The 57,671-nt window shown below is 63.0% G+C and carries 51 protein-coding genes (1 of these 51 running past the window's edge); 22 read left to right on the plus strand and 29 right to left on the minus strand.

Translation table 11 applies throughout. The features are described from left to right. Positions 1 to 93: 93 nt before the first annotated feature. The 6 genes from ACN2XU_RS04810 to ACN2XU_RS04835 all read left to right on the plus strand — a co-directional run bounded on the left by ACN2XU_RS04810 (position 94) and on the right by ACN2XU_RS04835 (position 6,768). Positions 94 to 780 (plus strand): adenylate kinase, encoded by a 687-nt coding sequence (locus tag ACN2XU_RS04810; RefSeq protein WP_419409274.1) that lies wholly within the window; start codon positions 94 to 96, stop codon positions 778 to 780. 66 nt (positions 781 to 846) lie between these two features. Beyond that, positions 847 to 1,134, plus strand: coding sequence for a DUF4212 domain-containing protein (locus ACN2XU_RS04815; protein ID WP_419409275.1), 288 nt, complete (start codon positions 847 to 849; stop codon positions 1,132 to 1,134). Between the two features lie 5 nt (positions 1,135 to 1,139). Continuing rightward, complete coding sequence (locus ACN2XU_RS04820; RefSeq protein ID WP_419409276.1) at positions 1,140 to 2,927, plus strand: sodium:solute symporter family protein; 1,788 nt, start codon at positions 1,140 to 1,142, stop codon at positions 2,925 to 2,927. 96 nt (positions 2,928 to 3,023) lie between these two features. Further along, the gene (locus ACN2XU_RS04825) at positions 3,024 to 4,847 is read left to right on the plus strand and encodes a DUF294 nucleotidyltransferase-like domain-containing protein (RefSeq protein WP_419409277.1); all 1,824 of its coding nucleotides are present in this window, start codon (positions 3,024 to 3,026) and stop codon (positions 4,845 to 4,847) included. A 28-nt stretch (positions 4,848 to 4,875) separates the two neighbouring features. Further along, positions 4,876 to 5,367 (plus strand): hypothetical protein, encoded by a 492-nt coding sequence (locus ACN2XU_RS04830; RefSeq protein ID WP_419409278.1) that lies wholly within the window; start codon positions 4,876 to 4,878, stop codon positions 5,365 to 5,367. Positions 5,368 to 5,370: 3 nt separating this feature from the next. Continuing rightward, complete coding sequence (locus ACN2XU_RS04835) at positions 5,371 to 6,768, plus strand: 3'-5' exonuclease (RefSeq protein ID WP_419409279.1); 1,398 nt, start codon at positions 5,371 to 5,373, stop codon at positions 6,766 to 6,768. Between the two features lie 123 nt (positions 6,769 to 6,891). Here the strand turns inward: ACN2XU_RS04835 and ACN2XU_RS04840 are convergent, their stop codons facing one another. From ACN2XU_RS04840 to bcoG, 17 genes are all read right to left on the minus strand, one after another. Then, a complete protein-coding gene (locus tag ACN2XU_RS04840) occupies positions 6,892 to 8,967 on the minus strand; it encodes an FAD-dependent oxidoreductase (RefSeq protein WP_419409280.1) in 2,076 nt (691 codons plus the stop codon). A gap of 18 nt (positions 8,968 to 8,985) precedes the next feature. Continuing rightward, positions 8,986 to 9,903: a helix-turn-helix transcriptional regulator gene (locus tag ACN2XU_RS04845; RefSeq protein ID WP_419409281.1), complete on the minus strand. Its 918-nt coding sequence runs from the start codon at positions 9,901 to 9,903 to the stop codon at positions 8,986 to 8,988. Between the two features lie 86 nt (positions 9,904 to 9,989). After that, positions 9,990 to 10,547: an acyl-CoA thioesterase gene (locus tag ACN2XU_RS04850; protein ID WP_419409282.1), complete on the minus strand. Its 558-nt coding sequence runs from the start codon at positions 10,545 to 10,547 to the stop codon at positions 9,990 to 9,992. A gap of 20 nt (positions 10,548 to 10,567) precedes the next feature. Beyond that, on the minus strand, positions 10,568 to 11,752 hold the full coding sequence (gene boxA, locus ACN2XU_RS04855) for a benzoyl-CoA 2,3-epoxidase subunit BoxA (protein WP_419409283.1): 1,185 nt from the start codon (positions 11,750 to 11,752) through the stop codon (positions 10,568 to 10,570). A gap of 92 nt (positions 11,753 to 11,844) precedes the next feature. Then, the gene (locus tag ACN2XU_RS04860) at positions 11,845 to 12,012 is read right to left on the minus strand and encodes a hypothetical protein (protein WP_419409284.1); all 168 of its coding nucleotides are present in this window, start codon (positions 12,010 to 12,012) and stop codon (positions 11,845 to 11,847) included. Positions 12,013 to 12,152: 140 nt separating this feature from the next. Next, positions 12,153 to 13,604, minus strand: a complete 1,452-nt coding sequence (boxB, locus tag ACN2XU_RS04865; RefSeq protein ID WP_419409285.1) for a benzoyl-CoA 2,3-epoxidase subunit BoxB — start codon at positions 13,602 to 13,604, stop codon at positions 12,153 to 12,155. A 126-nt stretch (positions 13,605 to 13,730) separates the two neighbouring features. Beyond that, complete coding sequence (boxC, locus tag ACN2XU_RS04870) at positions 13,731 to 15,392, minus strand: 2,3-epoxybenzoyl-CoA dihydrolase (RefSeq protein WP_419409286.1); 1,662 nt, start codon at positions 15,390 to 15,392, stop codon at positions 13,731 to 13,733. Positions 15,393 to 15,534: 142 nt separating this feature from the next. Then, positions 15,535 to 15,972: a DUF309 domain-containing protein gene (locus ACN2XU_RS04875; protein WP_419409287.1), complete on the minus strand. Its 438-nt coding sequence runs from the start codon at positions 15,970 to 15,972 to the stop codon at positions 15,535 to 15,537. Positions 15,973 to 15,975: 3 nt separating this feature from the next. After that, the gene (locus ACN2XU_RS04880; RefSeq protein ID WP_419409288.1) at positions 15,976 to 16,800 is read right to left on the minus strand and encodes an alpha/beta fold hydrolase; all 825 of its coding nucleotides are present in this window, start codon (positions 16,798 to 16,800) and stop codon (positions 15,976 to 15,978) included. After that, entirely contained in the window at positions 16,797 to 18,344 is a 1,548-nt protein-coding gene (locus tag ACN2XU_RS04885) for a benzoate-CoA ligase family protein (protein ID WP_419409289.1), read from the minus strand. Before ACN2XU_RS04885 ends, ACN2XU_RS04880 begins: the two co-directional genes overlap by 4 nt. A 329-nt stretch (positions 18,345 to 18,673) precedes the next feature. After that, on the minus strand, positions 18,674 to 20,479 hold the full coding sequence (locus ACN2XU_RS04890; RefSeq protein ID WP_419409290.1) for a feruloyl-CoA synthase: 1,806 nt from the start codon (positions 20,477 to 20,479) through the stop codon (positions 18,674 to 18,676). A gap of 23 nt (positions 20,480 to 20,502) precedes the next feature. Beyond that, a complete protein-coding gene (locus ACN2XU_RS04895) occupies positions 20,503 to 21,264 on the minus strand; it encodes an SDR family NAD(P)-dependent oxidoreductase (protein WP_419409291.1) in 762 nt (253 codons plus the stop codon). Between the two features lie 138 nt (positions 21,265 to 21,402). Then, positions 21,403 to 22,716 carry a TRAP transporter large permease gene (locus tag ACN2XU_RS04900; protein WP_419409292.1) on the minus strand — a complete coding sequence of 438 codons (1,314 nt, stop codon included), beginning with the start codon at positions 22,714 to 22,716 and terminating at the stop codon, positions 21,403 to 21,405. Then, entirely contained in the window at positions 22,713 to 23,306 is a 594-nt protein-coding gene (locus tag ACN2XU_RS04905; RefSeq protein WP_419409293.1) for a TRAP transporter small permease, read from the minus strand. Before ACN2XU_RS04905 ends, ACN2XU_RS04900 begins: the two co-directional genes overlap by 4 nt. A gap of 68 nt (positions 23,307 to 23,374) precedes the next feature. Next, on the minus strand, positions 23,375 to 24,433 hold the full coding sequence (locus ACN2XU_RS04910) for a TRAP transporter substrate-binding protein (protein ID WP_419409294.1): 1,059 nt from the start codon (positions 24,431 to 24,433) through the stop codon (positions 23,375 to 23,377). 427 nt (positions 24,434 to 24,860) lie between these two features. Continuing rightward, positions 24,861 to 26,027: an amidohydrolase gene (locus ACN2XU_RS04915; RefSeq protein WP_419409295.1), complete on the minus strand. Its 1,167-nt coding sequence runs from the start codon at positions 26,025 to 26,027 to the stop codon at positions 24,861 to 24,863. Positions 26,028 to 26,073: 46 nt separating this feature from the next. Beyond that, on the minus strand, positions 26,074 to 26,991 hold the full coding sequence (gene bcoG, locus ACN2XU_RS04920; RefSeq protein WP_419409296.1) for a 3-dehydrocarnitine:acetyl-CoA trimethylamine transferase BcoG: 918 nt from the start codon (positions 26,989 to 26,991) through the stop codon (positions 26,074 to 26,076). A gap of 233 nt (positions 26,992 to 27,224) precedes the next feature. On the opposite strand from bcoG, the gene ACN2XU_RS04925 reads away from it, so the two are divergent. The 5 genes from ACN2XU_RS04925 (at position 27,225) to ACN2XU_RS04945 (ending at position 32,266) form a co-directional block, all read left to right on the plus strand. Then, positions 27,225 to 28,130: an HAD-IIA family hydrolase gene (locus ACN2XU_RS04925; RefSeq protein WP_419409297.1), complete on the plus strand. Its 906-nt coding sequence runs from the start codon at positions 27,225 to 27,227 to the stop codon at positions 28,128 to 28,130. 196 nt (positions 28,131 to 28,326) lie between these two features. Next, positions 28,327 to 29,751 carry a circularly permuted type 2 ATP-grasp protein gene (locus tag ACN2XU_RS04930; RefSeq protein WP_419409298.1) on the plus strand — a complete coding sequence of 475 codons (1,425 nt, stop codon included), beginning with the start codon at positions 28,327 to 28,329 and terminating at the stop codon, positions 29,749 to 29,751. A 6-nt stretch (positions 29,752 to 29,757) separates the two neighbouring features. Next, on the plus strand, positions 29,758 to 30,699 hold the full coding sequence (locus tag ACN2XU_RS04935) for an alpha-E domain-containing protein (RefSeq protein WP_419409299.1): 942 nt from the start codon (positions 29,758 to 29,760) through the stop codon (positions 30,697 to 30,699). 10 nt (positions 30,700 to 30,709) lie between these two features. Beyond that, a complete protein-coding gene (locus tag ACN2XU_RS04940; protein ID WP_419409300.1) occupies positions 30,710 to 31,507 on the plus strand; it encodes a transglutaminase family protein in 798 nt (265 codons plus the stop codon). A gap of 18 nt (positions 31,508 to 31,525) precedes the next feature. After that, complete coding sequence (locus tag ACN2XU_RS04945; RefSeq protein WP_419409301.1) at positions 31,526 to 32,266, plus strand: proteasome-type protease; 741 nt, start codon at positions 31,526 to 31,528, stop codon at positions 32,264 to 32,266. A 408-nt stretch (positions 32,267 to 32,674) separates the two neighbouring features. On the opposite strand, the gene ACN2XU_RS04950 is transcribed toward ACN2XU_RS04945, so the two are convergent. From ACN2XU_RS04950 to ACN2XU_RS04985, 8 genes are all read right to left on the minus strand, one after another. Then, positions 32,675 to 33,664: an ABC transporter substrate-binding protein gene (locus ACN2XU_RS04950; RefSeq protein ID WP_419409302.1), complete on the minus strand. Its 990-nt coding sequence runs from the start codon at positions 33,662 to 33,664 to the stop codon at positions 32,675 to 32,677. Between the two features lie 33 nt (positions 33,665 to 33,697). Then, positions 33,698 to 34,537: an ABC transporter permease gene (locus ACN2XU_RS04955; RefSeq protein ID WP_419409303.1), complete on the minus strand. Its 840-nt coding sequence runs from the start codon at positions 34,535 to 34,537 to the stop codon at positions 33,698 to 33,700. Continuing rightward, a complete protein-coding gene (locus ACN2XU_RS04960) occupies positions 34,534 to 35,397 on the minus strand; it encodes an ABC transporter permease (RefSeq protein WP_419409304.1) in 864 nt (287 codons plus the stop codon). The genes ACN2XU_RS04955 and ACN2XU_RS04960 overlap by 4 nt, the downstream gene beginning before the upstream one ends. A gap of 75 nt (positions 35,398 to 35,472) precedes the next feature. After that, positions 35,473 to 36,285 (minus strand): ABC transporter ATP-binding protein, encoded by an 813-nt coding sequence (locus ACN2XU_RS04965; protein ID WP_419409305.1) that lies wholly within the window; start codon positions 36,283 to 36,285, stop codon positions 35,473 to 35,475. A 51-nt stretch (positions 36,286 to 36,336) separates the two neighbouring features. Beyond that, positions 36,337 to 36,693 (minus strand): hypothetical protein, encoded by a 357-nt coding sequence (locus ACN2XU_RS04970; protein ID WP_419409306.1) that lies wholly within the window; start codon positions 36,691 to 36,693, stop codon positions 36,337 to 36,339. A gap of 54 nt (positions 36,694 to 36,747) precedes the next feature. After that, the gene (gene hydA, locus ACN2XU_RS04975) at positions 36,748 to 38,202 is read right to left on the minus strand and encodes a dihydropyrimidinase (protein ID WP_419409307.1); all 1,455 of its coding nucleotides are present in this window, start codon (positions 38,200 to 38,202) and stop codon (positions 36,748 to 36,750) included. 35 nt (positions 38,203 to 38,237) lie between these two features. Further along, positions 38,238 to 38,591, minus strand: coding sequence for a hypothetical protein (locus tag ACN2XU_RS04980; protein WP_419409308.1), 354 nt, complete (start codon positions 38,589 to 38,591; stop codon positions 38,238 to 38,240). Positions 38,592 to 38,594: 3 nt separating this feature from the next. Beyond that, complete coding sequence (locus ACN2XU_RS04985) at positions 38,595 to 39,842, minus strand: Zn-dependent hydrolase (RefSeq protein ID WP_419409309.1); 1,248 nt, start codon at positions 39,840 to 39,842, stop codon at positions 38,595 to 38,597. Between the two features lie 202 nt (positions 39,843 to 40,044). Between ACN2XU_RS04985 and ACN2XU_RS04990 the strand changes: the two genes are divergently transcribed. After that, entirely contained in the window at positions 40,045 to 40,683 is a 639-nt protein-coding gene (locus ACN2XU_RS04990) for a TetR family transcriptional regulator C-terminal domain-containing protein (protein WP_419409310.1), read from the plus strand. Between the two features lie 64 nt (positions 40,684 to 40,747). Further along, positions 40,748 to 42,649 (plus strand): tetratricopeptide repeat protein, encoded by a 1,902-nt coding sequence (locus ACN2XU_RS04995; protein ID WP_419409311.1) that lies wholly within the window; start codon positions 40,748 to 40,750, stop codon positions 42,647 to 42,649. A 50-nt stretch (positions 42,650 to 42,699) separates the two neighbouring features. On the opposite strand, the gene preA is transcribed toward ACN2XU_RS04995, so the two are convergent. From preA to ACN2XU_RS05010, 3 genes are all read right to left on the minus strand, one after another. After that, complete coding sequence (preA, locus tag ACN2XU_RS05000) at positions 42,700 to 44,004, minus strand: NAD-dependent dihydropyrimidine dehydrogenase subunit PreA (protein WP_419409312.1); 1,305 nt, start codon at positions 44,002 to 44,004, stop codon at positions 42,700 to 42,702. Positions 44,005 to 44,032: 28 nt separating this feature from the next. Next, entirely contained in the window at positions 44,033 to 45,373 is a 1,341-nt protein-coding gene (locus ACN2XU_RS05005; protein WP_419409313.1) for an NAD(P)-dependent oxidoreductase, read from the minus strand. Positions 45,374 to 45,516: 143 nt separating this feature from the next. Beyond that, the gene (locus ACN2XU_RS05010) at positions 45,517 to 46,281 is read right to left on the minus strand and encodes a DeoR/GlpR family DNA-binding transcription regulator (RefSeq protein ID WP_419409314.1); all 765 of its coding nucleotides are present in this window, start codon (positions 46,279 to 46,281) and stop codon (positions 45,517 to 45,519) included. A 269-nt stretch (positions 46,282 to 46,550) separates the two neighbouring features. On the opposite strand from ACN2XU_RS05010, the gene glpD reads away from it, so the two are divergent. The 9 genes from glpD (at position 46,551) to radC (ending at position 56,915) form a co-directional block, all read left to right on the plus strand. Further along, positions 46,551 to 48,149: a glycerol-3-phosphate dehydrogenase gene (gene glpD / locus ACN2XU_RS05015; protein WP_419409315.1), complete on the plus strand. Its 1,599-nt coding sequence runs from the start codon at positions 46,551 to 46,553 to the stop codon at positions 48,147 to 48,149. Between the two features lie 13 nt (positions 48,150 to 48,162). Then, positions 48,163 to 49,251 (plus strand): ABC transporter ATP-binding protein, encoded by a 1,089-nt coding sequence (locus ACN2XU_RS05020; protein WP_419409316.1) that lies wholly within the window; start codon positions 48,163 to 48,165, stop codon positions 49,249 to 49,251. An 11-nt stretch (positions 49,252 to 49,262) separates the two neighbouring features. Next, entirely contained in the window at positions 49,263 to 50,360 is a 1,098-nt protein-coding gene (locus ACN2XU_RS05025; RefSeq protein WP_419409317.1) for an ABC transporter ATP-binding protein, read from the plus strand. Then, complete coding sequence (locus ACN2XU_RS05030) at positions 50,360 to 51,229, plus strand: carbohydrate ABC transporter permease (protein ID WP_419409318.1); 870 nt, start codon at positions 50,360 to 50,362, stop codon at positions 51,227 to 51,229. Before ACN2XU_RS05025 ends, ACN2XU_RS05030 begins: the two co-directional genes overlap by 1 nt. A 1-nt stretch (position 51,230) precedes the next feature. Then, the gene (locus ACN2XU_RS05035) at positions 51,231 to 52,097 is read left to right on the plus strand and encodes a carbohydrate ABC transporter permease (protein WP_419409319.1); all 867 of its coding nucleotides are present in this window, start codon (positions 51,231 to 51,233) and stop codon (positions 52,095 to 52,097) included. A gap of 11 nt (positions 52,098 to 52,108) precedes the next feature. Then, positions 52,109 to 52,384 carry a DUF2160 domain-containing protein gene (locus ACN2XU_RS05040; RefSeq protein WP_419409320.1) on the plus strand — a complete coding sequence of 92 codons (276 nt, stop codon included), beginning with the start codon at positions 52,109 to 52,111 and terminating at the stop codon, positions 52,382 to 52,384. A 74-nt stretch (positions 52,385 to 52,458) separates the two neighbouring features. Next, positions 52,459 to 54,180, plus strand: a complete 1,722-nt coding sequence (locus ACN2XU_RS05045; protein WP_419409321.1) for an ABC transporter substrate-binding protein — start codon at positions 52,459 to 52,461, stop codon at positions 54,178 to 54,180. Positions 54,181 to 54,303: 123 nt separating this feature from the next. After that, positions 54,304 to 55,794, plus strand: coding sequence for a glycerol kinase GlpK (gene glpK, locus ACN2XU_RS05050; RefSeq protein ID WP_419409322.1), 1,491 nt, complete (start codon positions 54,304 to 54,306; stop codon positions 55,792 to 55,794). Between the two features lie 167 nt (positions 55,795 to 55,961). Then, positions 55,962 to 56,915, plus strand: coding sequence for a RadC family protein (gene radC, locus ACN2XU_RS05055; protein ID WP_419409323.1), 954 nt, complete (start codon positions 55,962 to 55,964; stop codon positions 56,913 to 56,915). An 81-nt stretch (positions 56,916 to 56,996) separates the two neighbouring features. On the opposite strand, the gene nqrF is transcribed toward radC, so the two are convergent. Then, positions 56,997 to 57,671, minus strand: the 3' portion of a protein-coding gene (gene nqrF / locus ACN2XU_RS05060; protein WP_419409324.1) for an NADH:ubiquinone reductase (Na(+)-transporting) subunit F. Its footprint extends 549 nt past the window's final position; the window shows 675 of its 1,224 coding nt (coding positions 550–1,224); its start codon lies off the right edge, out of view — the gene reads right to left on this strand; the stop codon is at positions 56,997 to 56,999.

The raw sequence follows: 57,671 nt of genomic DNA on the forward strand, positions 1-57,671 counted from the left end.
GACTACGGCGCATTGGGCGACACATCAACACTCGCCGACCCATCCGTCGTCGATGACCTCATCGATAACAGAATGCATCGGGGGGCATGAGCGATGGATGGAAGCAACACACCCACCACCGCGCCGGTTCTGATCCTTCTCGGCCCTCCGGGCGCCGGGAAGGGCACGCAGGCCCGCATGCTCGAAGACAAATTCGGACTGGTTCAACTCAGCACCGGGGATCTGCTGCGCGCAGCGGTGGCCGAAGGCACTGACGCTGGCAAGCAGGCCAAGGCGGCGATGGACGCGGGCGGCCTTGTCAGCGACGAGATCGTCATCGCCATCCTGCGTGACCGTCTTGCCGCGCCCGATTGCGCCAGCGGCGTGATCCTCGACGGATTTCCCCGGACAACCGTTCAGGCGCAGGCGCTCGATACGCTGCTGGCCGAAAGCGGCGGGCGCATCAACGCCGCGATCAGTCTCGACGTCGAAGACGCTGCCATGGTGACCCGTATCGCAGGCCGCTACACCTGCGCCGAATGCGGTGAAGGCTGGCACGACAGCTTCAAACAGCCAAAGATTTCAGGCACCTGTGACACCTGCGGCGGCACCGATTTCAAGCGCCGGGCCGACGACAAGGCCGAAACCGTGGCCAGCCGCCTGTCGGTCTACCATGCCGAAACCGCCCCCTTGATCGACTATTACGCCAGGCAGAACGCGCTGAGCCGTGTCGATGCAATGGGCGCAATCGAGACAATTGCCGAGGACCTCTCGGCGATCGTGAAAACGGCCACCGCGTAGACGCGCGGTGGCTTCGCGCCTTCCGTCACCGGGGGGCATTCGGAGGAAAAAAGGAGGACCCGCACCATGACGGATCACACATCTCAAAGCGCCGCTGCGCAGGCCGAAGCCGACAAGGGCTATTGGTCTGCCAATGTGCGCATCATCATAATCAGCCTCATCATCTGGGCGCTGGTATCGTTCGGTTTCGGCATTCTGCTGCGCCCTGCCCTCGCAGGGATCAGCGTCGGCGGCACCGACATTGGCTTCTGGTTCGCCCAGCAAGGCTCGATCATCGTCTTTCTGGCGCTGATCTTCTTCTACGCCTGGCGGATGAACAAGCTCGATAAAGAATACGGCGTGGAGGAGGAATAACGGACATGGATCAGTTTACAATCAACCTGCTGTTCGTAGGCGCATCCTTTGCGCTCTACATCGGCATCGCGATCTGGGCCCGTGCGGGCTCTACATCGGAATTCTATGCAGCCGGCCGCGGTGTTCACCCGGTCACCAACGGCATGGCGACGGCGGCGGACTGGATGTCGGCGGCCTCGTTCATCTCCATGGCCGGTCTCATCGCCTTTGTCGGTTATGACAACTCCACCTACCTGATGGGCTGGACCGGTGGCTACGTGCTGCTGGCGCTGCTGCTCGCGCCCTACCTGCGCAAGTTCGGCAAGTTCACCGTCTCCGAGTTCATCGGCGACCGGTTCTACAGCCCGACCGCGCGCCTCGTGGCCGTGATCTGCCTGATCATCGCATCGACCACCTATGTGATCGGCCAGATGACCGGTGTGGGCGTGGCCTTTGGCCGCTTCCTCGAAGTCAGCAACACCACCGGCCTGTTGATCGGTGCCGTGGTTGTTTTCGCCTACGCCGTGTTCGGCGGCATGAAGGGCGTGACCTACACGCAGGTGGCGCAGTACTGTGTGCTGATCCTCGCCTATACCATCCCGGCGATCTTCATCTCTCTGCAGTTGACCGGCAATCCGATCCCGGCGCTTGGCCTGTTTGGCGATCATGCCGCCTCCGGCGAGCCGCTGCTGATGAAGCTCGACCAGATCGTTCGCGAGCTGGGCTTTGGTGAGTACACCGCGCACAATGGCGATACCTTCAACATGGTACTCTTCACCCTGTCGCTGATGATCGGCACCGCCGGTCTGCCGCACGTGATCATGCGCTTCTTCACCGTTCCCAAGGTGTCCGACGCCCGTTGGTCCGCCGGTTGGGCACTGGTGTTCATTGCACTGCTCTACCTGACGGCCCCGGCCGTGGGCGCCATGGCCCGCCTGAACATCACCGAACAGTTCTGGCCGAACGGAGCATCGGGCGAGCCGGTGTCCGTCGAGACGATCGACTCCGATCCGGCCTATGCCTGGATGGAAACCTGGCAGAAGACCTCGATGCTGGGCTGGGAAGACAAGAACGGCGACGGGCGCATTGCCTACTTCAACGACGGCAACGCAGAAACCGTTGCGGCGATGGAAGCGGCTGGCTGGGGCTCGGAAAACGAGCTGACCAACTTCAACCGTGACATCCTCGTTCTGGCCAACCCCGAGATCGCCAACCTGCCGTCCTGGGTGATCGGCCTCGTGGCCGCCGGTGGTCTTGCCGCCGCGCTCTCCACCGCCGCGGGCCTGCTGCTCGCCATCTCCTCCGCCGTCTCTCACGACCTGCTCAAGGGTCAGTTGACCCCGGACATGTCGGAGAAGAACGAGCTGATGTCAGCGCGGATCGCCATGGCCGTGGCCATTGCCGTTGCCACCTATCTCGGCCTCAACCCTCCGGGTTTCGCAGCGCAAACCGTGGCTCTGGCCTTCGGCCTTGCCGCTGCGTCGATCTTCCCGGTGCTGATGATGGGCATCTTTACCAAGGTGAACAGCAAAGGCGCCGTGGCTGGCATGGTCACCGGTCTGGTTGTCACGCTGGTCTACATCTTCCTGCACAAAGGCTGGCTGTTCATTCCGGACACCAATTCGTTCACGGATGCGGACCCGCTGCTGGGCACCATCAAGTCGACCTCCTTCGGCGCCGTGGGTGCGGCGATCAACTTCGCGGTGGCATTCACCGTATCGAAGTTGACCGCGCCGATCCCGCGCGAAATCGAAGAGCTCGTCGAAAGCGTCCGCATCCCGCGTGGTGCCGGTGCTGCCGTGGACGGCCACTGAATGCGCTGCAGGGCTGGACATGCGTCGGCCCTGCCCCTGTGCTTTTCTCCCGTCCCGGTGTATCCGGGGCGGGATTTTCTATGAATGCGAGTGAACATGGCCCTCGATACCGCCGCCCTGCGCCGATTCCTGTCCAGCGTGCATCCCTACGATGCGCTGCCCGAAGAGGCGCTCAGCGGCCTTTTGCCCGCCTTTCGGGTACAGAACATGGCCGCCGGAGAGGACATCTACCGGCTCGGCGATCCGCTTGAGGGGCTTTATCTGATCCATTCCGGCTCTGTTGCCGTGCGCGACCAGAACGCCGTGCAGATCTCCCAGCTCGGACCACGCAATTCCTTTGGCGAGCGCGGATTGGGCCGCGACGGCATCGCTGCCACCTCCGCCCGGACGCTTGAAGACACCGTCCTGCTCGTTCTGCCGAAATCTGATTTTCTGCGGTTGGTCGAAACCCAGCCCGAGGCCGCGAAGTTCTTTGACCGCTCGCGCTCCCCACGCCCCAAACGCCCGGACCTCGCCACCAGCCCGGTTGAAACGCTGATGGCTCGCGATCCGCTGACCTGCGGGCCCTCCGCGACGGTCCGCGACGCCGCCAAAGCCATGGCAGAGCGCCACGTTTCGTCGATCTGCATCACCGACGGCGGCGTGCTCAGGGGCATCGCCACGATCCGCGATCTGTCGGGCAAGGTGGTGGCGGGCGCCCTGCCCTATGACACGCCCATTGCGCAGGTCATGACGCCGGATCCGCTGTCGCTGCCGCCGTCGGCCATCGGCTCTGACGTCCTGCACATTATGATGGAGCGGCGCATCGGCCACGTGCCTGTCTGTACCGGACAGACCCTCGTCGGCATCGTCACCCAGACGGACCTCACCCGATTTCAGGCCACCAGCTCTGCCGAGTTGGTCTCCGAGATCGCCCATGCGAGCGATGCTCAGGAAATGGCCCGCGTCACCGCCCGCATTCCGCAGCTTCTGGTGCAACTCGTCGGCACAGGCAACCGGCACGAGGTTGTCACCCGCCTGATCACCGACATCGCGGATACGGCTACGCGGCGTTTGCTGGCCCTGGCGGAAAAACGGCTTGGCCCGCCGCCCGTGCCTTACCTTTGGCTCGCTTGCGGATCGCAGGGACGGCAAGAGCAGACCGGCGTTTCCGATCAGGACAACTGCCTGATGCTGGATGATCGCTATAGCGAAGAAGACGCCCCGTATTTCAAAGCCTTGGCACAGTTCGTCTGTGACGGGCTGAACACTTGCGGGTACGTTTATTGTCCCGGCGACATGATGGCGACAAGCCCGCGCTGGCGGCAGCCGGTCAGCATCTGGAAGACCTATTTCAAAGGCTGGATATCCAAACCCTCACCCGAGGCGCAGATGCTGGCCAGCGTGATGTTCGACCTGCGCCCCATCGGCGGCACGGCTTCTCTATTTGAAAACCTTCAGGACCAAACCCTTGCTCTTGCGGCGAAAAACTCGATCTTCGTGGCGCATATGCTGTCCAATTCGCTGAAACATACGCCGCCCTTGGGCCTGCTGCGCGGCTTTGCCACGATCCGCAACGGCGAGCATAAGAACACATTGGATCTCAAACACAACGGCGTGGTGCCGGTGGTGGATCTGGGCCGCATCTATGCGCTCCAGGCACAACTGAACGCCGTTAACACCCGCGCCCGGCTTGAGGCCGCACAGGCGGCGGGCGTGCTCAGCGCCTCGGGCGGGCGCGATCTGCTGGATGCCTATGATCTCATTGCCGAAACCCGGCTTGAACACCAGGCGGCACAGATCCGCGCCGGAGAGGCTCCGAACAATTACCTTGCGCCGTCCAGCCTGTCGGACTTTGAGCGAAGTCATTTGCGCGATGCCTTCGTCGTGGTGAAATCGCTGCAAGCTGCGGCCGGACATGGCAAGGCTATGCTATCTTAGAGCGCCTTTCGGGCGTCAGGGGGGAGACATGTTTCTTGAATTGATCACGGTGTTCATCGCCGGGTTCGCCGGTGCGGGCGTGGTTTTGGCGCTGACAAAAATCAGTGGCGGCCGTTTGCCGAAATGGCTGGTGCCCGTCGGCGCCGGGGCCGCAATGCTTCTGGCGACGGTCTCTTTGGAATATTCGTGGTCTGAACGCACCCGTGCGGGCCTGCCCGACGGCACGATCATCCTGAGCGAAGAGGCAGGCGGCGCGCCATGGCGGCCCTGGTCCTACGTCATTCCGTTGACGGATCGCTTCTGGTCTGTCGATACCACGGCCCTGCTCACGAACAGTGAGAACCCGGACCGCCGGATCGCCAAGATTGTCCGCCATGGCCGCTGGGCCAGGCCGCAGGCCCGGGTCGTCGCCATCGATTGCGCCCAAGGGGTCTGGGCCGAAGGCGAGGGCGACGCGCCAGTCTGGCAAAAGGACAGCCCGTCCCTCCCCATCGTGGCCCGTCTGTGCACCGGAGGTTGACCCATGGAACGCCTGAGCCTGCGCCTGCGGATCTTCCTGTTCTTTTGCCTGCAGGGCATCGGCGGCACCGCGTTGGTCTTGCTCGCCCTGTTTCTTGGGGCGGCGCGCATCGAAGCGGCCGGACCGACCGGAGCCTTTGTTTTCGCAGGGGTCCTCGCCACATTCTTCATGATCGCGCTGAGTGCGGGCATCTGGCTGCTGTTCGATGAGAACGTCGCCAAGCCGATCGAAAAGCTAGCCGCCGCGCTGCGCGCAAAGGCCCATGCCGGTGTCTCTGTGGAACTCGACGCGCCATACCTTGGCGATCTCGGCCCCGCCGCCAGCGCCATGAGCGCGGCCTTGTCCGAAAGCACCCTGAGCACCGCCGAGCGCATCGCGGCACAAACCGAGCGGTTGACCGCGGACAAGGCGCAGCTGACCGCGCTTCTCACGGAAATTCCGGTGGCCACGATCCTGGTGAACGCCGTCGGGCAGATCGTGCTCTATGATGGGCAGGCCGCCGAAGTTCTGAGCCAGATCCACACGCCGCGTCTGAATGCGCAACTCTCTGAATATTTTGACCAATCCGCACTCACCGCTGCGGTCCGAAAGATGCACAAGACCGGTCGCGACGTCACCGCCACCCTGCACGGCACAGACAAGGCGCAGTCCTATGAAGCCCGCATGAAGCCGATGGAGGGCGGCGGCTATCTGATGATCATCGACGCCGCGCAGGTCGAGATATCGCCGGATGCCGCGCGACCGATCGTATACGACTTTGACCTGCTGAACACGGACACGGACGCTGCATTCGATCACAAGCCCCTGTCAAAACTGACCTTCACTGTCTTCGACACCGAGACCACGGGCCTGCTGCCGCATAAGGACGAGATCGTTCAAATCGGCGCTGTGCGGGTCGTCAACGGGCGCATCACCCCCGGTGAGACCATCAACCAACTGGTCGACCCCGGTCGCCCGATCCCGTCCGCCTCGACCCGCGTGCACCATGTGACCGATAGCATGGTCGCCGGGAAACCCGACATTGCAGAGGCCGGACGGCAGTTGCACCGCTTCGCCGGGGGAAGCGTCATCGTGGCCCACAATGCGCCGTTTGATATGGCGTTTCTGCATCGTCACAAGGCGCGCATCGGCGTCGAATGGGACCACCCCATACTTGATACCGTCCTGCTGTCGGCGGTGATTTGGGGCACGACGGAACAGCATACGCTGGACGCGCTCTGCGCGCGGCTCGACGTGACGATCCCCGAAGCGCTGCGCCACACGGCGCTTGGCGATGCGCAGGCCACCGCAGAAGTGCTGGTCAAGATGCTGCCCATGCTGGAAGCCAGGGGCCTCAAGACATTTGGGGATGTGGTTGCGGAAACACGCCGCCACGGCCGCCTTCTGGAAGACCTGAACTGAGGCTGAGGCGCGCGCAGCAAAGCTGTCGCGCCAAGACCGAGGCAGGATGCGCCGATCCCGGCCTCGTTCCGATGCAAAACACTCCGGGGGGCAAGATCGCCGAGCCGAAGGGCAAGCGCCCGCTTACCCGTCCGCCGCAGGCGTCGCCTGAGCCAGAGGTTTGCCCCGCTCAAGACAGTCCAGCAACAAGGCGGACGGTGCCCAGACCAGCGCATCTTCCGCTTCCAGTGCCCGAAGACGCGCCACGATCCATGCCACGCCCAGCGTATCGGCATAATGCATCAGCCCGCCACGCCAGCGCGGGAACCCGTAGCCAAACACCGTGACAAGGTCGATGTCCCGGGCGGAGGCAGCAATGCCCTCGTGCAGGATGTCACACGCTTCGTTGATCATCGCCAGCAACAGCCGCTCGCGGATCTCCTCTGCGGCGTAGTCGGTCCGTGACCGCCCGGCAAAATGCGCCTCCTCCAACGCAAGATCGGCGACGATGGGATCTTCGACCTTGCCATTACCGCCGGGATAGCGATACCAGCCCGCCCCGGTCTTGCGTCCCAGCTTGCCCAACTCCACCATCCGGTCCGCAATGGGAATGTAGCGCCGATCGGGATCGCGCGTGGCGTCCTGTCTGCGGCGGTTGGCAAAGGCGATATCGAGCCCCGACAGGTCCTGCGCCTCGTAGGGGCCCATGGCATAGCCGAACTCGACCATCGCCTCGTCCACCTCCCAAGGCGTCGATCCGTCCATGAACACCGTATCCGCCGCCTCGCGATACCGCGCAAGGATACGGTTGCCGATGAACCCGTCACACACGCCGGCCAGCACCGGGATCTTTCGCAGCGCCTTGCCAAGCGCAAAACCCGTGGCCAGCGCACGCTCGGACGTCGCCTTGCCACGCACGATTTCAAGCAGCTTCATGATGTGCGCGGGAGCAAAGAAATGCAGGCCAACAACGCGGGACGGGTCGGATACGGTGTCCGCGATGGCATCAAGATCCAGATAAGACGTGTTCGAGGCAAGGATTGCATCCCTCGGCAATGCGGTCTCCAGCTCTGCAAAGACCGCGCGTTTGACCTCCATACTCTCGAAAGCCGCTTCGATGGCCAGCGCGCAATCGTGCGCATCGTCATAATCATCTGTCGCGGCAAACCCTGCGCGGCGGGCCTCGGCGCCCGCGTCAGTGATCAGGCCGCGTTCGAGCGATTGACCGATGATTGTCTCAATGGCGTTCCGCGCACGGGCGACGCCCTCGGCGTCCCGTTCAATCAGCGTGACCGAAAGCCCCGCATTGAGCAGCGCATAGGCGATCCCCGCCCCCATGGTTCCGCCACCCACCACCGCCACGCGCTCAAGAGGCACTGGCGCGGCGCTGATCCACTTCGGAGCCTTTGCCGCGCGTTCGGCAAAGAAAACATGGCGCAGCGCACGGGCCTGATCGCCGCTGCGCAGGGTCAAAAAGGTCTCCCGCTCGTCCCGCAGCCCGTCGGGAAAGGGGCGCTCTGCGGTCTGCGCAACCAGGTCGATGGCCCGCTGCGGCGCGATCTGCTGCGGCTGTTTCCTGTCGGCCAAGGCGCGCGCGGCAGCAATGGCCTTCGGCGCGGCGGCGGGGCGCGGCAGATCTCGCACCGGAATGGCGAGATCCAGCGCGCCTTGCTCAAGGTCCAATGCTGCCTGCAGCGGATCGTCGGCGATGGCGTCGATCAGGCCCATCCGCTCGGCCGCCTCCGCGCCGATCGTCTTGGCCGTCGGGATCAGCTCAAGCGCCGCCCTCATGCCGATCAGGCGCGGCAGGCGTTGCGTGCCGCCGGACCCCGGCACAATGCCAAGGCTGACTTCCGGCAGTCCGATCTGCACGGCAGGCGCGGCGATGCGATACCGGCAAGCCAAAGCCAGCTCACACCCACCGCCAAGCGCCAACCCGTTCAGCGCGGCAACCCACGGCACCTCGCAGGCTTCGATCTGGTTCACGATATCATTGAGGTGCGGCGCCACGGCGGGCGCATCGAATTCGCGCGCATCGCCGCCTGCAGCAAAAGCCCGGCCCTTGCCAGTCAGGATCACCCGGCTCAGCCCCTCTTCGCTGGCAACCCGCAAAAGCGCCGCCTGAAGCCCCTCGCGCAGCGCGAGGCCGATGGCGTTGACCGGCGGATTGTCAAGTTCGACGATGGCAGCCGCGCCCTGACGGCGGAAGGTCACGCGCATGAAAATGTCCTTATTAAATCAGTCGAGAAAGCCGCGGTCGCGGATCAGCGATTGTAGCCGCGCGAGGGTGTCCTCGACGCTCGCCCCGGAGGTGTCGAGCTGGGCATGCGCCCGCTCATACAGCGTCTCGCGGCTGTGCAGGATCGCCCGCAGCTGGGCCATCGCCTCGGGGTTGCCCTGCATCGGGCGGGTGTCGCCCTGCGCACGCACCCGGTCCATATGCTCGGCCGGGGTGGCCTTTAGCCAGATGGTATGAAACCGGGTCAACAGGCCGTTGTAGGTGGCCGGCTCCGCCACGATGCCGCCCGCCACGGCGAGGATCAGCCGGTCATGGGTGGCCACGATCCGGTCCAGCGCATCAGCCTCTAGCTTGCGATAGCCCTCCTGCCCATAGAGCGCCATGATCTCCTCAACCGGCATGCCGCCCGCCAGTTCGATCTCGCGATTGAGTTCGACAAAGGGCAGATCCAACACCTCCCCAGCCATGCGGCCAAGGGTGGATTTCCCCGCACCGCGCAGGCCGACAAGACAGATGCGTCCAGCGCGCTGACATTGCTCCGGCTCCGCGCTCAAGGCCTTGAGCACCGCCTGCTGCGCCGCGCGGTCCGCTTTGCGGAAACGCTCGGTCACCTGCATGACCTCGGAGGTAAAGGGATCGTCCTGCCCGACCAGCCATTCGATGCGATAATCGAGCGCCACGGCAACCCGCTTCAAAAGACCGATGGAGATATTGCCCTCACCGCTTTCGAGCTGCGCAAGGTAGCGCGGCGAGACTCCGGACATCTCCGAGAGCACCCGGCGCGGAATACCCTTCTGCTCGCGCGCGCGCCGCACACGCTCCCCGACGCGGGCCATCAGTTCAGCCACGGCAATATCAATCAGGCTCTGCCCGTCAACCGCGGTTGCCTTGCCGCTGAAAGATGTGATTTCTGCCATAGCCTGCATCATTTATGTACTATAGTGCATAGTTAACCCCGGTTGGCGGCGGGTGCAATCATCGAGTGACGCGGATGCGCCACGATTTACACGCGCTGTGGCAAATGCGGTGTAACGATGTCGCGGATGTCCTTCGGCGGCGGCGTTTTTCGAAAGCTGTCAGCTTTGGTAAAGACACAGACAAACCGCCCTTCGAAACAAAGGGCCCCGTCCTGCGTGCCCTCGACCCGAAAGCAAATCGACGTCTCGCCAAGCGATTCAGGCCAAGTGTGACAGATCAGGCGATGGCGCGGTGTGATCGGCTTGCGAAAATCGAAGCTCATGTGCACGAAGGGCGTGCCCATGTTGCGGTCGATCTCGAACTGATACCAGCCCTCGCCCACGTGCTCTTCCCACCAGGCGTTTATGGCATCGAGCGAGAACCAGGGAATGCGCCCTGTATAGACGATCTTTGCCGGATCGCAGTCGCCCCATGTGACCCGGATCTCATGGGCGAAACAACCAGCGGGGCGATCACCCATCGCGCCGCGCGCCCCGCACCACCGGTCCAAAAATATTCCGGGGAGGCGCAGCTCTGCTACGGCGGGGCAGCGCCCCGAACTCACCGTCGCCAAAGCGAGCCGTTTGCCATCCAGAAGCGCCATCCCGCACCATCCCGCCCGGATCAGTAGGTTTCCACATGATACCGCCCTTCGTTCCGCAGGGTGTCGCGCAGCGCGGTCCATTGCAGGCCGATGCTCTCGGCGATGTTGGTCAGGGCCTTCTCCACCCCCTCTTCCATCCCGCGCAGCCCGCAAATGTAGATATGCGTCCGGGGATCGGCGATCAATTCGGCCACCTTGTCCTCTTCCGCGCGCATTCGGTCCTGCACGTATTCCTTCCCGCCCTCGCCGCGCGAATAGACCAGATGCTTGTCGAGCAACGCCTGCGGCACTTTCCCGAGCGGGCCGAAGTAGGGCAGCGACTCCTGGGTGCGGGCGCCGAAGAACATAGTCATGCCACCGTTCTTCGTGCCCACCGTCCGTTGGCGACGCATGGTGAAGGCGCGCATCGGCGCAGAGCCGGTGCCGGTGCAGATCATCAGCAGCCGCGCCTCGGGATCGTCGGGCAGCAGGAAGGTCGCGCCGAAGGGGCCGGTGATCTGCACCTCCGCGCCCTGCTCCAGATCGCAGACGTAATTCGAGCACAGGCCGTTCGCCTCGCGCTTTACCGTCAGCGAGACGTTGTTGTAGCCCGGCCGCTCGCCATCGCGCGGGCTGGAGACGGAATACAGCCGTGGCAAATGCGGCTTGCCTTCGGCATCCGTGCCCGGCGGAATGACCCCGATGGACTGGCCTTCGAGCACCGGCATCGGGTGGCCGCCGAAGTCGAGGATGATGTGTCGCACATCGTGCTCCGGGTCCTTGGTCAGGCGATAGTTGCCCTGCACCCTGGCGGTCACCGGCTTGCCGAGATTGTAGAGGTTGACGGAAGGCTTGGCCGCAGAGGCCGGAGCTTTCGACTTGCCGCCCGCGCCCGAATGCGCCTCGGCCAGAAGCGCGGCCATGGCCTCGTCCAGCGCTTCGATATTGCCGCCATCGCCGCTTTCCGGCAGGTCTTCCTGCTCTGGCAATTCCTCGAATTCGTACTGTTGTTCAAGGCTGTATGGCTCGGTCACCACGCGCCATTCGTCAATGCTGCCGGTCGGGCACACCGGAATGCAGTCCATGCAGAAATTGCAGATTTCGGGATCAACGACGACGTTGTTGTCGTCATGGGTGATCGCCCCGATCGGGCAGGTCATCTCGCAGGTATAGCAGCGGATGCAGATTTCCGGGTCGATCAGGTGCTGTTTCAGCGGCTTGTTCATCGGGCAGCCTTTCGGGCAAGTCGCGGGTGCGGCGCGGCGTCCCGGTGTCCGGGGTGCGCAGCGGTCAGTCTGTCAAGGGGCGTTGGAGGCAGTCAGCCGTCGCGGTTGAGAATGACATCCGGCACCGAGAGCGCCTCGATCAACGCCTCGCACAGGCCCTGACAGCCCTTGCAGCCAATACAGGGGCCCTGCATCGCGATGATTTGTTGGCCGATGGCGGTGGTGCGCGGCGCGTGGCCGATCTTGCGTTCGCTGTGCATTGCGCGTCTCCTCTACGCTCCGAAGCCCGGCTCCGGCGGTCTGTTCGCGGAAGGAAGTATAAAAGGCCTGCCCTGCCGCGTCTTTGAGGCGGATCAAGGACGCGCGGTCTGTTGCCAAACGCGCGCCCTCGCCCTGTGGGTCAGGCCATATGCAGCTTGACGTACTCGAAATCGCCCGGCTTGTTGTCGATTCCGACCTTGGGCGGCGCGATCCAGCTGGCGTATTTGCCCGGCTCATAGACCGGCTTCATCAGCGAGGCGATGAAATCGCCATCGCCCTTCGTCGGCAGCCAGTCGTTGACCTTGGCGTCATACGCCTCGCCGGAGATCATGGTGCCCTCCGGGTCGAAGGTCTTGCCGGAGAAGACGCCGATCTGGCGGTGGAAGGCTTCGTGCGGCAGCGCCAGCTTGAAGTCGATCCCGGCCTTTTCGATGACCTTGTTCCAGCGCCCGATGCCGCCGGCCGCGTCGCGGGTGTAATCATCGCGCAGGCGCATGTTGATCGCCGTAAGCGCCGGAACCTCTTTCTGAACCGCCTTGCCATCCTCGAAATCCCACACGGTGTAGGTGTCGGACTTGAGCTGATGGTCATCGTCGATCCGGCTCTCCATATAGCGGCCCTTGATGCCCGAGTTGAAGGCATTGGCCGCGTTGGTCGAAACCTCCTGACCGAACAGGTCAAGCGACAGCGTGTAGTGCAGGTTGAGCTTTTTCTGGATCGTCGGCAGGTCGATGACGCCGAGATCGCGGATTTTCCCAATATCGTAGGGATCGGAGATGCCCGCCTTCTTCATCGCCTCACAGGTCGCCTGAATGGTCCGCGACACGCCGGTCTCGCCCACGAACATGTGGTGCGCTTCCTCGGTGAGCATGAAGCGGCAGGTGCGCGACAGCGGATCGAAACCGGACTGCGCAAGGCTTTCAAGCTGCATCTTGCCGTCGCGATCGGTGAAGTAGGTGAACATGAAGAACGACAGCCAGTCCGGCGTCTCTTCGTTGAAGGCGCCGAGCATACGCGGGGCCTCTTCGCTGCCGGACGAGCGGATCAGCAGCTCATCGGCCTCTTCCCGGCCATCCTTGCCGAAATATTTCTGCAGCAGGTAGACCATGGCCCAGAGGTGGCGACCCTCTTCGACGTTGACCTGGAACAGGTTGCGCATGTCATAAAGCGACGGCGCGGTCAGGCCGAGGAAGCGCTGCTGCTCCACCGAACCCGGCTCCGTGTCGCCCTGAATGACAATCAGACGCTTGAGCATGTTTCGGTACTCGCCCGGCACTTCCTGCCAGGCCAGCTCGCCCTTGTGCTCGCCCATCGGGATGCGGCGGTCCTCCACCTGCGGCGCAAGCAGCACGCCCCACCGGTATTCCGGCATCTTGACGTAGTCGAACTTGGCCCAGCCCTTGGGGTCGACGCTGACGGCGGTGCGCAGGTAGACCATGCTCTCCTGGAAGTTCTGCGGGATCAGCTTGTTCCACCAGTTGATATAGCCGGGGTGCCACTTCTCCAGGGCTTTCAGAACCTTGCGGTCATTGGACAGCCCCACGTTATTGGGAATCTGCGTATCATAGCTGACATTGATCAGGTCGAGCATTTGGGTTTCCTCCTCAAGGGGTGCGGGGCATAGCCCCGCCCTACGCCATCATGTCACGGGACCGACCGTCTGACCTGCAGAGACCGGGGCCCGTAGGGCGGGGCTGTGCCCCGCCGTGCCAGCGGGTCAGACCCGCTCCATATTGTAATCGCCGCGCACTCCGGTGCCGTATCGTTGCAGCGCGCCATCGGCACCAACCGCGTTGGGGCGGTTGAAGATCCAGTTCTGCCATGCCGTCAGACGGCCAAAGATCCGGGTTTCCATCGTCTCCGGCCCGGCAAACCGCAGGTTGGCTTCCATGCCGGTCATGGCGTCCGGGCTGAAAGAGGCACGCTCTTCCATGAAGATGCGGATCTCGTCCTCCCAGTCGATGTCATCGAGGATCATCGTCACCAGACCAAGCGCCTCCGCCTCTTCGGCTTCGAGCGCCTCGCCTTTGCTGTCTTTCGCCTTGTCCACAGCCTCGGGCGTGCCGAGGAAGCGGGTTTCGAGCCGCGTGAGATCGTTGCCCATGGGCATCGGGCCAAAGTTGGCATCCGTCAGCGTGATGGCGGCGACGGGTCGGTTGTCACCCTCGAACTCGTCCTCCATCATGTAAGAGCGATCCACCGCAAAGAGCAGTTCGGCCAGGATACCCGTGTAGCACGAGCCGTGCTCGACAAGCGCCACAAGGCTGCGCGAGGTCACATCCACGCGCTTGAGCACACGCTTCCAGTATTTCAGCACCTCATTGGCCAGCCAATGGTCGGCATTTTCCAGGAGCAGCGCCTCATGGGCGGCAAAGCGTTCCGGATCGCCCTGTGTCTGGAATGCCCAAAGGCCAAGCTCCATTTCATTGAGGCGCAGGTGCAGGATGGCGTCATCCAGCTCCCGGGCGAGGCGCAGCATATAGGCCTGATCGCCCTGCGCGGTGAAGGCGTCCATATCCGCCGGGACGTCCTCGTCCGGTCCGTGAATGGTGATCGTCGCCTTGCGCGCGGCGCGGTCCACGGCGACCTCGACGCAAGAGTAGGTGACGCTGCCATCCTCGGAAAAGCTGCGGCTGATCGGGGTCAGTTTGATGCCCTGCGCCACGTCCGCCTTTGTCGAGTTCGCCGCCATTTCGGCCACGCGCTCTGCGACGACCTCGTCGAATTTCGCGTTGGAGATCACCTCATCGACCAGGTTCCACTCCTGTGCCCGCTTGCCCCGCACGCCCTCTTCAGTCGAACAGAAGATATCGGCGCGGTCGCGGCGCACCTTGCGTTTGTCCGTCACGCGGGTCAGCCCGCCGGTGCCGGGCAGCACGGCCAAGAGCGGCACTTCGGGCAGCGAGACGGCGGAGGTGCTGTCGTCGGTCAGGAAGATGTGGTTGCACGCCAACGCCAGCTCATAGCCGCCCCCGGCGCAGGCGCCCTTCACAGCCGCCACATATTTCTGGCCGCTGTCTTCTTCGGCAGCCTCGAAGGTGTTGCGCGTCTCGTTGGTGAACTTGCAGAAGTTCACCTTGTGCGAATGCGCCGCGCCGCCCAGCATGCGGATGTTGGCCCCGGCGCAAAAGATGCGATCCTTGGCCGATTTCATCACCACGACCTTCACTTCGGGATGCTCGAAGCGCATGCGCTGGACCACGTCGGCCAACTCGATATCGACGCCCAGATCGTAGGAGTTCATCTTGAGCTGGTAGCCGTCAAACAGGCCGCCGTTCTCGTCCACATCCATGACAAGCTCCGCAACCGGGCCGTCATAGCGCACCTTCCAGTGCTTGTAGGCGGTCGGGTCCACCTGAAAATCGATGCGTTTGGTCATGTGCGGTCTCCTTGTGTTCGCGGCAAGCACTATATTACACATCGGCCACCCTCAATGACCAGATTAGCACTATAATTCCTGCAATCAAGCCCTCTCAGGAAGGCATTTCGCATTCTGTTTCAATATCTTGCCAAACTATGCATTATTTTGCATAATTCGCAGTCGATTCTTGCAGCATCTGCGCTGTATCTTTTTCCGTCAGCCCCAGCACCGGCGCGCCGGCGCGGGCGAAGGCCTCGGACATCAAGCGGCGCGCCTCGGCGCGCAGCCGCGCTTCGGCATTACTCTTGCCCATCACGGCCTTGAGCCGGGCGTTCGCCAATTGGATCACGCCCTGCACCATCAGCTTCTCGCCGGAGTTCGCCGGCGCCGCCATCCAGACCGGCTCAAGGCACTCATGCGCTTCCCAGAAATACCCCTCACGCAGCATCCGCAGACCGTGCACAAAGGCCGGGCTGCGCTCCAGCGGCTGCGCGATCTGCTTGAGCGGATCGAACAGATCCTCTGGGTGGCGCCGCGTTTGCCCCGGCACATAGGCATGCGGCGGACGCCAGTGCGCCGTGACGTGCCCGCCGCTCATGGCTCAGGCCACCTCGACCTGCGCCGCTTCGATCCGGCCGAGGCGCAGGGCGAAGTCGACTACAGCATCAAGCACGGCCTGCGGCTGATCGAACTGCGGCGCGTGACGGCATTCGTCGATCACCACCACATCCACCGGCGCATAAGAGCGGGTCTCGATTTCCTCGACCTGAGCCAGCGTGCCGTATTGGTCCTCCCGGCCCTGGATCACCAGCGCCGGAATGCGCAGGTAGTCGATGGCGTCAGAAGTCAGCGCGGCGTTGAAGTCCGGATGCAGCCAGCTGTCGTTCCAGCCGCGAAAGGCGCTGTCGACGTGAGCATGGTATTTCGCCAACCGCGCCCGCAGATCGCCGGTATCATAGGCCTCTTTCGCCTTGGCGATCTCGGCCAGGCCCATCGCTTCGGTGAAGAAATGCGGCGCCATGAGGATCAGCCCCCGCACGCGGAAATCCTCGACCCCGCCCGCGTATTCCGTGGCAATGGTCGCGCCATCCGAATGCCCCATCAGCACACCATTCTCGAAGCCGATGGCATCGAGCAGCGCCGGGAGCACCACCTGGGCCTCGCGTTTCATGTAGTCGAGCGGGCGCGGCAGGGGCGCGGCCTCCGACTGGCCATAGCCCTGCCGCGAATAGGCAAAGACACCCCAGCCCGTCGCCTCGGCCAGCGCCTGCGGAAAATCCCGCCAGAGCGCGGTACAGCCCAGCCCCTCGTGCAGCAAGACGATGGTCGGCGCCTGCCCCGGCGCGGGACCAAATGTGGCATTTTCCAGCGCCTGCCCGGCGGCCAGCACCTGACCGCTGCGGTTGCTCCAGTCAAAAGCCATCATGCGTCCTCCGTCTGGCGCAGCTTGAAGCGCTGGATCTTGCCCGTCGCGGTCTTGGGCAGGTCCTCCACCACCTCGACCCATCGCGGGTATTTCCATTTGCCGACCTTGTCCTTCACAAAGTCCTTGAGCTCGCGGAGCACTGCGTCGCGGTCCGCGCCTTCCTTCAGCACCACAAAGGCCTTGGGTTTCTCCAGATCGTCCTTGTCGCGCTGCGGCACCACCGCCGCCTCCAGAACGCCGGGATGTTCGATCAGCGCCTGCTCGACTTCAAAGGGTGAGAGCCAGATGCCGGAGACCTTGAACATGTCATCCGTGCGCCCGCAGTAGATAAACCGCCCGTCCGTCGTGATCTCGTACTTGTCGCCGGTTCGGGTCCACTCGCCCTCGAAGGTGGCGCGGGACTTGTTGCGTTTGTTCCAATACCCCTCGGCGGCAGACGCCCCCCGGACTAGCAATTCACCCACACCGCCCGGCTTGATTTCATGGCCGTCCTCATCGACACAGCGCAGCTCATAGCCCGGCACCGGAAGGCCGGAGGTGCCATAGACCACATCGCCCGGTGCATTGCTGAGGAAGATGTGCAGCATCTCCGTGCTGCCGACCCCGTCGAGGATGTCGACACCCCATAGTTTTTGCCACTTGTTGCCAATCTCGGTCGGCAGTGCCTCCCCGGCGCTGATGCACAGGCGCATGGCCGCAGGCGGCGTGCCATGCTTTTCAAGATAGGCCACGGTGGCCGCATAGAGCGTCGGCACGCCGCAGAATATCGTCGGCTTTTCGCGCGCGATGATGTCGACGGCAACATCCGGTGTCGGACGTCCGTTGAACAGCACAGTGGTTGCCCCCACCGACAGCGGGAAGGTCATGGCATTGCCCAGACCATAGGCAAAGAAGATCTTGGCCACGGAGAAAACCGTATCCTCCTCGCGGATGCCAAGCACCTGCGCGCCATAGGTGTCGGAGGTCGCCTTGAGCGCCGCATGCACGTGACGCACCCCCTTGGGCTGACCGGTGGAGCCGGAGGAATAAAGCCAAAAGGCGCACTCATCCTCCGAGACATGGGCGGCGGGACGCGGCTCGGCCCCTTGCATGAAATCATCGTAGGACTGGGTGCCCTCCGGCGCCTCCCCACCGATCACCACGATCTTGCGCAGATGCGGCGCTTGCTGCGCAGCGGGCATCACGACGTCCAGCAATTCATGGCTGACAATCAGGCAGGCGGCGCGGCTGTCCTTGAGAATGAAGTCATAAACCGGCGCCGCGAGCAGCGTGTTGAGCGCGATCGGCACCACATGCGCCTTCAGCGCGCCCCAGAAGATCTCCGGGTATTCGATCTGGTCGAGCACGATGCAGGCGACACGCTCTTCGGGGCGGATTTCTGCCCGGGCAAACGCACCGGCGACGCGGGCGCTGCGCTCGGCGAGCTCGGCGTAGGTGATCGCGCGCTTGTGTCCGGCGGCCTCCCGGAACGCAATCTTGTCGCCGCGCCCCTCACTGGTGTGACGGTCGACGAAATAGAGCGCCGCGTTCATGTTGTCGGTCATGCTGTCCTCCCTTGAACCGGACAAGGCCGGATCGTGTTCGCGTCAGCCCCGGATTTGCCCGCCGCCCTCCTCCAAGAGACGCCGGGCCGGGGCCGGATTCGACCCTGTGGGGTTGAGTCGAATTATGCTTTATAATGCACCAAAGCCAGCGGACAGCAAGAATTTAAACCGCGGATTTTTGCATTTTCTTGCATAAATCAGGATCTGATAACCGCACACAGGAACAGGCCTCCGAGGCCGGACAGACTCTGCCCGGCGCGGCGCGTGGCTCCCGTCCATCTCTGCCGGGGACGCGTCGATTTTGTGCTGTGGCCCTGTAGGGCGGGGTTTTACCCCGCCTCCCCGCGGATCACCGCCGGATCGTTATCGTCGAACAACCGCTCATAGAGCGCGGCGCGCCGCGACAGGATTTTACGGAAGTTCAGGTTGCCCTTGGCTGTCGCTTCACCATCGCCGATCGAGGGCGGCTCGGCGAGGACAATCGCCCGCGCAATGCGCGAGGCAGAACCATGATCGTGCCGGTGCGCCAGGGCCGCGTGCACCGCGCCCGACAGCGCCTCACTGACCAGCGCGCCATCCTGCGCCGCGCCTTCCCCCGCCAGTGCCTGCGCCTGCCGGCCGGGAAAGATCATCAAACCGATCTCGGCCTTGTCCGCGCCGCAGATCACCACATCCTGGGCCAAGTCGCCAAGCTCCGCCAGAAGTTCCAGCCGCAGGGTCGCCGCCCGCACCCATGTCCCGGAAAGAAGTTTGAAATCCTCCGAGATCCGCCCGTCGAATTTCAGCCCTTTGGTCATATCGTCGGGATCGACGAATTTCATCGCGTCGCCAGTGATGAAGAAGCCCTCGTCGTCGAAGGCCTCCGCCGTCTTCTCCGGAGCGTTCAGGTAGCCCGGCATGATGTTCGGCCCGCGCACCCGAACTTCGCAGCGCATGTCCGCATCGGGGATCAGCTTGATCTCCACACCGGTCAGCGGCACGCCGACGATCCCTGAGCGGTCCGTCGGCTCGTGTTGCATCAGGCAGGCGGGCGCAGTCTCGGTCAGACCCCAGCTGGAGTTCATCAGCGGCACGTCCCCGCGCACGTCGCGCGCCATCTCCTCCAGATCGCGCCAGACATCCTGCGGCAGCGAGGCGCCCGCATAGAACAGCATGTCGAGGTCCCTGAAGTAGCTCTGGCGCAGCGCCTTGTCCTCCTTCATGGCATCGCGCAACTGCGCAAAGCCGACCGGAACGTTGAAGGCGATCGTGCCGCTCTTCATGCGGTTGTTCTCGAAGGTCTTGCCGATCAGCGCCGGGGTCGGCTTGCCGGTGTCGATGTACAGCGTGCCGCCGTTCGAAAGGGCGATGTTGAAGTTGTGCGAGCCGCCGAAGACGTGGTTCCACGGCAGCCAGTCCACGATGCGCGGGGGGTATTCCCGCAGGAAGGGCAGCGCATCGGCGATCTGTGTCTGGTTGGCGCACATCATGCGCTGCGTCGTGACCACCGCCTTGGGGCTGGAGGTGGAGCCGCTGGTCATCAGGTATTTCGCCACCGTGTCGGGACCGACCGTCGCGGAGGTCGCGTCGACGGCGGCGTCATCGGCGCCTTCGGTCAGGGAGGCAAAACCGGTCAGCCCGTCACCATCGCCTCGGCTGACCACCTTTTCCATTCCGTCAAAACAGTCGAGCGCCAGCGCCGCGCCATAGCGCTCCGCATCATCGGCAAAGACCATCACGGGCTTTACCACGCTGGCACAGTGGCGCAACTGACCATTGGCGGCGGGGATCAGCGCGTATTGCTCGGCCAGCGGCACGGTCGGAACGCCAATGTATTGCGCCGCAAGCGTCAACAGCCCGTGATCGACGCCGTTGCCGGAGATCACCAGGATTGGCGTATCCTGCCCCATGCCGCGCTTCAGCAGGCTGGCCGCGATGGCGCGCACGAGACGCCGCGCCTCGGCATAGCGGACCTCGCGCCAGCCCGCCGCCTCTCGTTCGGCGAGGAAGACCGCATCCGGCGTCCGCGCCGCCCAATCGTCAAGCCAGTCGCTGCTCCTGGCCGCGACCGGTCCCATCTCATACCCCGAGCGCAACAGGATCGTGCCATCCACCCGATCCTCGCGCACCACCCGGTGCTCGGCATATTTGCTCATTCCCGTGCCTCCCCGAGGTCAGATCAGCGTTGCGGCAGGCGCACGGCGGCATCGAGCCGGATCGTGGTGCCGTTCAGGTAGGGATTGGCCACGATCTGGCTGACCATCTGGCCATATTCTGCCGGCTCGCCAAGACGGTTCGGAAAAGGAATGTTCGCCACGATGCCCTGTGTCGTCTCTTCCGGCAGGCCCTCCATCATCGGTGTGTTGAACAGGCCTGGCGCGATGGCCATGACCCGCACGCCCATTTTCGCCATCTCGCGGGCGACCGGCAGCGACATGGCGGCAATCGCCCCCTTGGAGGCAGAATAGGCTGCCTGCCCGATCTGCCCGTCCTGCCACGCCACGGAGGCGGTGTTGATCACCACGCCGCGCTCGCCGCCCGTCAGCGGATCCAGCGCCATCATCTCACGCGCGGCATGGGACATCACGTAATAGGTCCCCATCAGGTTCACCCGAATGGTCTTTTCAAACAGATCCGTCGACAGCTTGCCTTCACGCCCGACAACCCGCGCCGCAAGGCCGATCCCGGCGCAGGACACCGCAACGCGCGGCGCGCCGAGCCAGTCCTTGATCTCGGCGATCGCCGCCGCAACGCTGGCCTCGTCGCCCACATCTGTCTTCACCGCGTGACCGCCAATCTCCGCCGCCACGGCCGCGCCGCGCGCCGCGTCGAAATCGAGAATGCCAACCTTGGCGCCATCGGAGGCAAGCCGCCGCGCTGTCGCCGCACCCAGACCACTCGCCCCGCCGGTGACGATCGCCACCTGTCCAGAAATATCCATTCCATCCTCCTCAGACCCCCTCGGGCCTTCATTGGTCCCAAAATATCCCGAGGGAGTCGCAGCCTCGCTGCGGCGGGGGCAGCGCCCCCTCCCCCAGTCGTCTCTGCGCGTCTCCGATCCGGCGGCGCACCCCTTGTCCTACGGCAACAGGAACAGCGTGATCGCCGGGAACGCGACAAGGATCGCCACGCGGACGAGGTCCGAAATCACGTAGTAGATCACCGCCTTGTAGGTCTCGACCATCGGTGTCTCCGGATCCATCGCGTTGATGACGAAGAGGTTCATACCCACCGGAGGCGTGATCAGCCCGACCTCCACCACGATCAGAACAAGGATGCCGAACCAGATCGCCACATGCTCCTGGCTCATGCCGAAATCCAGCGCCGAGATCACCGGGAAGAAGATCGGAATGGTCAGCAGGATCATCGACAGGCTGTCCATGAAACAACCGAACACCAGATAGAGCGCCAGGACCGCAATCAGCACCAGCATCGGCGAGAGCCCGGCCTCCACCACCATCCGGCTGAGTTCCTGCGGCACCTGCGTCAGAGCGAGAAAACCATTGTAGAAGGCCGCGCCCAGCACGATGAAAAAGATCATCGCGGTGGAACGCGCGGTGTCGGTAAAGCTGGCGATCAGCGTCCTGCCTGTCAGCCCGCCATTGAAAAGCGCGATGATCCCTGTGCCCAGCGCGCCGACGGCGGCGCCTTCGGTCGGCGTGAAGATCCCGCCATAGATGCCGCCAACCACGGCGACAAAAACCAGCAGCACGGGCCAGACGTCGATCAAGGCGCGGATCCGACCTGCCATAGGAACCGCCGCACGGACCCCGGCGGAGCCCGGGTTCACCCGCACATAGATCGACACCGCGATCATGTAGCCGATGGCGGCGAGAATGCCGGGAATGAACGCCGCGAGGAAAAGCTTGGCAATGTTCTGTTCGGTCAGGATGGCATAGATCACCAACACTACGGAGGGCGGGATCAGGATGCCGAGCGTGCCGCCCGCCGCCAGGGTCGCGGTGGAAAAGCCGCCCTTGTAGCCATAGGATTTCAGCTCGGGCAGTGCCACACGGCTCATGGTCGCGGCGGTCGCCAGCGACGATCCACAGATCGCACCAAAGCCCGCACAAGCGCCGATGGCGGCCATGGCAACACCGCCCTTGCGGTGGCCAAGGAAGCTCTCGGCGGCCTTGAACAGCGCCTGGCTCATGCCGCCCAGCGTGGCGAAGTAGCCCATCAGCAGGAACATCGGTACGATCGACAGCGAGTAGCTGGAGAAGGTCGTGTAAGCCTCGGACTTGAGGCGCGCCAGGGCCATGATGGCATTGCCGTTGACCATCCACAGCCCGGCAAAACCGGTGGTGAACATGGCCAGCCCGATGGGCACACGCAGGAAGATCAGAACCAGCAGCGCCGGAAAGGAAAGGATGCCGATTTCAAGGTTGCTCAATGGTCCGCTCCCACGGCATTCGCCACGATCACGCGGCCGGTCACGAGTTCAATGCCCCGGACGAGCGCCATGTAGACGCCCCCGGCAGCCGCGGCCACCGCCCCGACGAGGCTGGCGGAGTAGGACCACCAGACCGGGAACTGCAGCAGCAGCGTGGTTTCCCCGGAGCGCATCTTGCGTGCCAGGCCCGCTTCGAGCTGAACCGCGATCACCACCAGCGCGATGGCAAACAGCGCCTCCGCGAGGAAGATCAGCAGCCGGTTCGCCGGTCGTGGCAGAAAATTGGTAAAGATATCGACCGAGGCATGTCCGCTGGTCACCTGGCAAAACGGCAGGAAGGCAAAGATGCAGAAGGCCATACCCGCCTCGACCAGTTCGAAATCCCCCCGGATCGCGCCGACGCCGAAGTCGAGCAGCCCCTGCGCAAGGCCCGGTGCCAGCCCCATGACAAGATCCGAATGCAGAAGGGAGTTGGCTGTCCGGCCGACGATCGAAATGCAGATGATCAGGATCAGCACGGTCAGAACCGTACCACCCAGCACAGCCATGAGCTTGGCCAATGCCAGCACCGTGCGATGAACGCGTTGCATGGGGGAGTGTCCTCTTTGTTTGGACACGGGGCCACGGCCTTGCGCCGCAGCCCCGCGCCATCAACGCCTTATTTGACGGTATAGGTGTCCATGTCGGACGTGTACTCTGACATCAGCGCCCGGGCCTCGTCGATCAGCGCCTGACCGTCCTTGCCGCGCCCGTTCATGTCCTCGATCCAGGTCTGATAGATCGGGTTCACCAGAACATCCCACTCTTTGGCCTGCTCTTCGCTCACCGTGATGATGTTGTTGTCCATATCCACCGCGATCTTGCGCGCCGGGCCATCGGCGTCGGCCTGGGTGCCACCGGCGAAGATCGAGAAAGCAAGACCGGAGCTGGCATCGATCACGCTTTTCAGATCATCCGGCAGCGACTCGTAACGGTCGAGGTTCATGGCCAGAACGAAGGTCAGGTTATAAAGCGCCGGGCCATCAAATTCGGTGTGGTTGTGCACCAGTTCCGGCACCTTCAGCGCGCTCGTCACTTCCCACGGGATGGTCGTGCCGTCGATCACGCCCTTGGACAGGGCTTCGGACACGGCCGGAACCGGCATACCGATCGGCTCGGCACCGACGCGGGTCAGAAGATCGTTCACCAGGCGCGAGCCGCCACGTATCTTCATGCCTTCGAGATCACCGGGAACGGCAACGGGCTTGTTGGTGTGGAACATGCCGGGGCCATGCACCCAGGTGCCGAGGATATGGACGTCGGCGAATTCGCTGTCCTTCATGTGCTCTTCGAACATCTTCCAATAGGCGTAGGATGCCGCGCGGGCGTCAGACACCATGAACGGCAGTTCGAACACCTCGGTGGTGGGGAAGCGACCCGGCGTATAGCCGACCACGGTCCAGACCACATCCGCGATGCCGTCCATCGCCTGATCCATCAACTCCGGCGGCACACCGCCAAGCTGCATGGAGGGGTAGCGGTCGACCTTGATGCGGCCGCCGCTGTCCTTTTCGACATTGTCCGCCCAGACGTCGAGCACCTGCCTGGGCACGTTTGCCTGCGCCGGCAGGAACTGGTGCAGCTTGAGCGTCACCTCCTGTGCGTAGGCTGCCGTGGAAAGCAGCGATGCGGTGAGCGCCGCGCCCGCGAGTCCAAGAATGTTTCTGCGAGTGGTCATGAATATCCTCCCTGATGACCTTTGCCCCGATGCCGGAGCGTTTGTTATGCCGTTTAGTATCCAGACAAGAGCCGCAGGCCCGGTCGACCGGCCGCGCAAGGCGCGTGCCACACCCCGCCGCCAGAGCGGGCCCGCCGAATCGCATGAGTGGTCGCTTGGTCGTAGCAAGGCTGAACAGCGCCGCGCGCAGCAGGGTTCTTCACCGTGCCGCATGGCTTGCAGGCTGTCTGTGATGCCGATCTTGCCATCATTCCCTCCCCTGACGGCCCCCGCGCCTCCCCGCGCGGCCTCGTTATGCAGGATCATGCAGACTTCGCATTATAATGCAAACTCTTTTAACCGACCCCTCGGTCACTTTTTCACAGGGTCAGAGCAATCACTGCTCTGCCAGCCATAACATGATTTTGTTTCCCTGGAAACAGAAAGTTCACGTACCATCCCGTCCCGGCGAAAGCGCTTCCCGAACAATCGCGTCATACAGCGCCGCGCCAAGCGGGATCAACTCATCCGGAAAATCGTAGGTCGGGGTATGGACCGGCGCAACGTCCTCCCCAGCGCCGAGCAACATGAACGCCAGCGGCGCGCCTGCCCCGAACTGCCCGACATCTTCCGAGGCCCGCATTGGCAAAGGCTCAGGCCCATGCCGAACGCCGAGAGCCTCCAGCGCGCGGGTCACGATGTCCGCGGCGGCGGGATGGTTGGTCGTGGCGTCAAAGACATCCTCATAACCGATCTCGACCGTCAGCCCTTCGTCTGCGGCCATCCGCCGTGCCAGCGCCTCGGCCCCGGACACCAGCCGCTCCATGCGCGCATCCGTCAGCGTGCGCAGCGTGACATAGAGATCGGCCTCCCCGGGCGTGACGCCAAAGGCCGGCTCGCCCATGCGGGCATGGGTGACGGTGACAAGGGCAAACTCCGGCTCCCCCGGAGCGCCTTCCGCCAGATCGGCGAGCGCGGGCATCAGACGCGACAGGGCGCGCATCGGGCTCAACGCCTTCTCCGGCTCGGCCGCATGCGAAGGGCGGCCCTTCAGGCGCAGGTGCATGCCCCGCGAGGCGCAGCTGACCGGCCCCTTTCGGATCGCGACCTGCCCAAGCGGCACACCCGGCATATTGTGGATTGCAAAGACAAGATCCGGTGCGAGGCCCTTGAACGCCGGATCGGACACAACGGCCCGCGCCCCGGCGCCCGTCTCTTCCGCAGGCTGGAACATCAGGATCACCGTACCGCGCGGCGGCCTTTGCTTGCTCAGACGCAGCGCCACGGCCGCGAGCAGGGTCATATGGCCATCGTGCCCGCACAAATGCGCCTTTCCCGGAACGCGGGATCGGTGCTCGGCCGTGGAGGTCTCCTCGATCGGCAGGGCGTCAAGCTCGCACCGCAGCATGACGCGCGGCCCCGGAACGCCGCTGCGAAACTCCGCGGCGACCCCATGTCCGCCAAGCCCCTCGTGGATCGCATCCGCACCAGCCTCGCGCAGCATGGCGGCGACGGTGGCGGCGGTTTGGCGCTCCTCGCCCGACAGCTCCGGTGCCCGGTGCAGCGCATGGCGCCACGCGGCCAGCGCGGCAATCTCATGAGTGTCGAGCATCATGCGAATATCCTCCCGCAGCAAGTCGTTGCACATGCAATGAGCACGGTCAAGCCGCCACCGGCGCCCGCTTGACCAGTCCCAGGCGCTTGCGAACCTCTGCCGGGCCGATCACCCGCGCGCCCATGCGCTCGATGATGCCCACGGCGCGGTCCACCAACTGCGCATTCGTGGCCAGCACGCCCTTTTCCAGCCAGAGATTGTCCTCCAGCCCGACGCGGACATTGCCCCCGGCCAGAACCGCAGCAGCGACATAGGCCATCTGGTTGCGCCCGAGGGAGAAGGCCGAAAATGTCCAGTCCGGCGGCACATTGTTCACCATCGCCATGAAGGTATTCAGATCATCCGGCGCCCCCCAGGGAACGCCCATACACAGCTGCACCAACGCCGGCGCGTCCAGGATGCCCTCCCGCACCAGCGCCTTGGCCAGCCACAAATGACCGGTGTCGAAGGCCTCGATTTCCGGCTTGACCCCCATCCTGGTCATCTGGGCCCCCATGGCCCGCAACATGCCCGGCGTATTGGTCATGACATAATCGGCTTCAGCAAAGTTCATCGTGCCACAATCCAGCGTGCAGATCTCCGGCAGGCAGGCCGCCACATGGGCAACGCGCGCCTGCGCGCCGATCATATCCGTGCCCGCCTCGCGCAGCGGCAGCGGCGCCTCCGCCGATCCGAACACCATATCTCCGCCCATCCCCGCGGTCAGGTTCAGCACCACATCGACCTCCGCATCCCGAATGCGGTCGGTCACCTCGCGATACAGATCGAGCCGCCGCGAAGGCGCGCCGCTGACCGGATCACGCACATGACAATGCACCACCGCCGCCCCGGCCCTGGCCGCCTCGATGGCGCTGGCGGCGATTTCTTCCGGCGAACGCGGCACATGGCGGCTGCGGTCCTGCGTGACCCCCGATCCGGTCACCGCGCAGGTGATGAAGACCGCCTGGTTCATGGTCAGTGGCATGGCTGCTCCCTTGCTGGCACCGGGCGCCCTGCCCCGGCTTCTTCTTGCGGAAAATACTCCTGTTCCGCTCCCCACTTTGCAACCCGGCAAATGCATGGCGGGTCATGGGACGGCGGGCGGGGCGATGTTCCGGCCCCGGCCGGGACGAGCGCCGCACAGCCGCGCCGCGCGGTGGGCTGGACATCCGGGCCGGCCGATGCTCTGCAGATCGACAATATCAGGGGGAGCCGCCGATGACCGATCTGACGTTCCGGGACGCATTCGAGGCTTACGAATCCGTGCGCGCCCGCCTGCCGAACGCCGCCCAAGCGCCCGAGCCGAGGCGGATCGACACGCTCGAAGAGATCATCGCGTGCCACGACGCCTTCCTGCTCGACGCGTTCGGCGTGCTCAACATCGGCGATCAGCCCATTCCCGGCACGGCGGAGCGCATTGCCCAGATGCGTGCCGCGGGCAAACAGGTTCTCGTGGTCTCCAACGCCGCCGGTTTGCCGCAAGCGCAGCTGGTGGCGAAATATGCGCGGCTTGGCTATGACTTTGCGTCCGGGGACATCATCACCAGCCGCGCCGCGCTGCTGGCCGGGCTGGCCGGGCGAACGGACCGGCATTGGGGTTTGATGGCCACACGCAGCGCCGGTCTTGCGGATCTCGAACATCTTACATTGACCTATCTGGAAGAGGACCCCGCCGCCTATGACGCGGTGGAGGGCTTTGTACTGCTCGGCAGCGCGGCCTGGACGGCCGAGCGCCAGGCTTTGCTGGAAGCCGCGCTTTCGCGCCGCCCGCGTCCGGTGCTTGTCGGCAACCCCGATATCGTCGCCCCGCGCGACATGGGCTTTTCCACGGAACCGGGATATTTTGCGCATCGCCTCGCCGACCGCACCGGCGTGGTGCCGGAGTTCTTCGGAAAACCGTTTTCCAACATCTACGCCCTGGCCTTTGCGCGGCTGTCCCCGCTGCCCGATCCCGCGCGAATCCTCATGGTCGGTGACAGCCTGCACACCGATATTCTCGGCGCGCAGGCGGCGGGCCTGTCTTCGGCCCTGGTGACCGGATACGGCCTGTTTGGTGGGCAAAGCGTCGACGCCGCGCTGGATAAGGCCGCCATCCGGCCTAGCTTTCTGACGACGCGCCCTTGACGGGGCACGCTTCTGTCAGGTCAGATGAAAGCAACGGCTCGCGGGACAACGCAGCGGATTGCGCACATTTAATGGGCGTCAGATTAAAAATCAGGCTGACCCGACAGAGGATTGGGTTTGTTTGGCTTTTTCAGGACGTCCCGCATGGAAGCCCGCTTCCGGTTGCCATGAGAATGGCACCAAACGAGGGGAAAAAATGAGCGGAAACGAATATTTCGACGAAATGTGGGGCATGGACGAAACCCTGCGCGACCCGTATCGCGGCTTTCACACCTGGTTCAGCGAGGAGAACCCGTCGCGCCTGCGTGCCAAGCAACGAGAGGCCGAAGAGATCTTTCGCCTGACCGGCATCACCTTCAACGTCTATGGCCGGGCCGAGGCCGAAGAACGGCTGATCCCGTTCGACATCATTCCCCGGATCATTTCCGGGCCGGAATGGTCCAAACTGTGCCGCGGCATCGAACAGCGCGTCCGCGCCATCAATGCCTTTCTTTATGACATCTACCACAAGCAGGAGATCGTGAAGGCGGGGCGGGTTCCAGCCGATATGATCAACCGGAACGAAGCCTTCCTGCCCGAAATGATCGGTGTCGAGCCGCCGGGCGGCGTCTATACCCATATCGTCGGTATTGACCTCGTGCGCACCGGGCCGGGCGAATTCTTTGTGCTTGAGGACAACGCGCGCACCCCCTCCGGTGTCAGCTACATGCTGGAAAACCGCGAAACCATGCTGCAGATGTTCCCCGAGCTGTTCTCCCAGAACCGGGTGCTGCCGGTGCAGGACTACCCGGCGCATCTGCATGGCTCTCTGGCCAAATGCGCGCCCGGCAATCTCGGGCGCAAGCCGGTGGTCGCGGTGCTCACGCCGGGCATCTACAACTCCGCCTATTTCGAACACGCCTTCCTGGCCGATCAGATGGGCGTGGAGCTGGTGGAGGGCAATGATCTGAAGATCGTCGATGGCCGTGTCGCCATGCGCACCACCTGTGGATACAAGCCGATCGACGTGCTCTATCGCCGGGTGGACGATGACTTCCTCGATCCGCTGAACTTCAACCCCGAGAGCGCGCTTGGCATTCCGGGTATCATGGACGTCTATCGCGCCGGCAACATTACCATCGCCAATGCGCCGGGCACCGGCATTGCCGATGACAAGGCGATCTACAGCTACATGCCCGACATCGTCGAATTCTACACCGGCGAGCGGCCCCTGCTGCAGAACGTGCCGACATGGCGCTGCTCCGACCCCGACGATCTGAAATACGTGCTCGACAATCTTCCGGACATTGTCGTCAAGGAGGTGCACGGCTCCGGCGGCTATGGCATGCTGATCGGGCCGACCGCCTCGAAGAAGGAGATCGCCGAATTCCGCAAGAAGCTACAGGCGCGCCCGGCCAACTATATCGCCCAGCCGACGCTGAGCCTCTCGACGGTGCCGATCTTCAACAAGGCGGGGCTGAGCCCGCGTCACGTGGACCTGCGTCCCTTCGTTCTGGTGAGCCCCGAAGGCATCAACATCACCCCCGGTGGCCTCACCCGGGTGGCGTTGAAGAAAGGCTCGCTTGTGGTGAACTCGTCTCAGGGCGGCGGCACCAAGGACACCTGGGTTCTGGAGGACTGACCGGATATGCTTGGCAAGACTGCAAACGGCCTCTTCTGGATGTACCGTTACCTCGAACGGGCCGAAAACACCGCACGGATGATCGACGCAGGCCAGCGCATCGCGCTGACCCGGCTGAAAGACCACGACGACGAATGGACCTCTGTCCTGCAATCGGCGGGCGTCTACGACACGTTCCTTGAACACCATGACAGCGTGACAAAGGAAAGCGCCATCGACTGGCTGCTGCGCTCAAAGGACAACCCGTCTTCGGTGTTCTCCTGCATCGCCGCCGCCCGGCACAACGCGCGCCTCGTGCGCACCGCCCTCACCGGGGAGGTCTGGGAAGCGGTGAACGCCGCCTTCATGGCCGCCAAGGAGGACCTTGCCCGCAAGGTCAGCGAACGTGACCTGCCCGGCGTGCTGCGCAAGCTGCGCCAGCATACCTCGCTGGTGCGTGGCATGACCCATGGCACCATGCTGCGCAACGAGAACTACGATTTCGCCCGGCTTGGAACCTTTCTGGAACGCGCCGACAACACCGCGCGCATTCTGGATGTGAAATACTACGTGCTCCTGCCCTCATCGCGGGCGGTCGGCTCGTCGCTGGATAATGTGCAGTGGGAAAACATCCTGCGCTCGGTGTCCGCGCGCGGCGGGTTCCGCATGGAATATGGCGCGGTCAGCGGTCCGATGGAAATCGCCGAGTTCCTTGTCCTCGACAAACGCATGCCGCGCAGTCTCGCCTTTTGCATCAGCAAGATGCGCGACAACCTGCGGTATCTCAACGGAGGCAGCCTGACCTTGATGCCAACCCTGCAAAAGGTCGATCACGTTCAACGCACCTATCTGAGCCACGATATCAACGCCGTGTTCGATTACGGCCTGCACGAGTTCATTCAGAAGATCCTGAACGAGCTCAACGGGATAGCCCTGCAGATCGAAATCGACTTCCGCTTTTACAAATGACGGGCCATCCATGCGACTGAAAATCGAACACAGCACGCACTATCACTTTGAAACACCGGTGGATTACGGGCTGCAACAGATCCGGCAGACGCCCAAGACCGGCGCCCAGCAGAATATCGCCTTCTGGGAGACGCGCGTGGACAACGGAGTCAAGGAGGTCACCTTCCACGACCACCACAACAACCTGACCGAGATGATCACCTACGGCGACGGCGCGGTGGACCTGACCGTGACCTGCGCGGGAGAAGTCGACGTCACCGACACGCAGGGGATCGTCGGTCCGCACCGTGGCCCCGCGCCGTTGTGGCTCTATCAGCGCGAGACACCGCGGACCCGCGCCCGCGCCGGGGTCAAAGGTCTGCTGCGCAGCATCGACGCGGATTCAACCCTCGAGGGCATGCACAAACTGATGCTCGGGATCGGTGAAACGATCAAATACGAGGTTGGCTCATCCATGTCGGACTGGACCGCCGAGGACTCCGTGGAGGCCGGGCGGGGTGTGTGCCAGGATCACACGCACATCTTTATCGCCTGCGCCCGGCAACTGGGCCTGCCTGCGCGCTATGTTTCGGGATACCTGATGCTGGACGACCGAACCGTGCAGGATGCCATGCACGCCTGGGCCGAAGCGCATATTGACGGGTTGGGATGGGTTGGATTTGACGTATCTAACGGGATTTCACCCGATGCACGCTACGTTCGTGTCGCAACTGGACTGGACTATAACGAGGCTTCCCCTGTATCCGGAAGCCGAGTCGGTGGTGACGGTGAAAGCCTCGAAATCCAGATCGACGTCGCGCAACAATAAAAGACCAAAGGCGGCCGGATGACGTATTGTGTTGGTATGGTCCTGGACAAGGGCCTTGTTTTCATGTCCGACACACGGACAAATGCCGGACTGGACAACATTTCCACCTTCCGGAAAATGACAACCTGGGCGGCGCCGGGAGACCGTGTCATCACGCTGATGGCGGCAGGCAACCTCGCCACGACGCAGGCGGTCGTGAGCCTGCTGGACGAACGCAGCAAATCGCCGGAGGATCGCGTGCCCTCCCTGCTCGGCGTGCCGTCGATGTTCCAGGCCGCGCGCATGGTCGCCGAAACCCTGCGCGAGGTGATCGACCGCCATGCACAAACCGGCATGCGCGCCGACAGCACCTTCAACGCCACGCTGATCATCGGCGGACAGATCGCCGGGAGCGACCCGCGCCTGTTCCTCATCTACCCCGAAGGCAACTTCATCGAAGCCGGGGATGACACCCCGTTCTTCCAGATTGGCGAGACCAAGTACGGTCGTCCGATCCTCGTCAGGGCCTTTGACAAGAGCATGAGCTTCGAGGCGGCAATGAAGCTGCTTCTGGTCAGCTTTGACTCCACTCTGAAGGCGAACCTGACCGTTGGCGCGCCGATGGACTTTCACCTTTATGAAGCGGGGAGCCTGGAAAAAGGCGCAACAGGCCGCATCGAGCAGGACGATCCGTACTTCCAGCATATCTCGCAAGGCTGGGGCGATGCGCTGAAAGATGCATTGGACAGCCTGCCGGAGTTCGAAGTCCCGAAAGCCTGACGGCGCCGCGCCTAAGCGTCTTTGGTCCCTAAATACCTCGGGGGAGTCGCAGCTGTGCTGCGGCGGGGGCAGCGCCCCCATCCTTTCCCAGCCCGTCCGTAGGCTAAAACGACAGGAGGGGTTTCGCCTCGCAATGCGAGGCGACGGGCGGGCTTTTCCTTCGGAAAAGCCCGGTTCCGGGGGCGCTGCCCCCTCTTGGCCTTTGGCCAATTCACCCCCGAGGTATTTCAAGACCGAAGACATCACGGGGAGCGCCTACCGCGCCGCGCCGGTCTCTCAGGGCTGCGTCCTGACGCGCCAGACAGGCCCGGTGGTCGTCGACCACGGGTGCGTGGACGCCTCTCTTGCACAAGAAAACGGGCGCCCGATCAGGCGCCCGTTCGTCTTCTTTGATCAATCCGCCGCCTGTCAGTTCAGGGCCGCGTCGGTGATTTCCAGCGTGTAAGCCCCCTCGGGCGTTGCGGTGATCACCGGGTCAGACCCGCCTTCGAGCAGGGTCTTCACCGTACGCTCGTAGTCGGCCACGTCCAGCGCGCCGTTGGAGCCGGCAGTCAACTTGGCGACTTCGCGCATCATGCGCTGCTGGTGCTTTTCGGTCTGTGCGCCGGAAGCGTCGTTTTCGAGCACGATGTCCGCGGCTTCATCTGGGTTCTCCTCGGCGTATTTCCAGCCCTTCATGGAGGCACGGACAAAGCGGACCATCTTGTCCTTGAACGCCGGGTCTTCGAGGTTGCTTTCAAGCACGTACATGCCGTCCTCAAGGGTCGCCACGCCCATGTCCTCATATTTGAAGGTCACGAGATCGTCCGGAGTCAGACCTGCGTCGATAACCTGCCAGTATTCGTTGTAGGTCATCGTCGAAATGCAAGCCGCCTGCTCCTGCAGTAGCGGATCGACATTGAAGCCTTGCTTGAGCACCGTCACGCCGCCTTCGCTGCCATCCGTGGGAATGCCGAGTTTGCTCATCCACGACAGGAAGGGATATTCGTTGCCGAAGAACCAGACGCCGAGCGTCTTGCCCCGGAAGTCCTCGGGGCCGGTGATGCCACTCTCCTTGAGGCAGGTCAGCATCATTCCGGACGATTTGTAGGGCTGCGCGATATTCACCAGCGGCAGGCCCTTTTCGCGCGAGGCCAGAGCGGAGGGCATCCAGTCGAGCACCACATCGGCGCCGCCTCCGGCCATGACCTGCGCCGGGGCGATGTCCGGGCCGCCCGGTTTGATCGTCACATCGAGGTCTTCCTCTTCGTAGAAGCCCTTCTCCTGCGCCACGTAGTAGCCGGCGAATTGCGCCTGTGTGACCCATTTGAGCTGCAGCGTGACCTCGTCGGCGGCCTGCGCCGCACCGGCGCTGAGCGCAAAGGCCCCTGCGAGGGCGGTCTTGAGGATGGATTTCATGGATAGTGCTCCCTGTTGGTTTGTGTTGTTGGTTTATTGTTGTCGTTGCGATGCGTGCCAGAAGGTCGCCCGTTTTTCAAAGAGCGCCACAGTGCCGTAGAAGGCCGAGCCAAGCACCGCCGCCACCGCAATTTCCGCCCAGACCATGTCGAGCGCAAGCTTGCCCACTTCTGTCGAGATGCGAAAGCCCATGCCCCGGATTGGAGAGCCGAAAAATTCGGCAACGATCGCCCCGATCAGCGCAAGCGTGGTGCCGATTTTCAGCCCGTTGAAGATGAACGGCATGGCCGCCGGCAAGCGCAGAAACCGCAGTGTCTGGGCATAGCTGGCCGCATAGGTGCGCATCAGGTCGCGCTGCATCGCGTCGCTGGCCTGCAGACCCTGCACCGTATTGACCAGCATCGGGAAGAAGACCATGGCGACGACCACAGCGGCCTTTGACTGCCAGTCGAAGCCGAACCACATCACCATGATCGGGGCGAGCCCGACAATCGGCAGGGCCGCGATGAAATTGCCCACCGGCAACAGCCCGCGCTGCAGAAAAGGCGAGCGATCGATCAGCAAGGCCACGATGAAGGCCGAGCCGCACCCGATGACATAGCCCGACAGCGCGCCCTTGAAGAAGGTCTGCACGAGGTCGCCCCAGAGCACGTCCGTCTTGGAGACGAAGGCCGCGCCGATGGCACTGGGCGGCGGCAGAAGCACCGGCGAGATACCAAAGCCCCGCACAAAGCCTTCCCAGACGAAGAGCAGCGTCAGGCCGAAGATGACCGGAACGATATAGCCCGCGCCCGGCGCCCGGCTGCGCACCAGAATGACGTTCAGCGCGAAGGCGGCAGCCCAGACGATCAAGGCAAGTGAAATCCACATCATGTCGCCATCCCCATGCGTTTGAGCATCGCCTTTTCAAGCGCGCCAAGGGAGATCACCATGAGCGCCGCAACGGTCGCCGCAGCCAGCAAGGCCGACCAGATCTGAATCGTCTGGCCATAATAGCTGCCAGCAAGGAGCCGCGCCCCGAGGCCGCCGTTCTGGCTCAGAGAAAGCTCCGCCACGACCGCCCCGACAAGCGATGCGGCCGCGCCGACCTTCAGCGAGGTGAAGAGATACGGCACGGAGTTCGGCAGGCGCAGTTTCCAGAAGGTTTGCGCCGGCGAGGCGTTGTAGGTCTTCATCTGGTCCAGCAGCATGGCGTCCGGGCTGCGCAGGCCTTTTACCATGCCCACCACCACGGGGAAGAACGACAGATACATGGAAATCACCCCTTTGGCGACGATATCGTCGACCTGCAGCGCGGCGAGGACCACGACGATCATGGGTGCGATGGCAAGGATCGGCACGGTCTGGCTGGCGATGATCCAGGGCATGACGGACATGTCCACGACCCTGAAATAGACAATCGCCACGGCCAACCCGATGCCCAGCGCGATGCCGAAGGCAAAGCCGAGGAGCGTGGCCTGCAGCGTGATCCACCCGTGGTAGATCAGCGAGCGTTTGGAGGTGATCTTTTTTTCTACCGTGGTTTCCCAGATTTCCACCGCAACCTGATGCGGGGCGGGCAGGCGCGGCTTGTCCTGGGCCATTGTGTCGGTGACCATTTGCGAGAAAGAGAGCGTCACGTCGGCGCGTTTCGCCTTGGAATAGGCCCAGGGCGCGTTGAGCACGACGGCAAGCGCGTACCACAGCGCAACGATAACGGCGACCACCGTCAGGATGGGCAAGAGGTTACGCATGATCCCCGCCTCCTGTCGCAAGATGTCTCGACGGCCCTGTCACGGTCCCTTCGAAGCGGTCTCGGCGCGCCTGTCTCATGCGTGCCCCTCCCGCAGCCCTTCGCGCACCCGGTGGGCCACTTCGATGAATTCGGGTGTGTCACGGATGTCGAGCGGGCGCTGGCGGGGCAGCGGGCTTTCGATCACGTCGGTGATGCGTCCGGGACGCGGCGACATGACAACGATGTGGGTCGACAGGTACACGGCCTCGGGGATCGAATGGGTGACGAAGCCGATGGTCTTGTCCGTCTTGTCCCAAAGCTGCAGCAGTTCCTCGTTGAGGCGATCCCGGACGATTTCATCCAGCGCGCCAAAGGGTTCGTCCATCAGCAGAATGTCGGCGTCAAAGGCCAGAGCGCGGGCAATGGAGGCCCGCTGCTGCATGCCACCCGAAAGCTGCCATGGGAATTTCTTTTCAAACCCGGTCAGCTCAACAAGGTCGAGCACGCGCGCGATGCGCTCTTTCTGCTCGGCACGGGAATAACCCATGATCTCCAGAGGCAGGGCAACGTTGCTCCCGATGGTGCGCCACGGATAGAGACCGGCCGCCTGAAACACATAGCCATAGGCGCGATTGCGACGCGCCTCGTCCGGCGTCATGCCATTGACGCTCAGAGTGCCGCCCGTGGGAGTCTCCAGCCCCGCGATGCAGCGCAGAAAGGTTGTCTTGCCGCACCCGGACGGGCCGATGAAGCTGACAAAGCTGCCCTTTGGAATGTCGAGGCTCACGTCCTTCAGGGCGTGCACGGGGCCATCGCCGGTCTGAAACGTCAGGTCAAGATGGCTGGCGGTGATGACCGCGGGAGCGGTGTCTGGCTGGCCTTGGGCCGGGCTGGCTGAGAGTGTCACAAGCGTTTTCTTTCCATGTCTTCAACGTCGCGCCACGGGGGCGCGTGTGTGTTATTGGCAGGCGAACAGTTCGGTTCCGTCCGTCTCCGGCTCACGCGAAAGGATGAAACTGTCCCGATCCGTGGTATAGATGAAATAAGTCTCATCCCACGTCTCGCCCTCGCCGCTGCACTTCGTGTTCAGCATCACAGCCCCCGCGCCGAGGCTTTGATAATCATGCAACGCGCAGCGGCTTTCCCAGAATTCGAGGCGGTCGCTGGGGTAAAAAATCGCCACGTCGTCGCTTTGCGTGCCCTGCCCCGTCACCCGGGCACAGCCGGAGGCATTGCCATAGGCCTCTTGCGCCTGCACCGCCCCGCCCGTCATCAGAAGGGCCATGCTCAGGCCCAGAATGTTGTGTGCTCTCATGCTTGTGCTTTCATAGGTTTGAGGCAGGCGCGTCAGCCTGCCTCTTTTCTTTGATCAAACGCCCGTTACGGGGATGCCCGAGCGCTCAACGGGACGCGGCGCGGTGAGCTCCTTCCATGTCGACAGCGCCTTGTTCGTGGCCGTGTTCGGCGCGCGTTTGACAAACTCGCCGTGGCCTTCCTTGGAGCGCAGCTCGCCGTCGTGCACGGCGACATGCCCGCGCGTCAGGGTAAAGCGCGGCAGACCCTTGACCTCCTTGCCCTCGAACACGTTGTAGTCGATCGCGCTGACCTGTTTGTCGGCGGTGATCGTCTTGGTCTTTTCCGGGTCCCAGACCACGATATCGGCATCCGCGCCGGGCAGGATCGCGCCCTTTTTCGGGTAACAATTCAGGATCTTGGCGATGTTCGTTGATGTGACCGCCACGAACTCTTCCGGTGTCAGACGCCCTGTGCCCACGCCATAGGTCCAGAGCATCGGCATGCGATCCTCAAGCCCGCCGGTGCCGTTCGGAATCTTGGTGAAATCGCCCACGCCATAGCGCTTTTGATCAGTGGTGAAGGCGCAGTGATCCGTGGCCACGACCGAAAGAGAGCCGCTTTGCAGGCCCGCCCACAGGCTGTCCTGATGCTGCTTGTTGCGGAAGGGGGGCGACATGACGCGGCGCGCGGCGTGGTCCCAATCGGGATTGAAATACTCGCTCTCGTCGAGCGTCAGGTGCTGGATCAGCGGCTCGCCCCAGACGCGCTTGCCTTGTTGGCGGGCGCGGCGGATGGCCTCGTGGGACTCCTCGCACGACGTATGCACGACATACAGCGGCACCCCCGCCATATCCGCGATCATGATGGCGCGGTTGGTCGCCTCGCCCTCGACCTGCGGCGGGCGGGAGTAAGCATGCGCCTCCGGGCCGGTGTTGCCCGCAGCGAGCAGCTTGGCGGAGAGCTCGGCCACCACGTCGCCATTCTCCGCATGGACCATGGCGATGCCGCCAAGTTCCGCGAGACGGTTAAAGGAGGCGTAAAGCTCATCGTCATTCACCATCAAGGCGCCCTTGTAGGCCATGAAGTGCTTGAAGGTGTTGATGCCGCGCTCCTTGACCACGGTTTCCATCTCGTTGAACACCTGCTCGCTCCACCATGTCACCGCCATGTGGAAGGAGTAATCGCAATGGGCGCGGGTCGATTTGTTGTCCCACATCTTGAGCGCATCGAGCAGCCCCTGCCCCGGGCTCGGCAGCGCAAAGTCGACCACCATGGTCGTCCCGCCCGCCAGCGCCGCCTGCGTGCCACTGTCAAAATCGTCCGTGGAATAGGTGCCCATGAAAGGCATCTCCAGATGCGTATGCGGGTCGATCCCGCCCGGCATGACATAGCACCCGGTGGCGTCGAGCGTCTCATCGCCCTTGAGGTCCATGCCGATCTCGATGATCTGACCACCCTCGATCATGACGTCCGCCTTGTAGGTGCGGTCATGGGTGACGATGGTTCCGTTCTTGATGACTGTGGTCATTTGATCTTCCCTGTTCTTGTGCAGTGCTGCGGCGTTCAAAAAACGGCGGCCTGCATATTGGTGAATGTCTTTGAATCCGTGGTAGCCATGAGCCTACGCCCATCCTTGAACTTCGCAACGAACGTCACGTCCTTGCCGCGACCGCCCATGAGCGCACCGGCCAGAAATCCAACGGGACCCAGAGCAAGCGCGCCCACCGCGCCCCAGCCAACGGTGCCACCAAGCCGCTTGACGGATTCTTCCGTGGCAATCTCAAGCTCCGCTAGTTGCTTGAACGAAATACGCTCCCCGATGAGCATATGTTGCTCGGACCTTAAGGAAAAGGCTCCGAAAGCGATGGCTTCCTGACCTTTCAGGAAATCGCCCGCGTGGATCTTGAGCTTGGCCATATGTTACACGACCACCCCCGCCGTCTCGACAACCGCGTGGAAGAGCACGTCCGTTCCGGCCGCCGCCCAGTCCTTGCTGATTTCTTCCGCCTCGTTGTGCGACAGACCGTCCACGCAGGGGCACATGATCATCGCCGTCGGCGCGACCTGATTGATCCAGCAGGCATCGTGTCCGGCGCCGGAGATGATGTTCATATGGCTGTAGCCGAGTTTTTCCGCCGCATTACGCACCGCCGTCACGCAGCCTTCGTCAAAGGTCACTGGGTCAAACCCGCCAACCTTCTCGAATTCCACCTCCAAGCCCATCTCGTCGCAGATCCCCTGCGCCTCCGCCCGCAAACGCGCTTCCATGTCCTGAATGACGCTCAGGTCGGGGGACCGGAAATCCACCGTAAACACAACCTTGCCCGGGATCACGTTGCGCGAGTTGGGGTAGACGTCGATATGCCCCGCCGCGCCGACCGCGTGGGGTTTGTGAGACCATGCGATCGCGTCGACCTTGTCCAGAATGCGCGCCATGCCAAGCCCGGCGTTCTTGCGCATCGGCATCGGCGTCGAGCCGGTATGCGCGTCCTTGCCCGTCACGGTGACTTGCGTCCACGACAGGCCCTGCCCGTGGGTGACAACGCCAATATCCTTGCCTTCCGCTTCCAGAATCGGCCCCTGCTCGATGTGCAATTCGAACATGGCGTGCATCTTGCGCGCGCCGACCTCTTCCTCGCCCTTCCAGCCGATCCGCTCCAGCTCATCGCCAAATTTCAGCCCTTCGGCATCGACCCGGTCATAGGCCCAATCCTGCGTGTGCACCCCGGCAAAGACGCCGGAGGACAGCATCGCGGGGGCGTAGCGCGTGCCTTCCTCGTTGGTCCAGTTGACCACCACAATCGGATGCTTTGTCTTGATGCCATGCTCATGCAGGCTGCGCAGCACCTCAAGCCCGCCGAGCACGCCGAGCACCCCGTCATACTTGCCGCCCGTCGGCTGGGTATCCAAATGCGAGCCCACATAGACCGGCAGCGCCTCGGGGTCCGTGCCTTCGTACCGGGCGAACATGTTGCCCATCTGGTCGAGCCCCATGGTGCAGCCCACCGCCTCGCACCAGGATTGAAACAGCGCCCGGCCTTCGGCATCCGCGTCGGTCAGGGTCTGGCGGTTGTTGCCTCCCGCGACGCCGGGGCCGATCTTGGCCATCTCCATCAGACTGTCCCAAAGGCGATCGCCATTGATGCGGATGTTGCTCAGAGGTGCCATTTCATTCCTCGTTGTGTTAGTGCGTGATCGCCGTGATCCGGCCTGTGGCTTGCCTCGGCAGAATCCTGACCATATGGTCAAATATCAAGGCGCGGTGTCGCTCCGGTCAAGGAATTAATTCCGCGCCGCGCACCCAGCGTGCAAAGCGCCTTAAAAACAGGCGTTCTAAAGATTTGACACTGTGCGAAAAGGGGTTTTGCGCGTGAACTTTTCCAGCAAGTCCGGCCTGGAGCCGGGGGGAAAGACCCGAATCCAGCGCCAGAAGCGCAGCGAGATTTTCGAAGCAGCACTGGATGTGTTCTCCGAAGCAGGGCTGCGCGGAGCAACCCTCGACCAGATCGCCACGCGCGCCGGGCTGTCAAAGCCGAACGTGGTGTATTATTTCGACAGCAAGGAAGCGATCTACCGCGATCTGCTGGAGGCGCTGCTGGATATCTGGATCGATCCGCTGAGACAGATTTCCCCGGAGGGTGAACCTGTCGCCGAGATCCTGGCCTACGTGCATCGCAAGCTGGCCATGTCGAAGGACATGCCGCGCGAAAGCCGCCTCTTCGCAACGGAGATGATCCAGAACGCACCGCGCATTTCCGAGGTGCTCCAAGGGGATCTCAAGGCATTGGTGGATGAAAAGGCTGCGCTGATCGAGGGATGGATTGCCGATGGCCGCGTCGCCCCGCTCGACGCGCGGCATCTGATTTTTTCGATCTGGGCCACGACCCAGCATTACGCGGACTTCGACGTGCAGGTGCGCGGCGTGCTCGGGCCAGCGCATGAGGCCAGCCGGTTCGACGAGGCACATGCCTTTCTGACAACGCTTTATACGCGAATGCTGACACCCTGACTTGCGCAGGCCGCGTGGCGGGGGGTAGCGTTGCCGGGATCTCCCCTGTTGCGACGGATTGCCCATGCTGCGCCTTGCCCTGTTCCTTGCCTTTTTGGCCGTCCCGGCCCACGCCGAGGAGGACCCGCTTGCGGCCTGGGGGCTGAGCGAAAGCACCGGCGCCGCGGCGGGCTATGTCGCCGACAGCGCCTGTGCGGAGTGCCACGCGGACAAGGCCGAAACCTATGCGGACATGGGAATGGCCAAGAGCTTTCAGGCCGCCAGCGGCGCCGATGTCATCGAGGATTTCAGCGCCTTGCCGTTTTTCCATGCGCCGTCTCAGCGCTGGTACGATGTGCGGCTCGACAACGGCGATTACATCTTTCGCCGCTGGCGGATCGCCCCCGACGGCACAGAGGTCGACGTCTGGGAGCGCAAGGCCGACTGGATCGTCGGGTCCGGACACCATGTCCGAACCTTCCTGTTCCAGACCACCGACGGCGCCCTGTTTCAGATCCCGCTGGCTTGGTACACGCAGGGCGGGTATTGGGAGATGAACCCCGGATTTGAACATGCCGACCACCAAGGCGTGAACCGGGATGTCGTCCGGCGCTGCATGGCCTGTCACAATGCCCTACCCGAGGTGCCCGAAGGCAGCGATGCGGCAGGTCAGCCCGAGGTCTTTCCGCACGAATTGCCGGAGGGTCTCGGCTGTCAGCGCTGTCATGGCCCGGGGGCCGAGCACGTGCGCGCGGCCTTGTCGGGGGCCGAGGTGGAGACCGTGCGGGCAGAGATCGTCCAGCCCGGCAAGCTGCCAAAGGACCGGCTCTATTCCATCTGCTACGGTTGCCACATGCAGCCGACCGTAGCGATCAACGCGCCGCTGCGCGGCGGGCGCGGCATCTATTCCTTCCGCCCCGGTCAGGACGTGAACGACTATCTGACCCATATCGACATCATCGACGCAAATCGCCCGAAAGCCGATCGCTTCGAGATCAACTTTCACCCCTATCGCATGGAACAAAGCGCCTGCTTTCAGCAATCACAAGGAGAGCTGGGCTGCCTCACCTGCCATAATCCGCATGTGAAGATCAAACCCGCCGAACGGGCTGCGCACTATCGCCAGGCCTGTCTGAGCTGTCACGAAACCGATGATCAGGCGCTGCCGGTCATGGCGTCCGGCGTGCATCCGCAAATCGAGGCAGAGGCCGATTGCACCACCTGCCATATGCCCGAACGGCGCACGCAGGATGTGATCCATGTGACCATGACGGACCATCGCATCCAGCGCGACCCCGGCGATCTCGGCGCGCTGACCGCAATGATCCCCAAGGTGCCGGCCGAGGTGATCTCTCTCGGGCTCTTGCGGGACGGCTCGCTGAGCGAGACCGAGACAGTGATCCAGAACCGGCTCGCCATTCTGTCCGGCACCGGGCGGCAGGCGGATTATGCGGTGGACGCGCTTGAAGCGGCGTTGAAGGCCAGCGACTGGCCCCATGCGGATGCCTGGCTGGAACTGGCCAAGGCGCAGATGGCACTGGAGCGCTATCCGGCGGCGTTGTCCTCTGTTCGGGAGGTCCTCGCCCGCAATCCCGGCAACCCCGAAGCGCTGAACATCCGGGCGGTGGCCTTTCAGCGCCTCGACCTGCAGGAGCCGTCCCTCAGTGTATTTGACGAGGCCCTGCGCGCGACGCCCGACAACATCAAGCTGCTTTTCAACAAAGCGGTGGTCCTCGCCCGCGCCGACCGCTTTGATGAGGCACGTCCTCTGGTGCAGAAGATCATTGCGCTGCGCGAGAACCACTGGCCCGCCTACCGGCTGCTTGCCCAGATCGAGAGCGCCGAGGGCGCCAGCGGCGCCGCCATCGAAGCCTACCTGCAAACGCTGGCGATCAAGCCCGATGCCCCGGCGACGCGCGCCCCGATGATCGAGCTTCTGAAACAGAACGGGCGCGCAGGGGAGGCCGCGCGCCACGTGGTGCCCTGAGGGCATCCCGCCGGACAAACGCCGACGGGCTGGAGGATAGTTCCCCCGAATTACTCCGCGGCGGTGGCCGACGGGTTGTTCGGGTGGGTCGTCCAGTTGGCGTAGCTGTCCTCGACCACCTTGCCGGTGCGCTTGTCGATGCTGCCGGGCGACAGGGTCTCCATGGTGATGCAGTTTTCCACCGGGCAGACGTTCACACACAGGTTGCAGGCCACGCATTCGTCGTCCTGCACCTCGAAGACGCGGTCCGGCGACATGCTGATCGCCTGATGCGAGGTGTCTTCGCAGGCGGCATAGCAGCGCCCGCATTTGATGCAGGCATCCTGGTCAATGCGCGCCTTGGTGATGTGGTTCAGGTTGAGATACTGCCAGTCGGTCACATTCGGCACCGCCATCCCGACGAACTGCTTCGTTTCGGTATAGCCCTTCTCGTCCATCCACTGGCTCAAGCCCGAGATCATCTCCTGCACGACCTTGAACCCATAGGTCATTGCCGCCGTACAGACCTGCACGTTGCCACAGCCCAAGGCCATGAACTCCGCCGCGTCGCGCCATGTGGTCACGCCGCCGATGCCGCTGATCGGCAGGCCGTGGGTTTCCGGATTGCGGGCAATCTCCGCCACCATGTTCATCGCAATCGGCTTGACCGCCGGGCCGCAGTAGCCGCCGTGGGTGCCCTTGCCGTCGATCATCGGCTCGGGGGACATGGAATCGAGGTTCACCGAGGTAATCGAGTTGATCGTGTTGATCAGGCTGACCGCATCCGCGCCGCCGTTCTTCGCCGCTTCCGCCGGACGGCGGATGTCGGTGATGTTGGGCGTCAGCTTCACGATGACGGGCTTGTCATAGTATGTCTTGCACCAGCGGGTGACCATTTCGATGTACTCGGGCACCTGCCCCACCGCGCTGCCCATGCCGCGCTCGGCCATGCCATGCGGGCAGCCAAAGTTCAGCTCGATCCCGTCAGCGCCAGTCTCGGAGACGCGCGGCAGGATGGCTTTCCAAGCGTCTTCCTCGCAAGGGACCATGATCGAGGCAATCAACGCCCGGTCCGGGTAATCCGCCTTCACCCGCGCCATTTCCTCCAGGTTCACCTCCAGAGGGCGGTCGGTGATCAGCTCGATATTGTTGAGCCCGAGCAGCCGCCGGTCCGCGCCCCAGATCGCGCCATAGCGCGGGCCGTTGACGTTGACCACCGGCGGGCCTTCCATGCCGAGGGTCTTCCAGACCACCCCGCCCCAGCCCGCCTCGAAGGCGCGGCGCACGTTGTATTCCTTGTCCGTCGGCGGCGCGGAGGCCAGCCAGAAGGGATTGGGGCTCTTGATGCCCAGAAAGTCAGTTGTGAGATCAGCCATTGATCGAAACCTCTCGTAGGGCGGGGTTTTACCCCGCCGCCCCCGTCAGGGCGCTGTGAATGTCCATCGCCGCGTCGCGGCCCTCCGCAACGGCGGTCACCGTCAGATCGTCGCCGCCCGTGGCGCAATCGCCCCCGGCCCAGACGCCCTTGACCGAAGTCGCGCCGGTTTCGGAGACCAGGATCTTGCCGCCGATGACGTCGAGCTCCTCCGGAATACCGTCGATCTTCTGGCCAATGGCCTGGAAGAGTTGGTCGGCCTGGAGCGTGAAACCCTCGTCCAGCGTGACAAGCTTGCGGTCCACCGTCTCAGTATAGGCAAAGCGCACGGCGCTCAGACTGCCGTTGCCCTCTACACCCACCGGGGTCGCGTTGTGGATGATCCGCACACCCTTCTGAGCGGCCAGATCCTGTTCGAACTCGGAGGCCGCCATGGCCGCCTTGTCGCGGCGGTAGACGATCGTCACCTCTTCGGCCCCGAGCAGCTTGGCCTGCACGCCAGCGTCAATCGCGGTCATGCCGCCCCCGATGACGACCACGCGCCGCCCGATGGGCAGGCTGGCCAGATCGCCGGATTGACGCAGCTCCGAAATGAAATCCACCGCCGCAGCGACGCCTGCCTTGTCGGCACCGTCCATGCCAAGCGCATTCACCCCGGCAAGGCCCATCCCGAGGAAGACCGCATCGAAGTCCTCACCGAGGCTCTGCAGGCTGATCTGCTCTCCCAGCCGCGCGCCATAGCGGACCTCGATCCCGCCGATTTGCAGCAGCCAATCCACCTCGCGCTGTGCGAAGTCCTCGGTGCTCTTGTATGCGGCAATGCCGAATTCGTTGAGGCCGCCGCCCTTCTGACGCGCTTCGAAGATCACCACGTCATGGCCCAGCATGGCCAGACGATGCGAACAGGCCAGACCCGCAGGCCCCGCCCCGACCACGGCGATCGTCTTGCCGGTGGCCGCGGCGCGGGTGAACGGCTGGCTGCCCTTGGCCATCACCGTGTCGGTGGCATAGCGTTGCAGGCGGCCGATCTCGACCGGCTTGCCCTCGGCGACTTCCCGCACGCAGACCTCTTCACAGAGCGTCTCGGTCGGGCAGACCCGGGCGCACATCCCGCCCAGAATGTTCTGCTCGAAGATCGTCCTGGCCGCCGCCTCCGGCGTGCCCGTGGCGATCTGCCGGATGAACAGCGGTATGTCGATGCTCGTCGGGCAGGCCGTCATGCAAGGCGCATCGTGACAGAAATAGCATCTGTCGGCGGCGACAAGCGCCTCGTGCGGGTCATAGGCTGGGTGTAGGTCGGCGAAATTCGCCTGAAGCGCCTCGTCATCAAGGCGTCCTGCGGCAATGCCGTCTTGTAGCTTGGAGGTCATCCTGGCTCTCCGGTCGTGAATGTCCACCTGACGCTGGCATGATTCAATTTTTTTATCAAATGGTAAAATTTTGGATCAGGATAAAAAGTCCCGGCGCCTCGGCTTCACTGCACATTTTTTATGCACGAACTGTCGATCTTCGCTCAGTTTTCGGCAAGAATGACCTCTGTCCCCCACCCTTTGCAGGCTTCCAGCACTTCGGAGGGCGGCGCGAGATCGGTGTAAAAGGCATCGACGTCCGAGAGCGACGCGATCTTGGCCGGGGCGGTTCGGGTGAATTTGCTGTGGTCCGCAACAAGGACCGTGCGCCGGGATTGCCGCAGGATGGCCTGACTGACGCTGATTTCCTGAATATCGTAATCGAGCATGTCGCCATCGGGATCCAGCGCCGAACAACCGATCACCGCCAGATCGAATTTGAAGCGGCGGATGGTTTCCGCCGCGAGGGTGCCCACAAGGCCGCCGTCCGAGCGGCGCAACTGTCCGCCGGTGACGATGACCTCGCAATCATGGTTGGCCGCGAGGATGTTGGCCACGTTCATGTTGTTTGTCACCACCATCAGGTTACGATGATGCAGCAGCTCGCGCGCCACCGCCTCCGTGCTGGTGCCAATGTTCAGGAACAGCGAGATATTGTCCGGGATTTCCGCCGCACAGGCGCGGGCGATCGCGCTCTTGCCGCCGGGGTTCATCGAGCGCCGCTCTTCGTAACCGATATTCGACGTGCCGGAGGCCAGAACCGCACCGCCATGCACCCGGTCGAGCTGACCTGCCTCGGCAAGGTCGGTCAAATCGCGCCGGATCGTCTGAAGCGTCACCCCGAAGTGCTGGGCCAAACCTTCGACGCTGACCTTGCCCTCACGGCGGGCGATTTCGAGAATCTCCGGGTGACGAAACGACTGCGACATGGGTCTGCTCTCCACTTGTGCGGCAAGGGCGCGCCACCAAAACGCAAGAAATCGCGCCTCTCCATGTTCGAATTTACCCACGACGCGGGGGTAAAACCAAGCCATCTTGCGGTTTTGTAGGTCATTTTATGGAAAATTAAGCATTATTTTCGTGGATTTTCAGAGGGAAAGACGAATTCGCACCTGAAAACGAACAGAAACGAACATTTCCGCTTGCGAAGCGCGACGGGCCAAGGGTACCTTCTGCATGTCTCTGGGAGGGGAATCGCGTGACCGAACGCACTGACACAACACCTTGTGACCTGTTCATCATTGGCGGCGGCATCAATGGCTGCGGGATTGCTCGTGATGCGGCGGGACGCGGCTTCTCGGTTACCCTCGCTGAGATGAATGATCTCGCCTCTGCGACGTCCTCGTCTTCGACCAAGCTTTTCCATGGCGGACTTCGCTATCTCGAATACTTCGAGTTCCGCCTTGTACGCGAAGCGCTGATCGAGCGCGAAACCCTGTTGCGCGCCATGCCGCACATCAGCTGGCCGATGCGCTTTGTTCTGCCTTATCATAAGGATATGCGCTTCGAGAGCGAAACGCCGACCTCGAAGCTGCTCAGCCTGTTCATGCCCTGGATGAAGGGCCGCCGCCCTGCGTGGCTGATCCGGCTCGGCCTGTTCATGTATGACCATCTTGGCGGGCGCAAAATTCTGCCCGGCACCAGCACCCTGTCCCTGCCCGGCACACCCGAGGGGGCGCCGCTCGAAGATCGCTTTGTCAAAGCCTACGAATACTCGGACTGCTGGGTCGAGGATTCGCGTCTTGTCGTGCTCAATGCCCGCGACGCCGAAGCACGCGGCGCGGCAATCCTGACCCGGACAAAGGTCCGTTCGGCGACGCAGCAGGACGGCCTCTGGCACGTCGAAACGCAAAATAGCGAAACCGGCGAGATCCGGCATCATACGGCCAAAATGCTGGTGAATGCCGGTGGCCCCTGGGTCGGTAACGTGATCCACAATACCGTTCGGCTGAATTCCCGTGAAGGTGTTCGCCTCGTGCGCGGATCGCACATCGTCACGCCCCGGCTTTATGATCACGACAAATGCTACTTCTTTCAGGGCACCGACGGGCGCATCATCTTTGCCATCCCCTACGAGACGGATTTCACCCTGATCGGCACCACCGATGCGGAGCATCATGATCCGTCCGTAAAGCCGCAGATCACCGGTGAAGAGCGCGGCTATCTGGTGAATTTCGCCAATCAGTACTTTGCCGCCGACATCTCCGAGGACGATATCGTCTGGACTTATTCCGGCGTTCGCCCGCTCTATGACGACGGCGCCAGCAGCGCCACGGCCGCGACGCGCGATTACACGCTGAAAGTGGACACGTCCGCCGGGGCGCCGGTCCTGAACATCTTTGGCGGCAAGATCACCACGTATCGGCGGCTGGCCGAAGCCGCGCTTGAAAAGATTGGCGAGCATCTGCCGCTGAACACGGGCAAATGGACCGCCGGTGTCCCCCTGCCCGGCGGTGATTTCCCGGTAAACGGCGTCGACGCGCTGGTGCGCGGCCTCCAGGCGGACCACCCATTCCTGACGGACCGATGGGCGCTGCGCCTGGTGCGGGCCTATGGCACCGAGGCGGCAGAGATCCTGAGCGGGGCCACGCGCGCCGAGGATCTTGGCCAGGACTTCGGCGCCACGCTGACAGAGCGCGAAGTGCGCTGGTTGATGAACAAGGAGTATGCGCGGACCGCCGAAGATGTGGTCTGGCGCAGAAACAAGCTGGGGCTGCGTATGGACGCGGACCAGATCGAGCGGCTGAACGCGTGGATGGCGGACACCCGTCCTTCCCTCGCGGAAGCGGCGGAATAACAAGGAGCCAACTGTGACGCTTGAACTTCGAGGCGTATCCAAGGTGGTCGACGGGCAGACACACATCTATCCGACCGATCTGACATTGGAAAAAGGCACGATGAACGTCCTTCTGGGCCCGACCACATCGGGCAAGACGTCACTGATGCGCCTGATGGCGGGGCTTGATGCGCCGGCCGACGGACAGGTGATCTGGAACGGCACCGACGTGACCGGGCAGCGTGTGCAGGACCGCAAGGTCGCCATGGTCTACCAGCAGTTCATCAACTACCCGTCGATGACCGTCTACGACAACATCGCCTCACCGATGAAGCTCATGGGCGTGGATCGCGCCGAGGTCGACCGCCGCGTGCGCGAGACCGCCGAGATGATGAAGCTCACGCCGATGCTCGACCGCAAACCGCTGGAGCTGTCCGGTGGCCAGCAACAGCGCTGCGCCCTCGCCCGCGCGCTGGTCAAGAACGCCGGTCTGGTGCTGCTCGACGAGCCTCTGGCCAACCTCGACTACAAATTGCGCGAGGAGCTGCGCGCCGAAATCCCGCGCATTTTCGAAGCCTCTGGCAGCATCTTCGTCTATGCGACGACAGAGCCCGAGGAGGCGCTGTTGCTGGGCGGTCATTGTGCAACCCTTTGGGAAGGCCGCGTGACCCAATTCGGCCCCACCCCGGATGTCTATCGCAAGCCCGTCGACGCGACGACAGCCCGCGTCTTCAGCGATCCGCCGATGAATTTCCTGCAGATTTCCAAGACTGGAAACCGCATCATGTTCGGCGACGGACAGAGCGCGGAAGCGTCGGGCAAGCTCGCCGATCTGGCCGATGGTCGGTACACCGCCGGGTTCCGCCCCAACCACCTGGAAATCAGCCAGCACGCCGCGGAAGCGATGCCCTTCGAGACGACGCTGAGCGTAACGGAGCTGACCGGGTCGGAAACCTTCGTGCACCTCGATCATCATGGCGAGCGCTGGGTTGGTCTCGTGCACGGGGTACATGAGCTGGAGATCGGCGCGTCGCTGACCGTCTGGCTGGAACCGCGCCACGTTTACATTTTCGCCGAAGACGGCAGCCTTGTTGCCCCAGCAGCCTACGCGCTGGCGGCCTGAGGGGGAGAGACATGGCCAAGATCACACTCGACAACCTCGCCCACTCCTACCTCGCCAAGCCGACATCGGAGGATGATTTCGCTCTCAAGGAGCTGAACCACGATTGGGCCGATGGCGAGGCCTATGCCCTGCTCGGCTCGTCCGGTTGCGGGAAGTCAACGCTGCTGAACATCATTTCGGGTCTGTTGACACCTTCGCAGGGCCGCATCCTCTTCGATGGGAAGGACGTCACCAGTGCCCCCACCGCCGAGCGCAACATCGCGCAGGTGTTCCAGTTTCCCGTGGTCTACGACACGATGACCGTGCACGACAACCTGGCCTTTCCACTGCGCAATCGGGGCCGTGACGAGGCCTATGTCGCGGAACGCGTTCAGGAAATCGCAAGAATGATCGGCATGGAAGACATGCTTCGGAAAAAGGCGCAGGGCCTGACCGCCGACGCCAAACAGAAGATTTCCCTTGGCCGTGGCATGGTGCGCAAGGACGTGAACGCGCTGCTGTTTGACGAGCCGCTGACGGTGATCGACCCGCATATGAAGTGGGAGCTGCGCACGCAGCTCAAGAAGCTGCACCACGATTTCGGCCATACGATGATCTACGTGACCCACGACCAGACCGAAGCACTGACCTTTGCGGACAAGGTGGTCGTGATGTACGATGGACGTGTGGTCCAGATCGGCACGCCCGAGGAGCTTTTCGAGCGACCGGAGCACACCTTCGTCGGATACTTCATCGGCTCGCCGGGCATGAACGTGATCCCGGCCAAGGTCGAGGGCAACAAAGCCTATATCAACGGCTCGCAGGTGGATCTCGCATCCGGCTATGCGGCGATGGACGGCAAGGTGGAAATCGGCGTCCGCCCCGAATTCGCCCGGCTGTCGCAAACCGAAGGCCTGCCCGTCAAGGTGCGCCGCATTGAGGACGTGGGCCGCCACAAGATCATCCGCGCCGAGTTTTTCGGACATGAGATCAATATCATCGCCGGTGAAGACGAGCCTGTGAGCGCAGACATGAACCGTGTCAGTTTCGATCCGGCCCATGTCAACGTCTATGCCAACGACTGGCGCGTCGCCCCCGAGGGGCACAACCTACATGCGGGAGCGGCGTGATGCAAAAGACCGTCAATCAAAAAGCCTGGTTCCTTGTTCTGCCCGTGCTGTTGCTGGTGGCGTTCTCTGCGGTGATCCCGCTGATGACCGTGGTCAATTATTCGGTGCAGGACACGTTCGGCAACAATCAGTTCTTCTGGGCGGGCCTTGAGTGGTTCGAGGAAATGCTGGCCTCCGAGCGCATGTGGAACGCCTTGGGGCGTCAGTTGATGTTCTCGGCGATCATCCTCGCCATCGAGGTCCCCTTGGGCATTTTCGTGGCACTCAACATGCCGAAGGGCGGCTTCTGGTCTTCGTTCTGCCTTGTGCTGATGTCTTTGCCACTCCTGATCCCGTGGAACGTGGTCGGCACGATCTGGCAGATTTTCGGACGTCTGGACATTGGCCTGCTGGGATACACGCTGGATGCGATGGGGATTGACTACAATTACACGCAGGACACGCTCGACGCCTGGATCACGATCATCGTGATGGATGTCTGGCACTGGACCTCGCTTGTCGCGCTGCTCGCCTTTGCCGGTCTGAAGTCCATCCCGGACGCCTACTACCAGGCCGCCAAGATCGACCAGGCCAGCCGCTGGAAAGTCTTCCGCTACATCGAGTTGCCCAAGATGATGGGCGTTCTGATGATCGCCATCCTGCTGCGCTTCATGGACAGCTTCATGATCTATACCGAGCCGTTCGTCGTGACCGGCGGTGGCCCTGGCAACGCCACCACGCTGCTCTCGATCGACCTCGTGAAAATGGCGCTGGGACAGTTTGACCTTGGCCCCGCCGCCGCCTTCAGCCTGATGTACTTCCTTGTGATCCTTCTGGTGAGCTGGGTGTTCTACACCGTGATGACCAACCTCGACAAAAAGGGGATGTGAGATGACTGACACGACAACACTCCCCGAAAACCTCACCGCCGGGGGGAGCAACACGCGCCCCGGGTTCAAGGTGAACTCCCGCGCCATCGTCATGGGGCTTTACCTTCTGTTCCTGCTGCTGCCGATCTACTGGCTGCTGAACATGAGCCTGAAGACCAACACGGAGATCCTGAACGAATTCACGCTCTTTCCGCGCGATCTGACCTTTGCGAACTATGCCACGATCCTCACCGATCCGGCGTGGTACATGGGCTATGTGAACTCGCTGATCTACGTGGTGATGAACACGGTGATCAGCCTCGCCGTGGCCCTGCCCGCCGCCTATGCCTTTTCGCGCTATCATTTCCTGGGTGACAAGCACCTGTTCTTCTGGCTGCTGACCAACCGCATGGCGCCGCCTGCCGTGTTTGCCCTGCCCTTCTTCCAGCTCTATTCCTCCGTTGGCCTCTTTGACACGCATATCGCCGTTGCCCTGGCGCACTGCCTGTTCAACGTGCCGCTGGCGGTGTGGATCCTCGAAGGCTTCATGCGCGGCGTGCCGAAGGAAATCGACGAGACCGCCTATATCGACGGCTACAGCTTCGGGCGCTTCTTCGTGAAGATCTTCATGCCACTCATTGCTTCCGGCATCGGCGTCGCGGCCTTCTTCTGCTTCATGTTCTCTTGGGTCGAGCTGCTGCTTTCGCGCACCCTGACCACCGTGGATGCCAAACCCATCGCCGCGATCATGACCCGCACCCAGGGGGCCAGCGGCATCGACTGGGGCGTGCTGGCCGCAGCTGGTATCCTGACCATCGTGCCCGGTGCTTTGGTGATCTACTTCGTGCGCAACTACATCGCCAAGGGCTTTGCCCTCGGGCGGGTATAAGGAGAAAACTCATGGACTGGATGGCATGGACCTGGCCGACCGCGATTTTCTTCATGGTGATCGCGAGCCTGCTGATCACCTTCACGGTGCTTGCGATCAAATTCCCGGAAACCCCGCGCGTGGGTATTCTGCGGATTGAAACAACGCGGGGGGATCGTCTGTTCATCACCCTGCTCGGCAGCGCCTTTATCAATCTGGCGTGGCTTGGCCTCATCGGCCCGGACACCCAGCCCTGGGCGCTGGCCGCCTGTCTTGTCTACGCCGCAGCTGTGTTCCGCTGGGTGTAAGCCAAACCGGCGCTCTCCGGTCGTCCGGGCGGCGCTGAAGACAAACGAAAGTTCACATAAGGGAGGAAACCAATATGAACTTCACGTTGAAATCCACCACCGCACTGGCGGTGGCACTGAGCCTGTCCGGCTCGGGTGCGTGGGCCGATATGGCCGCCGCAACCGAGTTCCTCGACAGCGAAATCGGTGAGCTGTCCGCGCTGACGCGCGAGGAGCAGGAAGCTGAAATGCAATGGTTCATCGACGCCGCCGCGCCGATGGCCGGGATGGAAATCAAGGTGGTTTCCGAGACCATCACCACCCACGAATACGAAAGCCAGGTTCTGGCCCCCGCCTTCACCGCCATCACCGGCATCAAGGTCACCCATGACCTGATCGGCGAAGGGGACGTTGTCGAAAAGCTGCAAACCCAGATGCAGTCCGGCGAGAACATCTATGACGGCTACATCAACGACTCTGACCTGATCGGCACCCACTGGCGCTATCAGCAGGCCCGCAACCTGACCGACTGGATGGCCGGCGAAGGCGCGGATGTGACCAACCCGGGCCTCGATCTGGACGATTACATCGGCATCAGCTTCACGACAGCCCCCGATGGCAAGCTGTATCAGCTGCCCGACCAGCAGTTCGCGAACCTCTACTGGTTCCGCTACGACTGGTTCAACGACGAGAAGAACCAGGCGGACTTCAAGGAAGCCTATGGCTATGACCTCGGCGTTCCGGTCAACTGGTCGGCCTATGAAGACATCGCCGAGTTCTTCACCGGTCGCGACCTGTCGCACATGGGCGTCGAAGGCGAAGTCTTTGGCAACATGGACTACGGCAAGAAAGACCCGAGCCTTGGCTGGCGCTACACGGATGCGTGGCTGTCCATGGCCGGTGCCGGATCCAAGGGCGAACCGAACGGCCTGCCGGTGGACGAATGGGGCATCCGTGTGAACGAGCAGTCCCAGCCGGTTGGCTCCTGTGTCGCCCGTGGCGGCGCCACCAACGGCCCGGCCGCTGTTTATGCTGTGACCAAGGCTATCGAATGGCTGGAAAAGTACACGCCCCCGGCGGCGGCTGGCATGACCTTCTCCGAGGCAGGCCCGATCCCGGCGCAGGGCAACGTCGCCCAGCAGATGTTCTGGTACACCGCCTTCACCGCCGACACGGTCAAGCCTGACCTGCCGGTGATGAATGAGGACGGCACGCCGAAGTGGCGCATGGCCCCCTCCCCGCACGGCGTCTACTGGGAAGAAGGCACGAAGATCGGCTATCAGGACGTGGGTTCCTGGACGCTGATGAAATCCACCCCGGTGGATCGCGCCAAGGCGGCCTGGCTCTATGCCCAGTTCGTGACGTCCAAGACCGTCGACGTGAAGAAGGCCCACGTTGGCCTGACCTTCATCCGCGAGAGCACCATCCAGCACGAGAGCTTCACCGAGCGCGCCGACAAACTTGGCGGCCTGGTGGAATTCTACCGCTCCCCGGCTCGCGTTGCATGGTCGCCCACCGGCACCAACGTGCCTGACTACCCGAAGCTGGCACAGCTGTGGTGGCAGAACATCGGTGACGCAATGTCCGGTGCCAAAACCCCGCAGGAGGCCCTCGACGCCCTTTGCGCGGATCAGGAACGGGTGATGGAGCGTCTTGAGCGTGCTGGTATCCAGGGCGACATCGGTCCGAAACTGAACGAAGAGCAGGACCCCGAGTACTGGCTGTCCCAGCCCGGATCGCCCAAGGCGAAGCTGGACAACGAGGACGAAGAGCCGATGACCGTCTCTTATGACGAGCTGATCAAATCTTGGCAGTAATCCGCTGAGATTTTGGCCGGGGCCCCGAACAAGGGCCTCGGCCTTTTCTTTTTTCCCTTTTTCACAGACACTTCCACACAAGGCGGACCGGTAAAATCCCGGCCAATCCAGGGAGGAGACCCCATGACTCACATTCTCGCCATCGATCAGGGCACCACGTCGAGCCGCGCGATCCTCTTTGACAGCACGCTGAAGATCGTCGCCACCGCGCAGGAAGAATTCGAACAGCATTACCCTGCCTCCGGCTGGGTCGAGCATGACTGCGCCGATCTTTGGACGACGACCGCCGCAACCTGCCGCGGCGTGATGGAAAAGGCTGGCCTGAAAGCCAAGGATATTGCCGGGATCGGCATCACCAACCAGCGCGAGACCACGTTGATCTGGGACCGCAAGACCGGGCAACCGATCCACAACGCCATCGTCTGGCAGGACCGCCGCACCTCCGAAATGTGCCAGCGTCTGAAGGCAGAGGGACATGAACAGACGGTCACAGACCGCACCGGCCTGCTGCTCGACCCGTATTTTTCCGGCACCAAGGTGGCCTGGTTGCTTGATAACGTCGAGGGTGCCCGGGCGCGGGCCGAGGCGGGCGAGCTGGCCTTTGGCACCGTCGATACCTGGCTGATCTGGAAACTGACCGGCGGGGCGCAGCACGTCACCGACGCAACCAATGCCGCACGCACCATGCTCTATGACATTCGCAAGGGCCGCTGGTCACAGACCATGTGCGATATGCTGGGCATCCCCATGAACCTGCTGCCCGAGGTCAAGGATTGCGCTGCCGATTTCGGCATGGCCCGCGCCGATCTGTTCGGGGCGGAGATCCCGATCCTTGGCGTCGCAGGGGACCAACAGGCCGCCACCATCGGTCAGGCCTGTTTTGAACCCGGCATGCTCAAATCCACCTACGGCACCGGCTGTTTTGCCCTTCTGAACACCGGCGACACGCCGGTGACAAGCCAGAACCGCCTTCTGACCACCATCGCCTACCAGCTTGACGGCAAGCCGACCTATGCGCTCGAAGGCTCGATCTTCATCGCCGGAGCGGTCGTGCAATGGCTGCGTGATGGGCTGAAGATCATCCGTTCCGCCTCCGAAACACAGCCGCTGGCGGAAAAGGCCGACGACGCACAGGAGGTGATCTGTGTTCCCGCCTTCACCGGGCTTGGCGCACCCTACTGGAACGCGGAATGTCGTGGTGCCATGTTCGGCCTCACGCGCGGGTCCGGACCGGAGGAGTTCGCCCGTGCGGCGCTGCAATCCGTCGGCTACCAGACGCGCGACCTGCTGGAGGCGATGACCGCCGACTGGCCGGAAGCGCGGCAAACCGCTTTGCGCGTCGATGGCGGCATGAGCGCATCCGATTACGCGATGCAGTTCCTCTCGGACATCATCGGCGCGCCGGTGGAACGGCCCGAGGTGCTGGAAACCACCGCCATGGGCGCCGCATGGCTGGCCGGGCGACAGGCGGGCGTATTGCCGGATATGGCGGAATTTGCCTCCGGATGGTCTGCGGAAAAGCACTTTGATCCGAACATGGACAAAGACGCCCGCGCCCGCAAATACGCCGGCTGGAAACGCGCGGTCAAAGCCACCATCGACGTGGCCGGTTGACCTCACCAAACCGGCAGGTCGCCAAACCGTTTACGACAAATTAACCTTGGCCGCCGCAGGCTTGTCGCGAGGACGAACCACGCATTGCACTGATTCCATATGAAACCATGTGAAACACTGTCTTTCCGCTCTCCGCACGCAGGCTGCGCCGGATGAGTGGTGCCGGTATGCCAGCCTGGATCGCCCGGCATCTCGACTATGTTCGCAAGAACAAACCCGCGCCGAAGAAGGGTCCGGCTCATAGGGGCTATACGCAACCGCGCGGCACCGCCGCAACGCCCGGCTTTTCCGATGCGGCGATGGACGGCTTGCGGGATCTGGAGGCGCGAATGCCGCCGCCTGGGGCCGACGCGCGCCCCGCATTTCAGCCGGGACATCTGCACCGGGAGCGGCTCTCGGCCAAGAATGCCGCGGGCGGCGGACTGATCACGGATGACCGCGGCAACACGCGCCCGCACTACCACGGCCACCGCGAACGTCTGCGGCAACGCTTCTTGCAAGGCGGGCACGAAGCGATGCCGGAGTATGAGGTGCTGGAACTTCTGCTCTTCAACGCCATTCCACGGATCGATGTCAAACCCCTGGCCAAGCGCCTTCTGGCTGAGTTCGGCGATCTGAGCGGCGTCATTGCCGCCTCTGAACACCGCATCCTGCAGGTGCCGGGCGCGGACCGATGGGTCTTTCTCCAACTGCGCATCGCCGAGGCGATGGCGCACCGCATGACCAAGGCGAAGACGCTCAAACGCGATATTCTCTCCTCCTGGGATGCGTTGATCGACTACTGCCGCACCGCCATGGCGCATCGCGATACGGAGCAGTTCCGGATCCTGTATCTCGACCGCAAGAACAAGCTGATCGCCGATGAAAAGCAGGCAGAGGGCACGGTGGATCACGTGCCGGTCTACCCCCGAGAGGTGGCAAAACGCTCGCTTGAACTGAATGCCACGGCGATCATTCTCGTGCACAACCACCCGTCCGGTGACACCACGCCAAGCGGCGCCGATATCGACATGACGGAGCAGATCGTCAGTGCTGTCGGGGTGATCGGGGTGACGGTGCATGATCATGTGATCATCGGCAAGGAGAGCGAATTCTCCTTCCGCTCGAACGGCTATATCTGACCGTTTGAAAAGCGGCCCCCATCTCGGAAACGAAAAAGGAGGCCCAAAGGCCCCCTTTCCTATCGCATTTACGCGCGTCGGTCAGCCGCCGAAGTCGTCGAGCATGATGTCCTCGCGGTCCACGCCCAGCTCCAGCAACATGTTGATCACCGACTGGTTCATGATCGGCGGGCCACACATGTAGAACTCGCAATCTTCCGGGTTCGGGTGATCCTTGAGGTATTCCTCGTAAAGAACGTTATGGATAAAGCCGGTGTACCCCGTCCACTCATCCTCCGGCAGCGCATCGGACAAGGCCACGTGCCATTCGAAGTTGTCGAATTCCTCGGCCAGTTGATCGAAATCCTCGACAAAGAACATCTCGCGCTTGGAGCGCGCGCCATACCAGAAGGTGATCTTGCGATCGCGGTTCTCAAGGCGCTTGAGCTGATCGAAGATGTGGCTGCGCATCGGGGCCATGCCCGCGCCACCACCGATGAACACCATTTCCTTCTGCGTGTCGCGGGCAAAAAACTCGCCGAACGGTCCGGAGATGGTGACCTTGTCACCGGGCTTGAGGTTGAAGATGTAGGAGGACATCTGCCCCGGCGGGATGCCCTGCGAGCCCGGAGGCGGCGAAGCCACGCGGACGTTGAGCATGATCAGGCCCTTCTCGTCCGGGTAGTTCGCCATCGAGTAGGCCCGTTCAATGGGCTCGTCCACGGCGGATTCATACTGCCACAGATTGAACTTGTCCCAATCCGGACGATACTCGTC

Origin of the sequence: Pacificoceanicola niger, from assembly GCF_048553275.1 — a bacterium.
Classification (GTDB): Bacteria; Pseudomonadota; Alphaproteobacteria; order Rhodobacterales; family Rhodobacteraceae; genus Pacificoceanicola.

Coding starts and splice junctions, on each gene's coding strand:
- ACN2XU_RS04810 (WP_419409274.1), top strand. CDS start 94: ATGGATGGAAGCAACACACCCACCACCGCGCCGGTTCTGATCCTTCTC.
- ACN2XU_RS04815 (WP_419409275.1), top strand. CDS start 847: ATGACGGATCACACATCTCAAAGCGCCGCTGCGCAGGCCGAAGCCGAC.
- ACN2XU_RS04820 (WP_419409276.1), top strand. CDS start 1,140: ATGGATCAGTTTACAATCAACCTGCTGTTCGTAGGCGCATCCTTTGCG.
- ACN2XU_RS04825 (WP_419409277.1), top strand. CDS start 3,024: ATGGCCCTCGATACCGCCGCCCTGCGCCGATTCCTGTCCAGCGTGCAT.
- ACN2XU_RS04830 (WP_419409278.1), top strand. CDS start 4,876: ATGTTTCTTGAATTGATCACGGTGTTCATCGCCGGGTTCGCCGGTGCG.
- ACN2XU_RS04835 (WP_419409279.1), top strand. CDS start 5,371: ATGGAACGCCTGAGCCTGCGCCTGCGGATCTTCCTGTTCTTTTGCCTG.
- ACN2XU_RS04840 (WP_419409280.1), bottom strand. CDS start 8,967: ATGCGCGTGACCTTCCGCCGTCAGGGCGCGGCTGCCATCGTCGAACTT.
- ACN2XU_RS04845 (WP_419409281.1), bottom strand. CDS start 9,903: ATGGCAGAAATCACATCTTTCAGCGGCAAGGCAACCGCGGTTGACGGG.
- ACN2XU_RS04850 (WP_419409282.1), bottom strand. CDS start 10,547: ATGGCGCTTCTGGATGGCAAACGGCTCGCTTTGGCGACGGTGAGTTCG.
- boxA (WP_419409283.1), bottom strand. CDS start 11,752: ATGAACAAGCCGCTGAAACAGCACCTGATCGACCCGGAAATCTGCATC.
- ACN2XU_RS04860 (WP_419409284.1), bottom strand. CDS start 12,012: ATGCACAGCGAACGCAAGATCGGCCACGCGCCGCGCACCACCGCCATC.
- boxB (WP_419409285.1), bottom strand. CDS start 13,604: ATGCTCGACCTGATCAATGTCAGCTATGATACGCAGATTCCCAATAAC.
- boxC (WP_419409286.1), bottom strand. CDS start 15,392: ATGACCAAACGCATCGATTTTCAGGTGGACCCGACCGCCTACAAGCAC.
- ACN2XU_RS04875 (WP_419409287.1), bottom strand. CDS start 15,972: ATGAGCGGCGGGCACGTCACGGCGCACTGGCGTCCGCCGCATGCCTAT.
- ACN2XU_RS04880 (WP_419409288.1), bottom strand. CDS start 16,800: ATGATGGCTTTTGACTGGAGCAACCGCAGCGGTCAGGTGCTGGCCGCC.
- ACN2XU_RS04885 (WP_419409289.1), bottom strand. CDS start 18,344: ATGACCGACAACATGAACGCGGCGCTCTATTTCGTCGACCGTCACACC.
- ACN2XU_RS04890 (WP_419409290.1), bottom strand. CDS start 20,479: ATGAGCAAATATGCCGAGCACCGGGTGGTGCGCGAGGATCGGGTGGAT.
- ACN2XU_RS04895 (WP_419409291.1), bottom strand. CDS start 21,264: ATGGATATTTCTGGACAGGTGGCGATCGTCACCGGCGGGGCGAGTGGT.
- ACN2XU_RS04905 (WP_419409293.1), bottom strand. CDS start 23,306: ATGCAACGCGTTCATCGCACGGTGCTGGCATTGGCCAAGCTCATGGCT.
- ACN2XU_RS04910 (WP_419409294.1), bottom strand. CDS start 24,433: ATGACCACTCGCAGAAACATTCTTGGACTCGCGGGCGCGGCGCTCACC.
- ACN2XU_RS04915 (WP_419409295.1), bottom strand. CDS start 26,027: ATGATGCTCGACACTCATGAGATTGCCGCGCTGGCCGCGTGGCGCCAT.
- bcoG (WP_419409296.1), bottom strand. CDS start 26,991: ATGCCACTGACCATGAACCAGGCGGTCTTCATCACCTGCGCGGTGACC.
- ACN2XU_RS04925 (WP_419409297.1), top strand. CDS start 27,225: ATGACCGATCTGACGTTCCGGGACGCATTCGAGGCTTACGAATCCGTG.
- ACN2XU_RS04930 (WP_419409298.1), top strand. CDS start 28,327: ATGAGCGGAAACGAATATTTCGACGAAATGTGGGGCATGGACGAAACC.
- ACN2XU_RS04935 (WP_419409299.1), top strand. CDS start 29,758: ATGCTTGGCAAGACTGCAAACGGCCTCTTCTGGATGTACCGTTACCTC.
- ACN2XU_RS04940 (WP_419409300.1), top strand. CDS start 30,710: ATGCGACTGAAAATCGAACACAGCACGCACTATCACTTTGAAACACCG.
- ACN2XU_RS04945 (WP_419409301.1), top strand. CDS start 31,526: ATGACGTATTGTGTTGGTATGGTCCTGGACAAGGGCCTTGTTTTCATG.
- ACN2XU_RS04950 (WP_419409302.1), bottom strand. CDS start 33,664: ATGAAATCCATCCTCAAGACCGCCCTCGCAGGGGCCTTTGCGCTCAGC.
- ACN2XU_RS04955 (WP_419409303.1), bottom strand. CDS start 34,537: ATGATGTGGATTTCACTTGCCTTGATCGTCTGGGCTGCCGCCTTCGCG.
- ACN2XU_RS04960 (WP_419409304.1), bottom strand. CDS start 35,397: ATGCGTAACCTCTTGCCCATCCTGACGGTGGTCGCCGTTATCGTTGCG.
- ACN2XU_RS04970 (WP_419409306.1), bottom strand. CDS start 36,693: ATGAGAGCACACAACATTCTGGGCCTGAGCATGGCCCTTCTGATGACG.
- hydA (WP_419409307.1), bottom strand. CDS start 38,202: ATGACCACAGTCATCAAGAACGGAACCATCGTCACCCATGACCGCACC.
- ACN2XU_RS04980 (WP_419409308.1), bottom strand. CDS start 38,591: ATGGCCAAGCTCAAGATCCACGCGGGCGATTTCCTGAAAGGTCAGGAA.
- ACN2XU_RS04985 (WP_419409309.1), bottom strand. CDS start 39,842: ATGGCACCTCTGAGCAACATCCGCATCAATGGCGATCGCCTTTGGGAC.
- ACN2XU_RS04995 (WP_419409311.1), top strand. CDS start 40,748: ATGCTGCGCCTTGCCCTGTTCCTTGCCTTTTTGGCCGTCCCGGCCCAC.
- preA (WP_419409312.1), bottom strand. CDS start 44,004: ATGGCTGATCTCACAACTGACTTTCTGGGCATCAAGAGCCCCAATCCC.
- ACN2XU_RS05005 (WP_419409313.1), bottom strand. CDS start 45,373: ATGACCTCCAAGCTACAAGACGGCATTGCCGCAGGACGCCTTGATGAC.
- ACN2XU_RS05010 (WP_419409314.1), bottom strand. CDS start 46,281: ATGTCGCAGTCGTTTCGTCACCCGGAGATTCTCGAAATCGCCCGCCGT.
- ACN2XU_RS05025 (WP_419409317.1), top strand. CDS start 49,263: ATGGCCAAGATCACACTCGACAACCTCGCCCACTCCTACCTCGCCAAG.
- ACN2XU_RS05030 (WP_419409318.1), top strand. CDS start 50,360: ATGCAAAAGACCGTCAATCAAAAAGCCTGGTTCCTTGTTCTGCCCGTG.
- ACN2XU_RS05035 (WP_419409319.1), top strand. CDS start 51,231: ATGACTGACACGACAACACTCCCCGAAAACCTCACCGCCGGGGGGAGC.
- ACN2XU_RS05040 (WP_419409320.1), top strand. CDS start 52,109: ATGGACTGGATGGCATGGACCTGGCCGACCGCGATTTTCTTCATGGTG.
- ACN2XU_RS05045 (WP_419409321.1), top strand. CDS start 52,459: ATGAACTTCACGTTGAAATCCACCACCGCACTGGCGGTGGCACTGAGC.
- glpK (WP_419409322.1), top strand. CDS start 54,304: ATGACTCACATTCTCGCCATCGATCAGGGCACCACGTCGAGCCGCGCG.
- radC (WP_419409323.1), top strand. CDS start 55,962: ATGCCAGCCTGGATCGCCCGGCATCTCGACTATGTTCGCAAGAACAAA.